Below are 57,443 nucleotides of genomic sequence, written 5' to 3' on the forward strand. Positions count from 1 at the left end.
ATGATGGGGAAGCCCATCTCGTGCGCGCCGGCGGGGGCCTCGAAGATCCGGGTCGCGTAGACGAGTCCGGAGTCGACCTCGGCCTGCCGGATGCCGCTCACGCCGAGCGCCTGGAGCCACGTCCGGGCCCGCGAGCCGCGGCCGCTGGCGTCGACCACCAGATCGGCCGTCACCAGCCGGTCCCGCTCCTGCGGGGTGTCGACCCGCACGCCGGTCACCCGGTCCGCACTGCCCTCCAGGCCCCGGACCCGGCTCCGCTGGAGCGTGGAGACCCCCGGCAGGGCGGTCACCCGGGCGCGGACCACCGAGTCGAGGAGATCGCGGCTGCACGAGATGTTGAACTGCTTCTCCCCACAGCGCGGGATCCATCCCTGGGCGGTCTTGCAGACCAGGTCGGTGGGCAGGCTGCGGCGGATGGCCCCCGCCTTCGTCCAGTCGTCGGTGATGCCGGGCAGGATCCGCTCGATCGCCCGGGCGCCGCCCGACCACAGGAGGTGGGTGTGCCGGCCCTGCGGGAGTCCGCGGCGCGGGGCCGGACCCTCGGGCAGCGGGTCGGCGTCGATGACGGTGACCGTGGCGTGCTCGGCGAGGACGGCCGCCGCGAGGAGGCCGGCCAGGCTGCCGCCTATGACGATCGCGTGGCGGGGCGGGGTGGACTGGTTCATCGTGGCGTGCTCTCTGTCAGGGCCGTGCCGAGGGCATCGGCGCGAGGGATGCGGAGGCCGGCTGCTGCGGGTCGCGGCGTGGCACGGGGCTTCCCCAACCGAGTGAGGACTGGATGCGCTCGATGGCTTCGGGGAGCTGCTCCTGGGGCGAGGGCAGGTAGGAGCGCAGGGTGTTGCCGAGGTGCAGGCCGAAGGTCTCGGCCCGGATCTCCGCCGGATCCCCCTGGTCGGCGCGGGCGGCGGCCTGCCGGACCACTGCCTCCAACCCGGAACCGGAGGCCAGCAGTTCGGCGAGGCGGCCGGAGTGCCCCGCCAGCCGGGCGGCCACCAGCATGCCCGGACCGACGCTGTCGCTCGTCCCCTCGTCCAGGTGCCACAGCTCGTGGCACGCGATGACGAGCTGGTGTTCGGGCCGGGTGTGCTGCTCGACGACGATCAGGTCGACGTCGTCCAGCTCCAGCCACAGCCCGCTCGCGGTGTCGGGCGGGAAGGAAGTGAAGTGGACATCCACCTTCCGCTCTCCGCCGCGCCGTCCGGCGTAGGCGGCGCACAGCGCCCCGATGATCTCCGCGGCATCGGCCGGCGGCGTCAGGCGTGCGCCCTCCAGCAGCTCGGAGGCCAGCTTGCGCATGGCCCGTGTGGTCCTCATGGTGCTTCTCCCTCGGTGGGGATGCCCTCGATCGGAGCCCCGCCCTTCGTGCCCGGGATTCCGAGCTGCCCCTCGCGTGCGAGGAGGTCGTCCAAGTGGTCGGCCGGCGACTTCCAGCCCCGGGGCGACAGCCGCCCGGCCCGCGTGACGGTGCTGCGTACGTCGTGCGTCCGCAGCACCGCCGGCATGGGGTTCCTCCGGTCCCGCACCGTCGACTCCAACTCGCCCTGTCCCAGGGCCAGGGCGCCGGCGAGCGCCTCGGTGCCGTCGGGCGGCAGGAGGCCGCCCTCGACGCCGTGGAACCGCTGGACCCCGGCGGCCGCGGCGAGGTTCGGCACGCCCTCGCCCCGGGCGAGGCGGGTCGGCGACTGCCCCGACGCGTCGAAGGACCCGGCGACGGTCGCGGGCGAATGGCGCTGGCCGTACTCGCGTACGCGCGTGCGGCGCAGGTGCTCGAACCGCAGGTGCACCTGTTCCTTGAGCGGGAGCCGGATGTCCTGCGGGGTCATACCGGTGAGGTACGACAGGCGCTCCAGGCCGTCCCGGCCGTGCTTGTCGCGCCGGGTCGCGCGCAGCCGCAGGAACCGCTGGTGCACGCGCCGCTCCACCGCCAGCACCTCGGCCGGATCCCGCCCGCACTCCTGCGCCGGGTCCCAGGTGCGCCGCCGGACGGCGGCGAGGTCGGGTCGGGCGGCGGCTCGCACCGGCTGATTCTCCATATGTCGACAAGACGTTCGAGTGATTCGGCTCCGTGAAGCCTAGCCCCCCGCCCCGCACCGAACCAGGGGAACCCCAACGCTTCCTGCCGTACGGCTCAAGGAGCGTTGGCACCCTCCCGGCCCCGGAACCGCACGACAAGCTCCGTCCGGGCGACAGGTGTTGGACAGGAGAACGGGCGCGGGGAGCGTCGTGCGCGGTCCTTGATGCTGGAAGCGTCTGCTTTGATCATCCCTATGACGGAATGGTCTCAGCTCACCCATGCCTACGGCACCGCCGAAGACGTGCCCGGCCTCCTCGAGGCCGCCGGGCCCGACCCGGACAATCCCGCGTGGAGCGAGCTCTGGTCCCGCCTGTGCCACCAGGGAACGGTCTACCCCGCGAGCTACGCCGCCCTGCCCGCGCTTGCCGGGAAGGCGCGCCGGTCGACGGCTGCAGACCGAACCGCGCCCCTGCTCCTGGCCGCTTCCATCGTCGCCAGCACCGACCGGCCCTACGGGACGCCTGATCCGAAGGATGTCTACGCTGCCGAGATCGCCGAGCTGATCGAGCTGGTGGAGCGCGCGCTGCGCCATCCGTCGCTGACCGGCAGTCCGGACCGCTATGTGGAACTGCTGGAAGCCCTGCTGGCCTTCGAGGGAGTGGAGGTGTGGGGGGAGGAACTGCACGGTCTCAGCGGCGAGGAGTTCGAGGTTCCCTGCCCGGCGTGCGAGACCGAGAACTTCGTGGTGTTCGGCTCGTACGGCTACTTCTCGACGACCGACGGCTTCTACATGAACGAGGCTTCCGGGCAGCGCAGGGAGCTGCAGCCCGCAGACCCCTCCACCTTGGAAGGGGTGGCCGAGCGGCTTCACGCGCGTGCTCTCGTCGATGGCCAGCACGAAGTCGCGAGCAAGCTGACCTACGTCTTCGGCAGTGCGTACTGCGCGGAGTGCGACGCCCTCTTCCGTGTCGATCACGCCATCGTGGCCCGCTGGAGCGGCTGACCCCGCGCCCGGCAGGAAGCGACACCGCGCAGGCTGGGATCGGCCCACGACCCCACACCCAGTACCTGGGCGAGATCGAGCGCGCCCGCACGGCACCGTCCTATGTCGCCGGATCATCTTGCGTTCGGCATCAGTTCCCCGGCAGCGGTCCGAAGGAGTCGTACAGTCCCGCGGAGAAGAACACCGGCCCGCCCGCCGACGGAACCCGCAGGGTCGCCTCCGTCTTAATGCGCGCGGTCTGGTCGTCGTCCCGCCACCGCCGGGCCCGCAGATCGATGCACGCCGGCTTCCGTCCCCCGAACAGCCCCGTGATCGTGGCTTCGTCCGTGTCGTCGGTGCTGACGATGAGATGCATGCCGAGCCGTGGCCCTTCCACCACGACCTGACTCAGCGCCGTGAACACTTCCGGCGCCAGCAGCAGCACCTTCTGGAAATCCTCCACGACGACGACGAGGCGCCGCAGAACGTGTGGGATGCCGTACTTGTCCGCGTCCTGTGCAAGCGCCCCGAAGTCCGAGTCGTCGAAGCTCCTCCCCAGCATGTCCCAGCGCTTCGTGACTTCCCGGCGGACGTTCTCGCAGAACGAGAGGACGTGCGCCGGGTCGTCGCGCAGGCCGAGGAACGAGGCACCCCGTACGACGTCCTCGAAGCGGGTGAGCCCGCTGTGTCCGTCGTTGTCAGCGCGGACCAGTTCGAGACCTGTCGGGTTCTGCCGCGTCAGCTGGTCCAGCACACGGCCCAGGACACTTCTGCGGGTTTCGGCCGGAAGCCCGCGGAGCAGGAGGTGGGGGCCCTGGCCGCCGCGGTGTTCGCTCTCCAGGTCCAGTCCCACCGGATCCAGGCCGGGATCAAGCCCGAAGGAGACCCGCATGGTCCGGTTGTCCCCGGGCCTCAGGTGCACGAGGGAGTCGAGGGCACGCTGCAGCCTGACCGCAGACGGCCGGTGCGCGGGGTCCCTCCGCGTGCATGCCTCCAGAAGCGCCGTCCAGTCGGCGGAGAGCCGGCCGGCGGGCAGTGCCGACGTGGGTTCGGAGAGATGCTCCCCCTGTCCCCCGCCCGTCGCCGCGTCCACGAGGATGACACCGAGCGCGTACACGTCGGACTCGCTGGTCGGTTCGCCGCCGGGCATGTCCAGCTCCGGGGCACGGTAGCGGCGGCGTGGCGCGTACGCGTCCCAGTGCGGGCTGGTCCTGCCGTCCACGGAGGCGAACATCCACCCGGTGATCTGCATCTTCCGCTCCGTCACCAGCACGCGACGGGGGGTGAGCGAGCCGTGGACCAGGCCGTTCTCGTGGGCGTTGGCGAGGCTCGCCGCGAGCTGGCGGGCTACGTGCAGCAGGCCCGCCGGGTGCAGGGGGCCCATCTGCTCTACGAAGTCATGCAGGTTCGGTGCCGGTTCCGAGGTGCCGTCCAGCGCGCATTCGACGGCGAGCCAGGGCCGGAGGCGGTCGGCGTCCCAGGCCAGGAGTCGCGGCGCGAAGAAGCCGTCCAGCCGCTTCAGCGCTGTCACCTCGGTCGTCACGAGGTCGACGGCGTGCCGGGGGTTGTGTACCTCGGGTGTGCGGATGACGAGCACGCGGCCCTCGCCGTCGTGGGCCAGGAGCAGCCCGATGTCCGACCAGCCCGCCAGGTGCTCGGCGAACACCTCGTACGGCGGGCCGTCCGGGCCCTCGAAGCGGCGGTCGGCGACGGACAGCCGGCACCATCCCGTCTGCTCCTCGTCGAGGACGAAGCCGTCCGGGAGCTCCCGCAGCTCGACGTGCGGCCCGAGCGGTTCGGGTGCGGATTCCGGTTCCGGCGGGGCGGGCGGGGCGATGCCGAGCCTGCGCCGGAGGGTCTCGTCGACCCAGCCGAAGGGCCTGCGGCTGCCCGACCTGATCCGCTCCGTGCCCTCGGAGTGGGGAAGCCAGGCCGGGAATCCCGTCGACGCGTTCGGGAGTCCGCTGAGGTGGGCCGTAACCTCCTGCGCCGTCCTGACCAGTTCGGAGGGCGGCACCGTACCCAGCAGAACCGTGCGGATGTCCTCGGCGAAGTCGAAGGTCTTCTGGTGCGGGAGGTCGGCGGAGCCGCCGACGCCGTGCATGAGGCCGCCGAGGAAGACCTCCGCCAGGTGGGCCGTGTCGACGGACGGTTGCAGGGCGTGCTGGACGAGCCGCATCGCCGGGACGGGGAGCGGTGCCACGGCTGCCAGGTGTGCCGCGAGGCGGTACGCCTCCGAGGACGCCGAGGTCTTGAACCGCAGCACGGCCTCCTCCGCCGCGACCGCCCCGGCGGGCCGGGTGAACGCCCGGGCACCGACGGCGGGAACCGGCGTGAGCGGACCGGCCAGGAGCGGGAGCACCACGGTCTCTCCGGGGGAGCCGATGAGCTGGGCCCAGGTGGCGATGTCGCTCCCCTCAGCGGAGAGCACCGGGACCGGGACGCCGTCGTAGGGGGCCAGTTCCGGCGGCAGGACGGGGTCCTCGACGTGCCAGGACCGGTTGGCCGCTCCCCTGCGGCGGGTCGTCACGCGCCAGGGCCGCGCGTCGATGCCCGAGCCCGCCCAGAGCCGCGGCGGGAGCGCGTGCAGGACAGCCACGGGTCCCGTCGACGCGGCGCGGTCGAGCTCCCGGTGCATCCTCCCGTCCCGCCAGGCCCGTCCGACGCCGTCGCTCACGACGAGGAGCAGGGTGTTGCCGGAGGGGTCGAGGACCGTGGACATCGGACGTGCCCGGTCGCGCCCGCCGTACGGGCGGCCGGTCAGCCGGGGACCGCCGGGCGTACGGCTGTCGAGGCCGTGGAGGCGTACGTCCCGGAAGGCGCCGCACCGCTCCATCAGGGCACGGACCTCGCCCGCGAGCCGCTGCCACAGAAGCATCGAGACGCCGTCGTCGACGAGGACCGCCAGGTCGAGCCAGCGGGTCCGTGCGGGGCGGAGCACGGCATCGGGGAGGCCGGTCTCGGCCATGGCGGAGACGGTCGCGTCGACGTCGAGTTCGGTGCGCAGCGCGTCGGGACGGAGCTGTCGCAGCGGGCGCAGGGCGCGCCCGATCCGGAGCTCCGTACCGTCGAGCGCCTTCATTCCCGGGGCGCGTACGGCCATCGCGGAACGGTCGGAGGAGGCCGCCTGACTCGGCGGCACGGGGGCTGCGTGCAGCCCGTCCTCCTGCGGGGTAAGCGCTTCGCCGTCGGCCGCCGTGGCGCCGGGGGCCGTCCCGTCCCGGTGGTCGTCCGGGGGCGGGTCCCGGTGCTCGTCCCCGCCCCCGAAGGGCAGCCCGACGGCGGACTCGGCCGGGGTCGCTGACTCGGCGGCGAGCTCAGCGGCCCGGGCCACCCGTGCCAGCGCCGTGGCCGCCGCCGGGGGCAACCGGGACGCGAGCCACAGCGCGTCGCGGAGCTCCTCGGCGTCGAGGAGCTCGCCGTCGCCGGACAGGGCGTCACGCACCCGGTGCAGCATGGGCCCGGTCACAGGGTGCGCGCGAGCCGGTGCAGGACGGCGTCCAGCAGTCCGTCCGCGTCGAGTTCGACGCCGCCGCGCCGGAGGAACACGGCGTTGAGGAGCTGGTCCGTCGCGAGCTCACCGCGCGCCCTGCGGGCGAGGAAGGCACGCATCAGGTCGTCGATCTCGGGCGTGCCGTGCGTTTCGGAGCCGTCCTTCGGGTCGAGGTGGGCGGAGATGATGGCGCGCAGTCGGTATTCGTCCGGTTCCGGGAGGTCGAGGCGGACGCAGCGGCGCAGGAAGGCCGGCGGGAAGTCTCGTTCGCCGTTGCTGGTGATGATGACGACGGGGAACTCGGAGCAGCGGACGCGGCCACGGACGACCTCGGTCCACTTGCCGGAGTCGGCGGTCATCACACGTACCGAGGACTGTTCCTCAGGGAGCCGGGCGAGCTCGGGGATCTCGAACTCGCCTTCCTCGAAGACGTTCAGGAGGTCGTTCGGCAGGTCGACGTCGCCCTTGTCGAGTTCGTCGACGAGAAGCACGCGCGGCGACTCCGATGCCACCAGGGCGGTGCCGAGCGGGCCGAGCCGCAAGTACGAGCCGATGCCCGGGTCCAGCGGCGTGGAGCCGTCACCGCCGTGGGGTTCACGGCTCATGTTGGTCTCGCGGAGCCTGCCGATGGCGTCGTAGCGGTACAGCGCATCCTGGAGTGTGGTGCGGCTGTTGACCGGCCAGTGCAGGACGGGACCGAGGGACAGTTCGTGGGCCACGGCGTACGCCAGGGACGACTTGCCCGTCCCCGGGTGTCCGGTGACGAGGAGCGGTCGGCGGAGCAGCAGTGCGGCGTTGACGACGTCCGCCTCCTGGGGGCCGATCAGATAGGGCCGGTTGCGGTGGGAGGTGTCCGTCTTCCCGTCGGCGGTGCTGCCGAACCGCCTCCAGGGCGGGGCTTCGGGGAAGGTGATGCTCCTGGCGCGGCCGTCGCCCTTGAACAGCCGCCAGTCTGCGTCCTGCCCGTCGTCGGCCGTGTCCTGCCGCCCGTGGGGTTCGTGGGCCGTCATCGGGTGTCCGTCCTTCTCCATGGTGCGGGTGTTCGGTGGAAGTGGTGCGTCATAACGGGTCGGCCAGCCGCAGCGGTCCTGGCAGTGCCAGTTCGCCTTCCTCCCAGATGAGGGCCGGTCGCGCCGCCCCGTCCGGGGCCGAGGCGGCGTACTGGGACCTCCGGAACTCCTGGAGTCGTCGAGGGAGCTTGTCGAGGGGGCCCGTGGGGTCGAGGGCGTCCATCCGGGGCGCGTCCTCGTGCGACCCGGCGTCCCGGTCCCACAGCACGACGGGCACTCCCATGGCCAGACACACGTGGACGAGTTGCTGCCGTCGCTCGGGCGGCCCGTGGAGGACGACCCGCGCGGTGTCGCGGTGGGGCTCGTTCAGGAGTTTGTGCAGGCTCATGATGTCGTGGCACGACTCGTCGACGACGAGTGTCCCGTCGCCCCCGACCGCCCAGCGTCTGCGCATCTCGCTCGCCGCCGTGGGGACGCTGCCGGCCAGGTCGGGGCAGCGCAGCGTGACCTGGTAGCGGCCGCCCAGAGGTGTGCTCAGTTCGGCGAGGTCGGGGAAGAGGTCCCCCAGTTCGCTGCCCGCGTCCCACTGGTCGACGGGGATGTCCAGTCCGTCGGCCTTCACCACCACGTCGACGCGCGTCGGAGCCCGGCCGCTCACCGCCTCGCTGCCCTCCGCCGTCTGACGTATCAGCCGCCCGATCTCCCCCGGCTCCAGGGGGCCTTCCGGGGCGGCCACCGCCGTGCGCCCGCCGTCCCTGTGGCCGAGCCAGATCTCGCACAGGAAGCGGTCCGGATCGGCGGCTCCCGCCCGGTGGAGCCGCACGATGAGCTGCGTGACGGGCGCGGGGACGCGGGCGGCCCAGGCCCTGGCGTCCGCGCGGCGTTCCTCGAGCGCGGCCACGCTGATGCCCAGGCGTCCGGCGACACGTTCGCACCAGGCGTGCAGCCACCGCTGTCGGTCCGGGTCGGCGACGGCGGCAGCCACGAACTCCGCGAGCCGGAGCAATGCGGGGACGGGCAGGGTGCCGGTCGTGGCGCCGCGCCCGTCCGGGTATTCCTCCAGCGCCCGTACGACGGCGTCGACGTCCTCCACCGCCAGGCGGGGAGACCGCGTCAGCGCTTCCGGGAGCTCCAGGAGCCGCAGCGCCTCCTGCGCCGCGCGCGGGATCAGCTCCGGCTCGTTCCCGGCGACCCTGCGCAGGGTGGTGTGAAGCTGATCGTGTTCGGTGACGGAGAGCAGCCTGACGGCGGGCTCGGCGCGGCCGAGCGCCAGCAGGCCGTTCAGCGTTGTGCGGTCGCCGCCGTGGCCGCCGACCACGGGAGTCAGCGACTCCGTCAGGGTGGCCAGTGCCCGGTCCTCGGTGAGCAGCAGCGTGGCCAGCTCGTCCAGGGTGGGCGGCGACTGCTCGCCACCGGAGGGCGCCTCCAGGCCGAGGCGGGCGGCGAGGTGCCTGCAGTGGTCGGCACGGCGCGCCGTGTCGTCCAGCAGGGCCCGCAGCAGCGGGACCATCTGGCGTACGGAGTCCTCGGCCGGTCGCGTACAGGCGAGGTGATCCGGTGCGACGACCTCGCATCCGGCGAGGATGTCGTGTGCGCCCGCGCGGGTCAGGCGCTCCCGTACGGTCTGCCAGGGCACGGCCCAGCTGCGCCGGACGGTCTCCTGGGCATGCAAGGGGTCCTGGCCGGTCATCACCTGGGCGATGACGAGTCCGGCGACGGTGCGGTCGGACTTCACCCGCAGGGGGCCGCCGCTGTAGCCGGGGCCGATGGCGGCGCCGGTCAGGGAGCCGTCGAGGTAGCAGCCGGGGCCGTCCCGGAAGCCGGCCACGGTGTCGGCGTAGGTGATGCCGACACCGCCGCCGTGCCAGGCGCGGAGTTCCAGCCCCTCGGTCATGTCCCGCCAGACCACGGGGGCGGCCCACTCGGGGGCCGTCTCCTCCAGTTCGAGCACCGCCAGATCGCCGTCCCACACGACGTCGCCCGACCGTGGCTCGGGCGCCACCCAGACCGACAGCCGGGCCCTGCCGTACCGAGGGGTCCTGCCGGAGCCGTGGAAGGCGGTTCTCAGAAACGTCTCGCCGGTCGGGGGTTCGGCGCAGAGCAGGTCCCGCCCCACTGCGTCGTTGACGACGTGTGCGCAGGTCAGCAGGTGGTTCGGCGAGAGGAGCGCGGCGGCTCCGGCTGCCTTTCTGTCGCCCTCGCGCAGCAGCGCGGCGTGGGAGACCGGCGCTGCCGGCCGGCTGAACCAGCTCATCGGCTACGCCGGGGAGGCGTCGCCGGTGCCCTGGTTCTGCCAGGTGGCGCTGACGGTCATGGTCGCCTGGCCGTTGGCGCCGACGATCCCGAGCTTGAGGTCCTGGCCGATCTGGATGCCGAACTCGACCGTCAGCTCCTGGGGCGGGTGCGCGGTGGCGGTGACCGCGGTGTGGACCTCTTCGAGCAGCGGGCCGAGCGGCCGCAGCGCGGTCTGGAGCACGTCCTGGGCGAGCACGGCGGCCCGTCGGCCTCGGGCGACCGGGATGACGGCGCCGAAGCCTTCCGGCAGGTCGGCGGCGTCTTCGGAGGGGGCGGCGGGCGCGAGTGCGGGGGCCGGTTCTCCGACGCCGGCGAGTTCCACGCGGATCGCGGCACCGGCGAGTTCGAGTTCGAGGTGGTCGGGCATGCGCCACATTGTGCACGAGCGGCGCGGCCGTGCCGAACTTCCCCCGAAATCCTCCCACGGTCCGTCAGAACGCGGGCCCACGGACGTACATGACGGGCACCGTGCAGCAGACAGCGATCAACCGGGCGCTCTCCGGTGACCCCGAGCGCCGCTTCGACCCTGCGTGGCCCTCTGTCCGGCTCCATCGCGTCAGGTTTTCGCCCGGTACGCGGGCTGACCCGGGGGCAATGCCGCATGCCCGCTCCCACTGGGATTACCCCCGGGGTAATCGACCTGCCGCGCGGGCCCCGGCACAGTGGGCGCATCGGGTTCCGGGGCCGCGCACTCGGTTCCGGGACCCGGTTCCACCTGGCCGTTCGACCTCGATGGAGGCTGATTCCCATGTCCGCGACCCCGCTCGCCGGCTTCGCCCGCAATCGCGTCCCGCAGACCGCGCTGCGCCGGTTCCTCGCCCTCGACTCGGTCGTCACCACTGCCAACGGGCTCGCCTACGTCGCCCTGTCCGCACCGCTCGGCCGGCTGCTCGGGGTCGGGCAGGGGCTGTTGCTCGGGCTCGGGATCCTCCTCGTCGCGTACGGGGCCGGCGTCGGGTGGCTCGCGTCGCGGCCGCAGCCGCCCGTCCTCCCCGTGAAGCTCGTCATCGAGACGAACTACGCCTGGGCCGCCCTCAGCCTGGCGTCGTTGGTGTTCTGGTTCGAGCCCACCACCGCCGGGCTGCTGTGGATCCCGGCGCAGGCCGTCACCGTGGCCGGGTTCGCCGTGCTCCAGCAGTTCGCCCTGCGCTCGGGCTCAGCCGCCCAGTGAGCGCAGGTACTTCACCGTCGCCGGGTCGGCCGGGAGCATCGTCTCGATGGCCAGCTCGGCGACGGTCACGTCCATCGGCGTGTTGAAGGTCGCGATGGACGACACGAAGGACAGCAGGTGCCCGTCGTGCTCGATGACCAGCGGCAGCGCGATGTACGGGGTGGCCTCCTCCGGGACGCTGTCTGCGCCCGGGCGCTCCGCGACGGGATAGGCCGACACCTCCTCGTACAGGGCGCGCAGCGGCTCGGAGCGGGCCAGTGCGATCTGCCGCTCCATCTGGGCCAGCAGGTGCCCGCGCCACTCCCGGAGGTTGTGGATCCGCGGGGCCAGGCCCTCGGGGTGCAAGGTGATCCGCATGGCGTTCAGCGGCGGGGTCAGCAGGTGCTCCGGCAGTCCGTCCAGCAGCATCGCGATGCCCTGGTTGGCGGCGATGACGTCGTACACGGCGTTCACGACCAGGGCCGGGTAGGGCTCGTACCCGGCCAGCAGGCGGGCGATTCCCTCGCGCAGCGTCTCCATCGCCGGGTCGTCCAGCGCGGTGTGCGCGTAGCGCGGGGCGTAACCCGCCGCGAGCAGCAGGGAATTGCGCTCGCGCATCGGTACGTCGAGATGGCCGGCGAGCCGCAGCACCATCTCCTCGCTCGGCCGGGACCGGCCCGTTTCGATGAAGCTGATGTGCCGGGACGAGGAGTCGGCGCGGCCCGCCAGCTCCAGCTGGCTGATGCCGCGCCGTTCCCGCCAGGCGCGCAGCAGGGTGCCCACACTCGTCGTCGTCATGCGCACGACGTTAGCCGAGGAGGGGCAGCGGGTCAGCCCAGGTCGAAGACGTTCCGCAGGCCGAGACGGTAGCGCCACCGGTCGTGCCGTTTGGCGGGCTCCAGCTCCGGCGCCCGGTACATCGGATGGACGGTGCACCGCGGGGCGTCGGAACCGTCGCGGTCCAGCAGGGAGTTGACGGCCGCGCGAGCCGAGGCGTTGGCTCCCTCCATCGTCGCGAGGTCGATGTCGACGGCGACGTAGTCCCCGCTGAGGAAGAAGTTCGGGATGCGGGTGCCCGCGCTCGGCCGGTTGTGCAGGGTGCCGACCGGGTGGATCAGCAGCTCGTCCTGGTTCGTGGGGTGCGGGGTGCCGAGCCCGTCCACGCCCGGGTCCAGGAACCACGAGTGCAGCGCGGAGTCGCTCAGCAGGGTCCGCCCGGTGTCGTTGAGGGAGGCCTTCAGCTGGGCCCACACCTCGCGCGCCACCTCCTCGCGCGTGCACTGCTTGGCCGTCTTCCCGTACAGGATCCCCGGCTTGTCCCACTCGGAGATGTCCACCGACAGGCAGTCGACCGCCGTCCCGTCGCCGTAGTCGGCCGGGAAGTCGCGCGACGGCCAGTGCTCCGCCTGCTGGATCGCGGTCAACGACCAGGGTGAATCGATGCAGTTGAGGTGGCCGTGCACCAGCTCGGCGCGTTCGGTCAGATAGAACTGGATGCCGGTCATCCAGTCCGTCTCCAGCTGGTCGCAGCGCCCCAGCATCGGATCGGCGGCCCGCAGCGCCGCGCTCCAGGTCCGGCGGGCGTGTTCGACGGGCAGCGCGCTCACGTAGTGGTCGGCGGTGACGGTCCGCGCGGCGCCGTCCGCTCCCTCGACGGCGACCCCGCTCACCCGGCCGTCCGCGTACCGCACCTCCCGCACGGTCCAGCCGATCCTGAACTCCACTCCCAGGGAGCGCAGATGGGTTTCCCAGGGATCGATCCAGGCCTCGTTGGTCGGCAGGTTGAGGATCCGGTCCGGCGGGCCGTCCGCCCCGCGCCCCAGCAGGTTGAGGACGAAGGCCTCGCCGAGGGTGCCGACGGTACGGGTGGAGGCCTCCTCGGCCTTGGTCGCCACGATGTTGCGGGTGATGCCGACGGCCAGGATGCGCCGGTACTCGTTCGACATCCGCTCCGCGCGCACGAAGTCCCACCACGGCGTCCGCTCCCAGACCTCCTCGCGCCGTTCGTCGCAGCTGGTGAGGAAGACCAGTACCCGGTTGACGAAGTACGCCGTCTCGTGCGCCGGGAGCCGGAGCAGTGTCTGCAGGATGCCCGCGAGGGCGCGCCGGATCTCCTCGGGCGTCAGTTCGGCGGGGGAGTGCCCGGGCCAGGGGATGGGTCCGCGTAGGTCCTCGCGCCCGGCCGCCCGGGCGAACATCATCTCGCGCGGGGCCACGAGGTTGTCCCACACCCCGGCCGCGTTCCCGGGGAAGGGGATGCGCCGCATGGTGTCGGGCAGGTTGTGGTAGATGCCGGGGATGAAGCGGAAGCCGTGCTCGGCCGGCAGCGGCCGGCGTCCGCCGCGGGCGCTGCCGGGTACGTCCATGCTGCGCGCCTTCCCGCCCAGTGCCCGGCGTTCGTACACGGTCACGGCGTAGCCGCGTTCGGCCAGTTCGTGGGCCGCCGTCAGGCCCGCCACCCCGCCGCCGAGCACCGCGACGCGCCGTCCGGCAGGCGGTGGTCCGGCCGCACCGGCAGCCGCCGCGGGCGCCGTCGCGGGCCCGGCCAGGACCGCCCCGGCGGCGGCCGCCGCGCCCGCGCCGGCGATGAACGTACGCCTGGAACTTCCTGTGCCCGCCATGATGGATGCCCCCTCGTTACCGCTGGTAACAGTGCGTTCGGCGCAGGAGCATATGGGGGGTGCGAGGGACCCGGAAGGCGTAGAAGCACCCGAGCGCACTATGGCGCGAAAGGATTGGTCCGGTGTGCACTGTGGGAACCTTGACTACACGTCACGGGGAAAAGGAGCCGGTGCATGCCGAGTCAGCCGCTGTCGCAGAAGGAGATCGAGGACCGGTTGCGGGAACTCCCCGGCTGGGCCTTCGAGGACGACCGGATCTTCCGTACCTACCGGCTGGGCACCCACTTCGCGGCGAGCGCCCTCGTCGTCCATATCGCCACGGTCCAGGAGGAGTTGAACCACCACTCGGACCTGACCCTCGGCTACAACACGGTCCGGCTCTCCGTGAACAGCCATGATGCCGGCGGCGTGGTGACGGAGTCCGACTTCGCCCTCGCCGAACGCGTCGAGGCCCTCGCCCCCGGCCACGGCGCGAGCTGATGACCACGCACATACCCTCCGTGAGATCCCTGCTCGACTACGACGCCGAGGCCGAGGCCTACGACACCACCCGCGGCGGCATCCCGCGCGCCGAGGCGGCGGCCGCCGCCGTTCTCGAACTGCTCCCCGAGGACGCGCGCACCCTCCTCGACCTCGGCTGCGGCACCGGCATCGTCACCAGCCGGATCAGCCGTCCGGAACTGCGCGTCCTGGGAGTGGACGCCTCACACGGCATGGCCGCGATAGCGCTTCGGCGCGGCATCCCGGTGACCCTCGCCGACGCGGCCCGGCTGCCGGTCCGGTCGCAGTCCCTCGACGCGGTCAGCGCGGTGTGGCTGCTGCACCTGCTGCGCGAGCCGGGACTGGTGCCGGCGGTGATCGCCGAGGCCGCCCGGGTGCTGCGGCCCGGTGGGGTCTTCCTCGCCACCGTGGACAAGGACTCGGCGCACGACGTCGGCAGCGACATCGACGCCGTCTTCGCCGCGCACCTGACCCCGACCCCCGCGGACGCCTCCGGGGAGGTGGAGGCCTACGCGGCCCGGGCGGGTCTGCTGGCGGTCGGCGAGGCCCGTTTCACCGGTCACGGCCAGGGCCGCACTCCGCGCGGCTCCGCCCGGTCCCTGCTCGCGGGCCGTTACGCCTCCCGGATCGTCCCGCGCGGCATCACCGCGCGCGAGCTCGCGGCCCGGCTGGAACTGCTGCCGGACCAGGAAGTCCCGCGCGCCGAGCCGACGTACCGCATACGGAGCTTCGTACGCGTCTGACCGGCCCGGATCCCGATCGGGACCCGACCCCGATCGGGACCCGGACCGGGCCCGGACCGGGACCAAGGCCAAGGCCGGGACCCGGATCACGTCACACGTCGAACTCGGCCGGGTCCGGCCCGATCCGGCGGCCCGCCGCGCCCGCGCCCAGGGCGTCCAGCGCCGCCATGTCCGCGGCCGTCAGCTCGAAGCCGAACACGTCCAGGTTCTCCCGGATGCGCGAGGGGGTCACCGACTTCGGGATCACGATGTTCCCGTGCTGCAGGTGCCAGCGCAGCACCACCTGCGCGGCGCTGCGGCCGTGCGCGGCGGCGATCGCGGCCACGGCCGGGAGCGTCAGCAGCTCCTTGCCCTGGCCCAGCGGCGACCAGGCCTCGGTGGCGATCCCGCGCCCGGCGTGCACGGCGCGCAGCTCGGCCTGCGGGAAGAGCGGGTGCAGCTCGACCTGGTTCACGGCCGGGACCAGCTCGCTCTCGGCGGCGATCCGCTCCAGGTCGGCCGGGCGGAAGTTCGACACGCCGACCGCCTTCGCGCGGCCGCTCGCCGCGATCTCCTCGAAGGTCTTCCAGATGGCGACGAAATCGTCGCGCATCGGCCGCGGCCAGTGGATCAGGTACAGGTCGACGTGGTCGAGGCGCAGCTTGGCGAGGGAGTCGTCGAAGGCGCGCAGCACCTGGTCCCGGCCCCACTTCTGCTTCGGGCCGTTCCACAGCTTGGTGGTGACGAACAGCTCCTCGCGGGCCAGCCCCGAAGCGGCGACGGCCTTGCCGGTGCCCGCCTCGTTGCCGTAGATCGCGGCCGTGTCGATGCTGCGGTAACCGGCCTCCAGGGCGGTCCCGACGGCGCGCTCCGCCTCGGCGTCCGGCACCTGCCAGACGCCGTAACCGAGCTGGGGCATGAGCGTGCCGTTGTTGAGCTTGATGGCGGGGACCTGGTTCACGTCTGGTCGTTCCCTCACGTCGGTGGGTCGGTGCTGCGGCGGTGGAGCGTCGTACGAGGGGCGACAACCGGCCCCTCGTACGACGTATTCCCGCCAATGTTCGGCGCGCGCCCTCACGCGGTCCCGAGGTACGCCTCCCGGACCAGCGGGTTCGCCCTTACCTCGGCCGCCGTGCCCTCGGCCAGCACCGTCCCGAGGTCCAGTACGACGACCCGCGCGCACAGCTCCATCACGAAGGCCACGTTGTGCTCGACGAGCAGTACCGCGCAGCCCTCCCGCTCGGCCAGGCACCGCACGACCTCCGCGAGCCGGGCGCGCTCGGGCGCGGACGTGCCCGACGCCGGCTCGTCCAGCAGCAGCACCCGCGGCGGATCGGCCACCGCACGGGCCAGCTCGACCATCCGGGCCTGCCCGACCGGCAGCCCGCCGGCGTACGAGGCCCCGAGCGCGCCGATCCCGCAGTCGGCCAGCACCCGCTCGCCCCGGGCACGGCGCTCGCGCTCCCGGGCCCGCCGGGCGGGCAGGGCGAGGAGATCGGCGGGCGGCCCGCCCCCGCCGCCCCGCCACTCCTGCGCCACCAGCACGTTGTCGGCCACGCTCAGCTGCCCGAACAGCTGCTGCCGCTGGAAGGTGCGGCGTATCCCGTGCCGGGCCCGCCAGACGGGGGAGCGGCGGGTGATGTCCGCCCCGTCCAGCAGCATCCGCCCCTGATCGGGGCGGCGGATCCCGGACAGCACGTCGAACAGGGTCGTCTTCCCGGCGCCGTTCGGCCCGATCAGCCCGCACACCTCGCCCGCGCGGACCCCGAGGTCCACCCCGGTCAGCGCCCGGACACCGCCGAAGCGCACACCGACCCCGCGGGCCTCCAGCACGTACCCGCCCCCGCTCATGTCGCCATCCCCAGGTAGGCCTCGGTGAGCCGGTCCGCCTCCACCTCGGCCCGGGGGCCGCACCAGGAGACCCGGCCCTGGGAGAGGTAGGCCACGGTGTCGGCGATCCCGAGGATCTCCGCCGCCTTCTCCTCCACGAGGAGCAGCGCCGTCCCGGCGTCCCGGAGTTCGGTGAGCAGCGCGTACACCTCCTCCACCACGCGCGGGGCGAGCCCGAGCGAGGGCTCGTCGGCGATCAGTACCGCGGGCGGCCGCTGGAGCAGCGGAGCCAGGGCCAGCATCTGCTGCTCCCCGCCCGAGAGCGCCCCCGCGGGGATCCCGCGCCGCTCGGCGAGCCGCGGGAAGCGGGCGTAGACGGCGGACCGGGCGTCGGCGTCGCGCACGTACAGGGCCAGGTTCTCCTCGATGGTGAGCGCCGGGAAGATCCCGCGGCCTTCGGGGGCGAGCAGCACCCCGGCCCGCGACCGGCGTACGGCCCCGTCCCGGGTCGCGTCCCGCCCGCCCACGTACACGGCCCCGGCCCCGACCGGCAGCAGCCCGGCGGCGACCCGGCAGGCGGTGCTCTTCCCGGCCCCGTTCGGCCCCAGCACGGCGAGGATCTCGCCCGCGCGGACGGTGAGATCGACCCCGTGCAGCACGAGCCCCCCGTCGTACCCGGCGGTGACCCCGCGCAGCTCCAGGGCAACATCAGCCCTGTCGGCTCTTGAGCCGCGGGGGTTCGGGGGAGGAGCCCCCGTCGGGTCAGGGGCGGAGCCCCGGGAAGCGGCGGCGTGCCGTCCTGCCGGCCCCGGCTGCGCCGGTATCCGCGACGGCGGCGGTTTTGCGCCACGCCCCCGCGCCAGCCGCACGGGCACCGCCGCGCAGTACCCGTCCGGATCGTTGGCCAGGGCCAGCCCCGCCAGCCCGAACAGGATCACCGGCAGGTGTGCGGACTCCGTCACGTAGTCCGCCAGTACCCGCGGCGCGGCGGCGAACACCAGCCCCGCCACCACCGCGTACTGCGGCCTGCGCACACCCGCCGCCACGACCACCGCCAGCCATACCAGCCCGGTCATCGCCGTGAAGTCCGTCGCCGTGATCCGGGTGTTGTACGAGGCGTACAGCACGCCCCCGAACCCGGCCAGTCCGGCCGACAGCGTGAACAGCAGCAGTTTCGTCCGCAGTAGGGAGACTCCCGAGGCGACCGCCGCCGCCGGGGCCGACCGGACCGCCAGCATGGCCCGCCCCGTCGGGGAGTCGCGCAGCGCGGTCAGTCCGGCCGCCACCACCGCGACCAGGACCACCAGGGCCACCCCCAGTGCCCGGTCGTCGGAGAGGTCCACCGGCCCGAACACCGGCCGCGGGACCGGCCATCCCGCGTCGCCGTTGCGCAGCCACCGCAACTGGAACAGCACCTGATCGGCGAGGAAGGCCAGCGCCAGCGTGGCCAGGGCCAGGGACCTGCCCCCCAGCCGCAGGGCCGGCAGCGCGACGAGCGCCCCCAGCAGGGCCGCCGCGCACGTGCCCGCGGCCAGCGCGGCCACGAAGGGCCAGCCCCGGCTCATGAGCAGCCCGGCCACGAGCGCGGCGCCGGTCACGAAGGTGCCCTGTGCCAGCGACACCATCGCCCCGAGCCCGGTCACCACGGTGAAGGACATGAACACGAGCGCGATGGCCAGCCCCTGCGCCAGCAGGCCGCTCCAGAAGGGGGTGGTCACGGTGTAGAGCGCCACGCACAGCGCCGCCCCACCCGCTGCCCACACCCCCCACCGCCGTCCCCACGAGGCCCCGGCCAGATGGTCGACCGGCGGCGCGTCCGCGGCCGCGACCCCGGCCGTCCGCGCCCTGCGGGTCAGCACCAGCAGCCCGCCGAACAGGATCAGGAAGGGCACGGCCGTCCGGAAGCCGGTGACGGACTCGGCGAAGGACGCGTACCCCGCCACCAGGTTCTGCAGCACCCCGAGCCCGAGTCCGCCGGCGAAGGCGAGCGGCACGGAGGCGAACCGTCCGATGACCGCCGCCGTGGCCGACACGAACAGGAACAGGGTGAAGTCGTGTGCCGACAGCCCCAGCAGCGGGGTCGCCAGGACCCCCGCGAGACCCGCCAGCCCCGACGCGATCATCCAGGCCACCGACGACAGCCGGTCGGCGCTGATGCCGCGCAGCTCGGTCAGCGAGCGGTTGTCGACGGCGGCCCGCAGCTGCAGCCCCAGCCGTGTGTGCCGCATCAGCACCCACAGGGCCACCGCCACCAGCGCCGTCACCACCCAGGTGATCAGCTGGTCGGAGTCGATGCCGACGCCGTCCGCGAGCTGCCAGGACCGCGCGGGGCTGGGCCCGACGCCCGGCAGCCCGAACTGGTTCTCCGCCGGCTTCACCGGCGCGCCCGCCTCCGCCAGCAGCTCCACCAGCCACAGCCCGGCGGCCGGCAGCGCCACCAGCAGCCCGATGGTGGCCACGATCTGCGCGGTCTCGCCGACCCGGGCGAGCCTTCGGAACATCAGCCGGTCCAGCCCCCAGCCGAGACCGGGGGCCAGGACGAGGACCACCAGCAGGGCGGCCGGGACGGCGGGCCAGCCAAGCCCCGAGTGCAGCTCGTAGAAGGTGAGCGCGCACAGGTAGGCGGTGGCCCCGTGCGCGAAGTTGAACAGTCCGGACGCCGAGTACGACAGCACCAGCCCGGTGGCGAGCAGTGCGTACAGGGCGCCGGAGACCAGACCGCTCAGTACGAAGACGAGCAGATCCCCCATGCCGCTGCCCTACTTGAAGGGGATGGGTTCGTAGCACTTGAACGGTACGGAGACCTCGTACGCGCCGTTCTTCAGCTGTACGAGCGCCCCGCAGCCGAAGCTGTCCTTCTGCCCCTTGGGCTCCGCCCGGTCGCCGACGAGCGTGCCGGTGTCGGAGAAACCCTGCGCGGCGGCCTGGAAGGACTCGACGGTCAGGTCCTTGCCGGCCTTCTGCGCGACGGCGAGGAAGAGGTCGGCCGACATGTACCCGGTGAGCATGTGCATGTTCAGGGGCACGTCCTGGCCACCAGCGGCCGCCTTGATGTCGGCCTTGAACTGCGTCATCTTCGGATCGTCCGACTCGAAGGGCTGGAACTGCAGCAGCACGTGCACCCCGTCGAGGGCCTGCTTGGTGGCGTCCTTGGCGAGCAGCCCGGGATCGTAGTCGGTCGGGTCGGAGAGCAGCCCCTGGTAGCCGCTGCGCTTGAGCGCGGTGAACAGCCCGATGTTGTTCGGTGTCTGCATGACGGAGACGACGGCGTCCGGCGCCTTGCCGCCGTCGGCGGCGAGGATCTCCTTCACGTACGCGGACCAGTCGCTCGGGACGGCGGTGGCGGGCACGGAGGCCTTGGCGTAGGAGACCTCGAATCCGGCGCTCGTGAAGCCCTGCTGGAAGGTCCGGATGCCGAACTTGCCGGCGTCGCTGTCGTTGGCGATGATCGCGACCGACTTGCCCGGGGCCCCGCCGAGGATCCGGCCGATGCCCTCTGGCCAGGTCTGGTTGAGGGTGCCGCCCGGGGTGGGGACCAGGCAGCCGTTGAAGCCGTAGATGTGCTTGGGCCCGCAGAAGGCGGGCAGGGTGCCCCAGCCGAAGGTGGGGACCTTCTCCTGCTCCAGGAAATCCGCACCGGAGAAGGTCACCGAGCTCATGGGGGAGACCGCGAAGACCTTGTCCTGCTGGACGAGTTTGCGGGCGGCCGCCAGGTTCTTGGCGGGGTCCTGGCCGTCGTCCTCCGCGCCGAGGTAGTCGATCCTGCGTCCGTTGACCCCGCCCTCGGCGTTGGCCCGGAGGTAGCGGGCCTTGGCGCCGAGGTCGGTGTCCTTCTTGCTGTAGCCGCTGGCGCTGGTCATCGACACGATCCCGCCGACCTTGATGGAGGTGTCGCTCACCCCGCGGGAGTTGCCCGGCGCGTCGCCGGGATTGGCGGGCTTGCCGGGGGATGTTCCGCCGTTGGAGGCGGAGTTGCAGGCGGTGACGAGCGCGAGGGCCGCCGCCGCGGCGGCCAGGGTGCGGATCGGTCGCAACATGTCGGGGATCCCCTCCGGTCGGAATCCCCGCATTCTGTGCGCGACCTGACGGATCGTCAATATCGTCGGCCAATGGAAATGACGATCCGTCAGTTCCGGGTGCGCGCCCCGGCGAGCGGCCCCGGACCTGCGCCGCGACCTCCCGCGGCCGGACCCGGCTCAGGAGGAGTACAGAGCCGCCACCTCCTTCGCGTACGCCTTCTCGATCGCCCGGCGCTTGAGCTTCAGCGAGGGGGTCAGCAGCCCCCGTTCCTCCGTGAACTGCTCACCCAGCACCCGGAAGGTGCGGATCGCCTCCGCCTGCGAGACCAGGGTGTTCGCGGCCACCACCGCCCGGCGCACCTCCGCCGTCAGCTCCGGGTCACCCACCAGCGCCTTCGCCGGCAGCTGCGGCCGGCCGCGCATCGACAGCCAGTGCGCTATGCCGTCCATGTCCAGGGTGACCAGCGCCGCGATGTACGGCCGGTCGTTGCCCACCAGCACGCACTGCGACACGAGCGGATGCGAACGGACCCGCTCCTCCAGCGCGGCGGGTGCGACGCTCTTGCCGTTCGAGGTCACCAGGATGTCCTTCTTGCGCCCGGTGATGGTCAGGTACCCGTCCGCGTCCAGCCGGCCGAGGTCCCCGGTGGCCAGCCAGCCGCCGCGCAGCACCGCCTCCGTACCCCGGGGATCGTTGAGGTACCCGGAGAAGATGTGGCTGCCGTGCAGCCAGACCTCCCCGTCGTCCGCGATGTGCACCGTACTGCCCGGGATCGGCCGCCCCACCGTGCCGTACTTGGTCGCACCGGGCGGGTTCGCGGTGGCCGCCGCGCACGACTCGGTCAGCCCGTACCCCTCGAACACCGTGATCCCGGCTCCGTCGAGGAACAGCCCCAGGCGGCGCGACATCGCCGACCCGCCCGACATGGCGTGCCGCACCCGGCCGCCCATCGCCTCGCGGACCTTCCCGTAGACGAGCCGGTCGAAGAGCTGGTGCTCCATGCGCAGCGCGGCCGACGGCCCGGGCCCGGCACCGAAGGACTTGCGCTCGCGCGCCTCCGCGTACCGCACGGCCGTCTCCACGGCCCGGTCGAAGGGGCCCGTGCGTCCCTCCGCCTCCGCCTTGCGGCGCGCGCCCGCGAAGATCTTCTCGAAGACGTGCGGGACGCCCAGCACGAAGGTCGGCCGGAAGGCGGCGAGGTCCGGCAGCAACTCGGCCGCCGCCAGTACCGGTTGGTGGCCCAGCTTCACCCGCGCCCGGACGGCGGCCACTTCCACCATCCGCCCGAACACGTGCGCCAGCGGCAGGAAGAGCAGGGTGGACGGCTCCTCGCCCTGCCGGGCCCGGAAGACCGACTCCCAGCGGCTGACCAGGGTGTCGGTCTCGTACATGAAGTTGGCGTGCGTCAGCACGCACCCCTTCGGCCGGCCCGTCGTCCCGGAGGTGTAGATGACGGTGGCGGTCGCGTCGGGCGTCACGGCACCCCGGTGGCGGTGCACGACGTCCTCGGCGACCCCGCGGCCGTCGGCGACGAGCTCGTCCACGGCCCCGGCGTCGAGCTGCCACAGCCGGCGCAGGTGGGGGAGCCGGTCGATGACCGATCCCACCGTCATGGCCTGGTTCTCGTCCTCGACCACGCAGGCCGTGCAGTCGGAGTCGAAGAGGATCCAGTGCACCTGATCGGCGGAGGACGTCGGATACACCGGGACGGGCTGGGCGCCGATCGCCCACAGGGCGAAGTCGAAGAGGGTCCACTCGTACCGGGTGCGGGACATGACGGCGACCCGGTCCCCGAAGCGCACCCCCTGGGCCAGCAGCCCCCGGGCGAGCGCGAGCACCTCGGCGGCCAGCTCCCGGGACGTCACGTCCCGCCAGACCCCGTCGGTCTTCCGGCCGAGCACCACCCGGTCCGGCTCCTCGCGGGCGTGCTGGAAAACGATGTCGGCCAGGCCGCCGACGGGTGCGCCCGTGACGACGGGTGGGACGGTGATCTCGCGCAAGGCCCCGCTCCTCTCCGCGCGCCGCGGTGAACGTACCTCATGGTCAACAGGGGGTGACCGGCCTTCGGATACCTCCACAAGACCTCCCCAGTGATCACGGTGTTCACGCCGCTGACGTGCGGGTCGGAGGGTGCGGGCCCGCCCGTGCGCGCCGGTGGCCGCCCCCGTGCGCCGGGTCGCGGTCCGGTGCGCCGGGCGGTGCGCCGGGCCGGTCCGGCGACCGGTCCGGCGACCGGTCCGGACAGCGGCCGCTCCGGCGGCACCGGGCGGTCAGCCGGTGCGGGTGAGCCGGTCCGCGCCCGAGAGGACCGCCGCCGCCAGCGCCTCGGCCGCGGGCGACGCGCGCCCCCCGCGGAGCAGCGCGAACTCCACCGGCCCCAGCTCCGGCAGCCCGCTCACCCGCACCAGGCCCGGCGGAATCAGCCCCCGGGTGTGCGCCATCACGCCCAGCCCGGCCCGGGCCGCCGCGATCAGGCCGCTCAGACTGCCGCTGGTGCACGCGATCCGCCACGCCCGTCCCTCCCGCTCCAGCGCCTCCAGGGCGCGGGCGCGGGTGATGCCCGGCGGCGGGAAGACGATCAGCGGAACAGGGCGCTCCGGGTCCACCCGCAGCCCCTCCGCGCCGATCCACACCATCCGGTCCCGCCAGACGAGCCGGCCCCGCTCGTCCCCCGGCCCCCGCCGTTTCGCCAGCACCAGGTCGAGACGGCCCGCGTCCAGCCGCTCGTGCAGGGTTCCCGAGAGCTCCACCGACAGCTCCAGATCCACCTCGGGGTGCTCGTGCCGGAACCCTTCGAGGATCTCCGGGAGGCGCGTCAGCACGAAGTCCTCGGAGGCCCCGAACCGCAGCCGCCCGCGCAGCCGCGTCCCGGCGAAGAAGGCCGCCGCCCGCTCGTTCGCCTCCAGGATCGTCCGCGCGAAGCCGAGCAGCGCCTCGCCGTCCTCCGTCAGCCCCACGCTGTGCGTGTCCCGGACGAACAGCGGCCGCCCCGTCGCCTCCTCCAGCCGCCGCACGTGCTGGCTGACCGTGGACTGCCCCACGCCGAGCCGCCCCGCGGCCTGAGTGAAGCTGAGCGTCTGGGCCACCGTGAGGAAGGTCCGCAACTGGACAGGGTCGTACATACCACCACGTTAGACGCTCATCACGGATCGCGATGGCAGTGAGTGCGGTGTGCGGGTTTCCCGATGAACGCCCGCCGCCGACCATGAAAGGAGCACCCCGCCCCGACAGCAAGTGAGCACCCCCGCATGCGCCGCCCGCACCTCCCCGCCCGGCTGCCCCTGGACCCGTACGTCCTGGCCCTGCTTGCCACCGTGGGCCTCGCCGCCCTGCTCCCCGCCCGCGGCCCGGCCGCCACCGCCGCCGACCTCGCCTCCACCGGGGCCGTGGCGCTGCTCTTCTTCCTCTACGGGGCCCGGCTCTCCACCCGCGAGGCCCTCGACGGCCTGCGCCACTGGCGGCTCCACCTCACCGTGCTCGCCTGCACCTTCGTACTCTTCCCGCTCCTCGGCCTCGCCGCCCGCGTCCTCGTCCCCGGCCTGCTCACCGCCCCCCTCTACGACGGCCTGCTCTTCCTCTGCCTGGTCCCCTCGACCGTGCAGTCCTCCATCGCCTTCACCTCGATCGCCCGCGGCAACGTCCCCGCCGCGATCTGCGCGGGCTCCTTCTCCAGCCTGGCCGGCATCGTCCTCACCCCCCTGCTCGCCGCCCCCCTGCTCGCCGCCGCCCTGCTCGGCGGCGGCGCGGGCGGCTTCTCCCCCGACTCCCTCCTCAAGATCACCCTCCAGCTCCTGCTGCCCTTCCTCCTCGGACAGGCCCTGCGCCCCCGGGTCGGCGGATTCCTCGTCCGTCACAAGCAGGTCCTCGGCCGCGTCGACCGCGGCTCGATCCTGCTCGTCGTCTACGCCGCCTTCAGTGCGGGCGTGGTCGCGGGCATCTGGCAGCGGGTGAGCCTCCCGCGGCTCGCCGCCCTGGTGTTGGTGGAGGCCGTGCTCCTGACCGTCATGCTCCTCGCCACCTGGTACGGCGCCGCCCGCCTCGGCTTCGGCCGCGCGGACCGCGTCGCCATCCAGTTCGCCGGTTCGAAGAAGAGCCTGGCCGCCGGACTCCCCATGGCCAGCGTGCTGTTCGGGGCCCATGCCGCCCTCGCCGTGCTCCCGCTGATGCTCTTCCACCAGATGCAGCTGATGGTCTGCGCGGTCATCGCCCGGCGCCGCGCGCACGACCCGCTGCCCGAACTCGCCGCCGACCGTGTGGCGGACGTCTCGCCCGCGCCCGAACGGCCCGCGCCCCGGGCCCGTTAACGTTCGGTGGTGACCTGGATACGCCCGCTCGGCGCGCACGCCGAACGCCCCTGCACGCTGGTGGTCTGCCGTGGCTGCTGCTGCGGCGACCCCCGCAAGAACCCCGGCTCCGACCACGCCGGCCAGCTCGCCCGGCTGCGCGAGGCCGCGGCGGCCTCCGGGGGCCGCCTGGCCGTCCGTACGAGCGAATGCCTCGGCCCGTGCGCCCAGGCCAACGTCATCGTCGTCCAGCCCACCACCGAGGCCCGGCGCCGCGGCGCCCGCGCGACCTGGTTCGGCTGGGCCCTGGACGACACCGCGACCGACGAGATCATCGCCTGGGCCGAATCCGGTGGCCCGGGCACCACCCCGCTCCCGCCCACCCTGGACCTCCACCGCATCGACCCGCCGACCCCGAAGCCGCCCAAGGACTCCCCGCGCCGCGGCCGCCGGGGACGCTGAACCCGACGGACGAGTGGTTCCACTGGACTCCGTCGAATCACCCTCCCCGGCCGGATCGTAGCGGTAACGTCACAACCAGTTGCCGTCGGACGGGCAGACTCGCTCGTGCTCGTCCGGCTTCACTCGGGGTGCGCGCGTGGGGGTACGGATGCCGGACGTCAACGGATCAGTGGACAAGGCTACGGAGAGTGGGGACGGGCGCGTGGAAGCGGCCCGTGCGACGGACGCCCTGGAACTGATGGAGCAGGTCGTGCACGTGCTCTCGCAGGCCCAGGAGCTGGACCTGTCCTGGAGCACCCATGTGAACGGCGAGGCGGGGGCCGTGGCCGCCATGCGCCAGGAGTGCGACGCCGTGCGCGGGGGAGAGCTCCGCATGTCGGTGGTCGCCCCCATGAAGGCCGGGAAGTCCACCCTCGTCAACGCCATCGTCGGCTACGAACTCCTGCCCGCCCGTGCGGCGGCGATGACCACGCTCCCCACACGGATCGTGCTCGACCGCTGCCTGACCGAGGTGGAGCTCGCGGAACAGGGCACCGACGCCTTCCGGCCCGTACTGGAGCTGCGAGAGCAGGACGCGGCGCGGTTCGACATGCTGGTGAAGGCGCTCCACACCCACCTGTCCCCGTCCCTGGCCGAGCGGGAAAGCGCGCGGTATCCCCACCTCGTACCCCTCATCGAGGACGTCCTCGCCGACCGGTTGCCCCCCACGAGGGACCGCTATCAAGGGCGCGGCGAGGTCCAGGAAGCGCTGACCCTGCTCAACGACCTGATGCGGCTGGCCGGTAGGGTCCTGCCCGCGGGCTGGCGGGTCGACCTCACGGACGTCCCCGTCGTACGCACGCCCTATTGGGCGCCCGGCGCGGGCGAGGACGACGGCCCCGGCCGTCTGGTCGTCGTGGACACACCCGGACCGGACGAGCACGACCTCTCCGAGATGCTCGGGAACGTCGTCAGCAAACAGCTCAGTGAGAGCCACATCGTCCTGGTCGTCCTCGACTACACGAAGATGGGCGGACAGTCCGACGCCCGGATCCGTGCACTCATGGGGCCCCTGCTGGACGTCATCGGCCCCGAGAAGCTCTTCGCGGTGGTCAACAAGATCGACCAGAAACGCCACGACACGGACCTCGGCAACGACGGCATCGTCCAGTCGGTCACCGCCAACCTCGGACTGTCCGATGCCACGGCCGGGGAACGCATCTTCACCACCTCCGCCGAGTGGGCGCTCGCCGCCGTCCGGACACTGACCTCCCTCAGGGCCGCTCAGGACGGCTTCGCCCCCGCCCGGGACGAGTCCGTCACCCGGTTGATGAAGCTCGTGTTCCCCATGGACTGGGAGGAAGAGCTGGCGGACATCACCGCCAAGCAACTGGCCGGGAAAGCCCGACGCGCCTGGGAGTACAGCCGGATCGAGCCGTTCCTGGCCTCCGCCGTCTCCCACCTGCGCCGCAGCGCCCTGCGCCTCGCCATCGAAGTGGCTCTGAGCAAGGCCGCCTCCGAACTCGACGATCTGGAAGTCGCCACCGGGTCACGCCGGGACCTGATCGGCCGCAGGTCCCAGGACCTGGCGCGGGCGGTGGAGCAGATCTCCGAAGAGATGGCCGAGGTCGCCGGATTCCGGAGCCAGGTCACGGCACCCGCGAAGCTCGCCGACCGTCTCTTCGGTGACCTGCGCAGGCAGTTGCGGGACGCACAGGACGAGGGAGACAAGATCGTCAAGAGGTTCCGCCACGACCTGAAGAACGCGGCGCGCTCCGACGGCTCCGGGCTGCTCGACCGGGCGCTCAAGACCGTCTTGCGCAAGGACGACGAAGCCTTCGAGTTCACCACCCCCGAGGACGCGGGGGACTTCATCCGCTTCCGTACCCTGGAGCCGAAAGCGCGCCTGGACACCATTCTGGAGCGCAGCCGCAAGCGCATCGAGGTGTCCGTCGGAGCCTCCGCGCAGCGCTTGGTCCAGCGGGAGAGCGAGCTCGTACGGCCCGTCATCGAGCGGGCCGCGGCACGGGTCAAGGACGAGTTCGACCTCACCTTCACCGTGCCCGAACCGGACCTGCAGGGCTCCGGCGTGGCGGAGACCCCCATAGGCCCCGAGGCCGAGACGCGACAGACGACCGTCGAGGTCGAACGCGAGGTCTACGGCCGCTCCTGGCGGACCGCATGGCTGTGGCGGACCACCTACCTCAAGACCGTCACCGAAGTGACCGAGGAACACGCGTACGTCGTCGCCGCGGACACCCTCGCCGACAGCCTCCAGCAGTCCTTCCACGGATGCATCCGCGAGATCGAGGAGGCCCTGCGAGGCCACGTCCGCGAGATGGTCACCCAGCAGGTGGACCACTACTACGACGGGGTCGAAGCCTTCCTCCAGCGGTACCGGGGGATCCTGCAGCAATCCGCCGAGGACAACGAGCTCGAAGAGCTGAAGCAGAACGAGCTGCGAGAGAACCTCAACGCCTTCCTGAACACCGTCCGGGGCTTGCGGGCCGAGGTGGAGAACGTCCGTGCCGTCTAGCGGGACCCCGACCCGGACCCGCCCCACACCGACCCCCCTGCCCCAGGCGCTGTGCCGGATGCTCAGCGGGCTCAGTGCTGCGGCCGTCCACGCCCTCGGCACCCACGACCGCCGGCGGCCGCCGTTGCCGGAAGCGACGGCGGGAGGGCTGGCGGCGCTGCTTCCCGAGCTGTCCGAGGCGCCGTCCGGGCGCCTCGACTACCGCGTCCCCCTCATTGCCCCGATGAAAGCAGGCAAATCCACTCTGCTCAACGCGATCGTCTGCCAGGAACTGCTGCCTTCGCGCGGCCCGGCGATGACGGTGCTGCCCACGCGGGTCGTTCCCGTCGCCCACCATGCCTTACCCGGACCGGTCCTCACCCTCGCGCCCGAGACCGCCGCCCGCATCGACGGCCTCGCCGCCCGGCTGCGCGCACCCGGGCGCCGCGCGGCCGTGGACGCCGCGGTGAACCGCCATCCCCAGCTCGCCTCCGCCGCCCGCGCGCAGCCCGGCCCGCCGGGCGCCGGCGCCCCCGGCCACGTAGGGACGCACACCGTCCGCCGGGCGCTGACCAGCCTGAACGACCTGCTGCGCCTCGCCCTTCATGCGCTCCCCGAGGAGGTCGCGCTGCGTGAGGTGCTCGCCCTGCGAGCCCCCGAGGCGGTAGTCCCCGTGCCGTGGCTGTCCTCGCCCCCCGAAGGAGGCCGACTGGTCCTCGTCGACACCCCCGGGCCCGACGAGGAACTGCTGCCCGGCGTCCTCAACCACTTCGTGGCCCACGAGGTCGGCCACGCCCACGAGGTCCTCGTCGTCCGTGATGCCACGCGCCGTGGCAGCACGGCGGAAGCCCGCGTCGACCGGCTCCTCGCCGAAGCGGCTCCCGACAGCGGACGGACGCCCGTTTTCACCGTGCTGAACAGGACGGACCTGGTGCCTGCCGAGCAGCTCGCGCAGCTGACCGGCGCTTTGGCACACGCCGACGACACGTCCGTGCGAACCGGCCGTACCGCTGCCCGCCAAGCGCTCGCCGCGGCATCCGTGCTGTGGCCGCGGTCGGACAGCGGTGCAGATGACGCGGGTCGGCACGCGGCGGCCATCGAGCTCCTGAGGGGCCTCTTCCCGATCGACTGGGAGGACCGGGTGGACACCGTGCTCGGCCGTCAGACAGACGCGCTCGCCCAACGGGCCTGGGACCGCTCCGGCATGCCCTCGGTGATGGCGGCCTTCGTCCACGACCGCGGCCGCACCCCCGGAGGATGGGCGCTGGCACGCCTCCTGGCCCGGCTCGCCCCGCTCGTGGGGCCGCCCCCGCCACCGGGCCGTGCCACCACACCCCGAACAGCCGCGGACGACCTCGCGGTCCTGGGGGACCGCCGACGGCGCGTGGCGGACGCCGCACGGAGCCACTTCGCCGGCCTCGCGATCGAATGGAGGTGACACCGGTGCCGGACGACCTGCGCAGCCTCGCCCTGGACGCGCCGCTGCTGACCGACCGGGTTCTGCTCGAACTGGCCAACAGCATGGTGGTGGCCGAGGACCTCACGACGTACCGGCGTGAGCAGTCCCTTTCCGGGAGCCTGCTCGCCCGGATCGTCGGCCGGGAACGGCAGCGCGAACTGCTGACGACCCGGGCTCTCGTCGACGGTCAGCGCTCCCTGGTCGCCTGGGCCACCGAACTCACCGGCCACGCCCGGATATCGGACCTGGCCCTGACGCGGGTCGCCGAATGCCTGGGAGAGACACGACGCCGCGTCGAGGAGGTCGGCGGACAGTCGTCGGCACGGCTGGCCGAACTCGCCGACGTGGTCGCCCGGATCGCCGAGGCCTGCGAGACCCGGTTCACAGAGGCGGAGAGCCGCCTCGCCGCGCTCGAGGAGCACCGGGCGGCCACCGAGCTGAGGCTGGAGGCGGAGGAGGCCCTGGAACTCTCGCTGGGGCGCTGGACGGCAGGCCAGTCGTACACCGGGCTCCCGTGGGCGGTGCAGGTGGTGCTGCTGTCGGCGGAGATCGCCGCCGGGCCCACCGGTGCCCACAGCTTCCGCTCGGGCCGCGACACCTACAGCGAGCGGCTGGTCAACGCCGTACTGAACGTCCCCCGAGCCGACACGCCCCAGGGCCGCTTCACGCTCGCGGACCTCCTCGACGAAGGCTGCGGTGCAGCGGCGCCGGACCGGCTGCGGCTGGCCGCCGAGATCCTGGGCAGCGGTCTGGCACCTTCCCTCGCCCCACCGGCCGGCCCGCTCAGCGCCGTCGCCGGTACGGCCGTAGAGCTGTGGTCCCTGCCGGGCATCGCCCGCCCGCAGCATCCGACCGAGACCGCCGCCGTACTCGTGCAGCGACGGTACGGGTGGTGGACCCCGCGCACCGGCACGGCCCGGCACTTCGTCGAACGGGTCGTGACCGAGCAGGCCGTCGCCGCCCGGACCCTGCGCGGACGGGCGGCCCACGCGAGCACCGTGCCCCGGCCGGCCGCGTACCTACCCGGGCCGGACGGCGGCCGCCGACCGGACACGACCACGTCGGCGCAGACATGAGCGGCTTCACGGACCTCGCGGCCGCCGCCCGGCAGGCGGCGGCCGCGCCGTACACCGCCGGGGGTGCTGCCGGGACACCGGAGAAGGCGCTCCCGGACCGGGCGCCCGCCGCGGACCGGGCGGGCGGCCGACCGCCCAGGATCGGTCTGGTGCTGTCGGGCGGCGGAGCCAAGGGCGCCTACCACGTTGGGGTGGTGGAGTACCTGGCATCGGTCGGCACCAGCATCCACGCCATCGCGGGTGCCAGCATCGGAGCCCTCAACGGGGCGGTTCTCGCCGCCGCCGGTACCCCGGCCGAGGGTGCTGCCGCACTCGCCGCCGTATGGGACGAGGTGGCGTGGCGGGCGGGGCACACCGGTCCGTCCACCGGGGCGGACGGACCGCCGCCGGAGGAAGCGACGGTGGAGCAGCTCGCCCGGCTGCTGCCGCGACTGTCCGCCCCCGCACTACACCCGGCGGCCCTGGAAGACCTCGTCGCCGACCATGCCGACCCGGACCGGCTCGGCACCGGGATCCCGCTCTGGGTGTCCGTGTTCCCGGCACTGGAGGAGACCGACGCCCTGCGCGGCTGGAGCTGGAGCCTCGACGTGGTGCGCTCCGGCCTGGGGGCGCGCGCCGAGTGGCTCCACGTCAACAACCTGCCGCGGCGGGAACGACACCGGGCGGTCCTCGCCAGCGCCGCGCTCCCCGTCATACTCCCTCCCCGTCGAGTCGGCACGCGCCTCTACCGGGACGGCGGGATGGCGGACAACACTCCGGCCGGGGCCCTCGCCCGGTCCGCCGGGTGCGACATCGTGATCGTCGTCCACCTCAGTGACGGGTCGCTGTGGGACGCCCACGACCATCCCACGCTGCGCGTCATCGAGATCCGCCCCCGGCGCCGCATCCGGCCGCCCGGCCCGCTCGGCGGCGCGACGGCCCTCGTCGACCTCTCCCCGGGACGCCTCGACCGCCTGCGGACCCAGGGTTTCGAGGACGCCCGGTGGACCATGGAGCCCCTGCGCGCCCTGCTGTCCTCCGTGGACGCGGCGAGGACCGCGCAGGCCGGCATGTTGGACGCCGTTGCCCGGCTGGAGGAAGAGGCCCCGGAGCCCGGCTGACGCCCGGACTCAGAGGGTGATCCGCTCCTCGCCCGCGTAGATGTTCATGTCCGGTCCCCGCAGGAAGCCGACCAGCGTCATCCCCGACTCCAGGGCCAGGTCCACCGCCAGCGAGGACGGCGCCGAGACGGCCGCCAGTACTGGGATGCCCGCCATCACGGCCTTCTGCACGAGCTCGAAGGAGGCGCGGCCCGACACCAGCAGGACCGCGCCCGCGAGGGGGAGCCGCCCGGACTGGTACGCCCGGCCCACGATCTTGTCCACCGCGTTGTGCCGGCCGACGTCCTCCCGCAGGTCGAGCAGCTCGCCCTCGGCCGTGAACAGCCCGGCCGCGTGCAGTCCGCCCGTACGGTCGAAGACCTTCTGGGCCTCGCGCAGCCGGTCCGGCATCGCGCTGAGGACCTCCGCGGGTACCCGTACCGGATCGTCGGCGATCCCCGGGAAGCGGGTCGCCGTACGGACCGCGTCCAGGCTGGCCTTCCCGCACAGGCCGCAGGAGGAGGTGGTGTAGACGTTCCGCTCCAGCGTGATGTCCGGCACCGGGACCCCGGCGGCCAGCTGGACGTTCACCACGTTGTAGGTGTTCGAACCGTCCTCGGTCGCCCCCTCGCAGTAGGTGACGGCCTGCACGTCCGAGGCGGCGCCGAGCACGCCCTCGCTGACCAGGAATCCCACCGCCAGGGCGAAGTCGTCGCCCGGCGTACGCATCGTGATGGCCAGCGGTTTGCCGTTCAGGCGTATCTCCAGCGGCTCCTCGGCCACCAGGGTGTCCGGCCGGACACCCGCCCCGCCGTTCCGGATCCGGACGACGCGGCGGCGCTCGGTGACCCGTCCCATGGTGATCAGCCCACCCCTTCTGTTCTTGCCTCGGTTCTTGCCGGTTCCCGACAAGCTCATTGTCCCGGTTCCGCTTCCCGCGACGCTCCCGGCAGGTGGATCCTCGGGAAGCTCCAAAATCCGGGGCCGGAATCCTGTCGGGTCACACGCACACGTACCCACCAGTAGCAGGCAAAGCTGGGTGATCCTGACTTCCGTACAAGGGGGGACCCTGCCCATGACCGGTTCACGCGTGGTGGCGCTCGGGCACTACCAGCCCGCGAAGGTGCTCACCAACGAGGACCTCGCGGCCATGGTCGACACCACCGACGAGTGGATCCGGTCCCGCGTCGGCATCCGCACGCGCCACATGGCCGGCCCGGACGAACCGGTGGACGAGCTGGCCTACCAGGCGGCGGGCAAGGCGCTGGCCGGCGCCGGCCTGACCCCGGACGACATCGACCTGGTGCTCGTCGCCACGTCGACCGCGATCGACCGTTCGCCCAACATGGCCGCGCGCGTCGCCGCCAAGCTGGGCATGGGCGGCGGCCCCGCCGTGATGGACATCAACGTCGTCTGCTCGGGCTTCACCCATGCCCTGGCCACCGCCGACCACGCCATCCGGGCCGGCTCCGCCACCCGCGCCCTGGTCATCGGTGCGGACAAGATGACCGAGATCACCGACTGGACCGACCGCACCACCTGCGTGCTCACCGGCGACGGAGCGGGCGCGGCCGTCGTCGAGGCCTGCGAGGAGCCGGGCATCGGCCCGGTCCTGTGGGGTTCGATCCCGGAGATGGGCAACGCGGTCCGGATCGAGGGCTCGCCGCCGGTCTTCGCCCAGGAGGGCCAGTCGGTCTACCGCTGGACCACCAGCCAGCTCCCGCCGCTCGCCCGCAAGGTGTGCGAGAAGGCCGGGGTCACCCCGGAGGAACTGGCCGCGGTCGTCCTCCACCAGGCGAACCTGCGGATCATCGAGCCGCTGGCCGCGAAGATCGGCGCCGTCAACGCCGTCGTCGCGCGCGATGTCGTCGAGTCCGGCAACACCTCGGCCGCCAGCATCCCGATGGCCCTGTCGAAGCTGGTCCAGCGCGGCGAGATCCCCTCCGGCGCCCCGGTCCTCCTCTTCGGCTTCGGCGGCAACCTCTCCTACGCGGGCCAGGTCATCCACTGCCCGTAGGCGTCGCGGTGCAGCCCGGGGTCCAGCGGACCTCGGCTCCCAGCGTCCCCAGCAGCACGACGACGAGCGCCACCAGCTGCCAGAGCCCGGAGGCGCCCGTGCCGACCGGGACCGTCGCCAGGACGAGCACCAGCGCCGCCGCCCGGAACCGGGCCGGGCCGATCCCGAGCACGGCCCGGAAGGCCAGGTCGCCGGCGAGGTAGACGGCGACCCCGCCCGCGAGGGCGAGCGCCGGGCCGGTGTGCAGGTGCTCGCCCAGGTGCCCGATGGTCTTCTTGACGCCGGCCGCGAAGGCGGCGATCCCGAGCAGCATGGGCAGGAAGGCGTAGTAGTAGGCGAGCATCGCCAGCTTGAAGCGGTTCTCGGGCGGTGTCTCGGCGAAGACCTCCTCGGCCCGGCCCTCGTCGCGTACGAAGTACATCCACCACAGCGCCGACGCGACGGCGAGCGCGAGGAAGGCGCCCCCGGCGATCCCCACGGACAGCGGCAGCGAGCCGGTCCCGATGCCGATCGCGATGACGGACTCGCCGAAGACGATGATCAGCAGAAGCCCGTGCCGCTCCACGAGGTGCCCGGAGCTCATGCCGCCGAGCTGGTCGCTGACGGTCGTCACCGCGGTCACGGTCTCGACGGGCTCCGCCCCGCTCGCCGCCACCCGCTGCACCAGTTGCGGCACGGCGAACTGGATCAGCAGGGCGAGCATCCACAGCCCCCAGGCGGGCGGCCCGTCGAAGAAGCCGGCGGCCAGCACCGACAGCGCGCACAGCATGTTGGGGAACGCGAACCAGAGCACCCCGAACCCGTGCGCCTGCGTGTAGAGGGCGCTGTGCACGAGGACCACGAACACGTACCCCAGGCCGAAGGCGATCCCGCCGGCGCCGAACGCGGTCGGCACGGCCAGCGCGCACACCAGGAACGCCCCCATGGCCAGCATCAGCAGCACCCGCCGGACCGTCCGGTCCGGCGGCACCTGGTTGGTCAGGTGCGCGTAGCCCCCGTACATCCAGAACAGGACGGTGAAGATCAGCACCACCTGCCCCGCGCCCCGCAGGCTCAGATCGTCCGCCAGAAGCACCGTCAACTGCGTGATGGTGAAGACGAAGACGAGGTCGAAGAACAGCTCCAGCGTGCTGACGCGGTGCTCGGATTCCATGCGCGGCTCCCCCCGGACGTGTGCGCAGCCATCCGACAGTCCGGCTCCCCCCGGTGTCCAGCCGGTATCAGCATCCGGAAGTGGAGGTGAAGCGTCCGATCGCCCCCTCGCCGGGACCGGCCGCCGCCCCGGCGATGGCGAGACGGTCCGTCCCGCTACGGCCTTCGCCGCATGCGTGCAGGTCAGCCCGGCGTGGCGGAGGATCGCCGCCCGGATAAGTGGTCGGAGACCCGCCGATCCTTTGCTATTGTTGTCCATGTCGCCGCGGGAAACCGGGGCCGACCACCTGGTCCGGGTGGCGGAATGGCAGACGCGCTAGCTTGAGGTGCTAGTGCCCTTTATCGGGCGTGGGGGTTCAAGTCCCCCCTCGGACACAAGAAGTAGGAGCCCCACACACAGTGTGGGGCTCCTGCCGTTTTCCCGGACCGGCCGGACCGGGGCGGTCACGGACCCAGGACCACCAGACCCGGCGGAGTGGTCAGGCTGCCGGGGACGACCGACGTGAACGTGTGGGGCACTGACAGCCGGGGCCGGCCGGAGTCCGGGGCGGCGTCGAAGAGATACGCGGCGGCGGCGGCCGTGTCACTGACCAGGTGCGGGCCGCCCGCCGCGGCCGTGCTCCCGGTCAGCGGGGTGCGGAAGAGCAGCCGGAGGTGGCGCAGGGTCTCCGGGGTGACCGGAGCCCGCATCGGCCGGGGCTCGGGCTGCTCCGGTGCGCAGCCGGGCTCGGCAGCGGGCGCGGCCACCGGGTCCGGGGGGATGGCGCCGGTCAGGAGGAGGGCGAGGAGGACCGGTACGGCCTTGCGGCGCAGCGCCTCGGTGGCCGGACGCAGCCGGTGGGCATGGGACGCCGGCAGGGACAGCGCCAGGCTCCCCGCCGCGCCGCCCATGGCGAGCGGAACGGCCGCGCAGACGACCCCCGGGGAGTACTCGAGCAGGTCGAAGACGGGCGCACCCGGAGCCACCGCGTCCAGTGCCGTGAACAGGGCCCGGCTGTCGGTGATGGTCTGCGCGGTGAGCCGGGCGGGCCGGTGCCGGGCCACGTGGTCGGCGCGGCGCTCGTGGTCGAGCTGGGTCAGCAGGCACTTGCCTACCGCGCTGGCGTGCGCGGCGTCCCGGAAGTCGACCCACTCCTGAACCGGCGGCGTCGCCGGACCGGCCGCCATCTGCGTGATGTGGACCTCGCCCCCCGCGTACCGGCTGAGGTACACGGCGGCGCCCGCGCTGTCCCGGGCCAGGGCCAGGGTGCGCTGGAGCTGCCCGGCCAGGCCGTGGCCGCCGGGGGCGGCGAGCCGGTCCAGGGCCGGGCCGCGCCCGTAGACCCCGGCCCCCGGCCGGTACGCGTACTCCTCCTCGCACAGCATCGCCAGGAGGGGGCGCAGCTCCGCCTCCGCGAGGCCCGACTTCCGCGCGAGCCGGTCGGCCCGGACCCCCAACGGGTGCTGCTCCAGGACCCGTACGACGGCCAGCGCGCGTCGGGCCTCCGCCAGCGCCCCGCCCGTACCGTCCTGTACGACGGTCCCGCGGGCCGCCGCCGTCAGTGCGGGGTGGCGCAGCGGTCCGGCGGCCGGCCGGGCCGGCGCGGCCGCCGCGGCCGGCGCGACGACCGTGACGGGCTGCGGCCGGAACGCGGCCAGCACCCCCGACAGCCCCGGCCGCGGCAGCGGCACCGGCCCCAGGTCGGGGTCCTCGAACTGGTCGACGTGGCGCAGCACGGCCGCCTGCGTGCACAGCCGGACCTCCCGCAGATCCCGTCGGCCGCCCGGCCGGAAGCCGCGCCGGCCCAGCTCGCGCGCCCAGTGCCGGGCGTCGTGGTGCTCCCCGCGCCGGGAGTGGTCGAGGAAGAGGCAGTACGCGGCCGCGGAGGTCCGCGGGCTCCCGGACCCGGCGGCGAACTGCCACCAGAAGCGGGCTCCTTCGCGCAGCCCGGCCAGGTGCAGCAGACAGCCGAAGACGAGGGCCCCGGCCAGGTCGGTGTGCCCGTCGCTGAGGAAGGAGTCGAGGTGCGCCCCGGCCTTGGGCGCGCACGCGGAGGCGAGGCAGACGGCCTTGAGGTCGCGCCGGGCCCGTTCGGCGTCGAGCGGACAGTCCCGGGCGGGGTCGCTCCAGCCGTGCACCGACCGGCGCCGGGCCCGGTGGCCGGGGGCGGGCGGGTGCGGTGTGGCGCGCAGCAGCCGGGCCTCGGCGGCGCCGAGGTCGTAGTGCCGGTAGCGGTCGCGGACGCCCGCCCGGGCGAGGAACTCGGCCAGGGAGCGCGGGACCGGGTCGCCCTCCTGCAGCTCCTGCCGCTCGTAGCGCCTCATGATTCGGCTGATTCGGGCGATGCGGCGGACGTGGCGAGCAGGCGGGCGAGCCGCCGGTGGGCCTGTCCGAGGTAGGAGCGGACCGTGGCCTCGTCGACGCCCATCACGGAAGCGGCCTCACCGGGGGTGCACTGGAGCCCGTAGCGCAGCAGTACGGAGTCGCGTTGCCGCTCGGCGAGCCGGGAGACGGCGGAGTAGAAGCGGATGGTGTCGGTCAGTACCTCGTACTGATCGGCCTGGGCCTCCTCGAGGGCGGCCTCGAAGGCGCTGATGTCCATCGGCTCCGGTCGCTGCTGCCACGGATGGTGCCTGCCCTGCCGGTCGACCAGGCTGTGCTTGAGCACGGTCCAGGCGTACGCGTCGAGGCGGTCCATGTGGAGCATCCGCAGCCACTCACCCATGATCGAGTCGAAAGCGGCGTCCACCGCCTCCTCCGCCGCCGCGTCGGAGCCCAGCTGCAGATACGCGAAGCGCATGTAAGCGGGCCGCCGATTGGCGTGGAAGGCCCAGTACGACAGGCGCGCCGTCGGATCCCACTGGCTCATGGGAGTCGGCCGCCGACGCCGGCTCGGTAGTCCCACGGCCCCACCGGACTCCTCCGGTCCGCCATCGTTCACCGCTCCACCTCATCCCCTGTGCGCTGAACAGGTAAGCAGCGCGGGCGCACTCGGAGGGCGCAGAGCAGAAACCTGAAAGCAATACGTCGCGGATGATCGACCCGTGATCGATCTCGATCACGCGCGGCCTCAGCCAGCACGTATGCATATGCCCGCTGCCGGTGCCGCCGCAGCTGCCGACGCCCGGGCACCGGTCCGGCGCGCCGCGGTCCGGCTGTAACATGGGCCCGATCGCGAGGGCCGTGACGGAGAGGTCACTGCCCTCGCTTTTGCTTTACGTCCACCCATGAACAAATGCGGCGCGTGGCCTCGCGGCGGTTCGATACGATGAACCGCATTCACAATCCGTTACGTCACGTTGTACCGCACATAGGAAATGGAGCATCCGAGGATGGCTCGACACCTGATCACCAGCGCGCTTCCGTACATCAACGGGATCAAGCACCTGGGCAACATGGTCGGGTCGATGCTTCCGGCGGATGTGTACTCCCGGTACCTCCGCCAGCGCGGCCACGACGTCCTCTACATCTGCGCCACCGACGAGCACGGCACCCCCGCCGAACTCGCCGCCAAGGAGGCCGGCGTCTCGGTCGCCGAGTTCTGCGCGCAGGCCCACGACGCCCAGAAGGCGGTCTACGACGGCTTCGAGCTGTCCTTCGACTACTTCGGCCGCAGCTCCTCCGCGCAGAACCGCGAGATCACCCAGCACTTCGCGCGCAAGCTGCAGGAGAACGGGTTCATCGAGGAGCGCGCGATCCGGCAGGTGTACTCGCCGGTCGACGGCCGCTTCCTGCCCGACCGCTACGTCGAGGGCACCTGCCCGCACTGCGGCTACGACAAGGCCCGCGGCGACCAGTGCGAGAACTGCACCCGCGTCCTGGACCCGACCGACCTGATCGAGCCCCGCTCGGCCATCTCCGGCTCCACCGAGCTGGAGGTCCGCGAGACCAAGCACCTCTTCCTCCTCCAGTCCGCGCTCCAGCACGAGGTCGAGGCCTGGGTCGCCGAGCACGAGGAGGAGTGGCCGCAGCTGGCGTCCTCCATCGCCCGCAAGTGGCTGACCGAGGGCCTGCACGACCGCGCCATCACCCGCGACCTCGACTGGGGCGTCCCGGTCCCGGCCGACACCTGGCCCGAGCTGGCCGCCGAGGGCAAGGTCTTCTACGTCTGGTTCGACGCCCCGATCGAGTACATCGGCGCGACCAAGGAGTGGTCGGACCTGGACCCGGCGAACCGCGACTACAAGTCGTGGTGGTACGAGGCCGAGGACGTCCGCTACACCCAGTTCATGGCCAAGGACAACGTCCCGTTCCACACGGTGATGTTCCCCGCCACCGAACTGGCCACCCGCGAGCCGTGGAAGAAGGTCGACTACGTCAAGGCCTTCAACTGGCTGACGTACTACGGCGGCAAGTTCTCCACCTCGCAGAAGCGCGGTGTCTTCACCGACCAGGCGCTGGAGATCCTCCCGGCCGACTTCTGGCGCTACTTCCTCATCGCCAACGCGCCCGAGTCCGACGACTCCTCGTTCACCTGGGAGCACTTCCAGGCCACGGTCAACAAGGACCTCGGCGGCACCCTCGGCAACTTCGTCAACCGCGTGCTGACCTTCTCCCGCAAGAAGTTCGGCGACGAGGCCCCCGCGGGCAGCCCCGCCGGCGAGGCCGAGGCCAAGCTGGGCGAGCAGATCGCCGAGCTGCTGGCCGAGTACGAGGGCCACATGGACTCCCTCCAGTACCGCAAGGCCGCGGCTGCGCTGCGCGCCCTGTGGTCGGCCGGAAACGCCTACCTCGACGAGAAGGCCCCCTGGACGGAGGTCAAGACCGACGTGGACGGCGCCGCGCTCACCCTGCGCACGGCGATGAACCTCATCCACCTCTACTCGGTGGTCTCCGAGCCGTTCATCCCGGCCTCGGCGCGCGCCATGCGCTCCTCGTTCGCGCTCGCCGACGACACCGCCACCTGGGTCACCCCGGAGCAGGCGCGGTCCCTGGACGCGGTGCCGGCCGGCACCCCGTTCACCGTGCCGCCGGTGCTGTTCGCACGGGTCACCGAGGAGGACCTGGAGTCCTACCGCGAGCGGTTCGGCGGCAGCCCGGAGGCCTGAGGCCCACGGCCCCGCAGGGCCCGGTGACAACTGCGTGAGGGGCACGACCCGCCGGGGTCGTGCCCCTTTCGCATGCCCGCCGAGAGGGCGGGAGAGGGCGGGGGACCGGAGGGCGGGGGCAAGGTAGGGGAAACCCCACCGCGGACCGTCCACCTGGCCGTGCAGACCCGGCGGGGCCGCGCGGCTGGAATGGGCCCATGACCTTTTCCCGTACCGCCCGGTGGGCCACCGGCTGGTTGCTCGCCGCCGCGTGGGCGCTGTCCTTCCCGTTGTTCTCCTCGCTGGCGCCGCACCGGCTGTGGGGCTGGTGCGCGGCCGCCGGGTACCTCGGGGCCGCCGCGGCCACCGCACTCGGCCGCCGGCGCGCGGCGCTCGCCGCCGCCCTGCTGGGCGCCGTCGCCGTACCGCTCCTGTGGCTGGTCCTGACCGGCCAGGGGCAGTCGGAGGTGACGGTCATCGAACGCTCCGGACGGCTCCTGCTGGAGTCCGGCCGGCTCTACGTCGACCGGCCCGCGCACGTGGAGGAGTACACCCCCTACCTGCCGGGCATGGCGCTGCTCGGCATACCGCGAGCGCTGCTCGGCGGGGACGGCGGCGGGGACGGCTGGGTGGTGCGGCTGCTGGGGGACGCCCGCATCTGGTGCGCGGCCGTGCTGTTCGGCTGCCTGGGGGCGGCCCGGCGGCTGCTGGTCGGCGGGACCGGCCGCGGTCGGGTCGGTGGGCCGACCGGTGGGCCCGGCCGGCTGCTGCCCGTCCTGGTGGCCTCGCCGGTGGTGGCCCTGCCCCTGTCGGTGAGCGGGGTCGACCTGCCGCTGGCCGGGCTCTGCTGCCTGGCGCTGGCGGGGGCCGCCGCCGGGCGGCCCGTCCCGGCCGGGGCGGCGCTCGCCGGGGCGTGCGCGCTGAAGTGGACGGCGCTGCCCGCGGTCGCGGTGGCCGTCGCCCTGCTCGCGGCCCTCCGGGGCGGCCGGCCGGCGGTGCGCTGCGCTCTGGTGGCGGCCGGCGGCACGGCCCTGCTGGTGCTGCCCGCCGCACTGCTCCAGCCGACGGAGCTGTGGCGCCAGGTGTTCGCCTTCCCCACCGGGCGGGCGGAGGTGCCGACCCCGGCGAGCAGCCCGCTGCCCGGTCACCTGCTGGCCGAACTGGGCCCCTGGGGCTGGTACCTGGCGGTGGGTCTGCTGCTGGCGGGCGGCGTCGCGGTGGCCCTGTCCCTGCTCGCCCGGCCGCCGCGTACGGTGGCGGCCGCCGCCGACCGCCTCGCCCTCGGCCTGACGCTGGCCTTCCTGCTGGCCCCGGCGGGCCGCTTCGGCTACCTGGCGCTGCCGGTCCTGCTGTCGGTCTGGGCCCGCTCGGTGACGCTGCCGGGTGTCTCGCGCGTGGTGACGGGCTCGTTCCGGCTCCGGCCGCCGGACGGGCGGCCGCGGGTAGGGTACGAGCGGCCGGGAGGGCATTTCGCCCGACGGCCCCCGCGCATCGGATAGTTGCCCTTATCCTGCGGTCCGTGGATCAGCTGATCGCCGAGGACCCGAGCCGTATCGGACCGTACCGCCTGATCGCCCGGCTGGGCGCGGGCGGCATGGGCCTGGTCTACCTGGGCCGCTCCGAGGGCGGCCGTACCGTGGCCGTGAAGGTGGTCCAGGCGGAGTTCGCGGGGAACCCCGAATTCCGCAGGAGGTTCGCCCGCGAGGTGGCCGCCGCGCGGCGGGTGGGCGGCAGCTGGACGGCGGCCGTGCTCGACGCCGACACCGAGGCCGCCGTGCCCTGGGTGGCGACCCAGTACATCCCGGGGCCCGACCTGCATACCGTGGTCGCGCGGCAGTTCGGCCCGCTGCCCGAGGACTCGGTGCGGACCCTCGCCAACCGGCTCGCCCTCGCCCTGCGGGCCGTGCACGGGGCGGGCCTGATCCACCGCGACCTGAAGCCGTCCAACGTGCTCGTCACCGTCGACGGGCCGCGCGTCATCGACTTCGGCATCGCGCGGGCGATGGACAGCCTGACCGGGGACAGCCTGCTCACCCGCACCGGGATGCTGATCGGCTCGCCGGGGTTCATGTCCCCGGAACAGGTCCGCGGTCTCGAACTGGGCCCCGCCAGCGACGTCTTCTGCCTCGGCGCGGTCCTCGTGTACGCCGCCACGGGACGCATGCTCTTCGGCGCCAGGGAAACCGGTCTGAACGCCCACCTCTTCCGGATCGCCGAGGAGGAGGCGGACCTGACCGGGGTACCGGAGTCGCTGGCCGGACTCGTCGGCGCGTGCCTGCACAAGGACCCGGCCCGGCGGCCCACCCCCGAGGAGGTGGCGGCGCGTACGGCGGCGGACGCCGCCGGGGAATGGCTCCCGGGCGCGGTGCTGGCCCAACTGGGCCGACATGCGGCGCGGCTGCTGGACTACGCCCCGGCTTCCCCGGCCGGAGTCGGAGCCGGAGGCGGGGCCCCTGCCGGGGAAGCTCCAGCCGGGGAAACAACGCCTGCCGGGGGAACTCCCGCGGAGGGGAAACCCGTCGAGAAGGCGCCGGACCCCCGCCTCGTGCCCGCACAGTCCCGCCAGGACTCCGCTCCGCCCGTGACACCGCCCCCGCCGCCCGCGTACGCCCCCACGGCGCCCGGTCACTTCGGTCCCGCGGACGGCTTCGGCCCGCCCCCGGGCCCCGTCCCCGGCGACCCGCCCGTCCCCGCGCCCCCGCACCCGAGGCGGTGGTGGGGCCTTGCGGTCCTCGCCCTGACGCAGCTGCTGGTGCTCGTCGAAGCGGCGCACTTCAACCTGTTCGAGCCGCAGATCCATGCCGAACTCGCCCTCGGCGCAGACGGCCTGGGCCCGGTCCACAGCGCCTACCCGGTCGCCCTCGGCGGACTGCTGCTGCTCGGCGGGCACCTCGTCGACCTGCTCGGGGCCCGGCGGATGCTGGTGGCCGGCCTGATCGGATTCGCGGTGGCCGATGTGCTCGCCGGCGCGGTCGGCGGCTCCGGGCTGCTGATCACCGCCCGCGTCCTGCAGGGCGCCTTCGCCGCCCTGCTCGTCCCGGCGGCGCTGTCCCTGGTGGCCACCGGATTCACCGATCCCCGGGAACGCGGGCGGGCCTTCGGGATCTACGCGGCGGTCGCCGTCGGCGGCGGCGCGCTGGGCCTGTTCACCGGCGGGTGGCTCGTCGAGGCCCTGGACTGGCGCTGGGCCCTGTGGTCGGTCGTCCCGCTCGCCGTCCTCGCCCTGATCGGCGCGCTCACCCTGCTGCCCGCCCGGCCGGGCCGCACCGGCGCCCGGTTCGACGGACTCGGCGTACTCCTGGGCACGGCGGGATGCGCCGCCCTGTCCTACGGCCTCGCCCGGTCCGTGAGGGCCGGCTGGTCCCTCGCCCCGACCCTGCTCCTGCTCGTGGTCGGCGGCGCGCTGCTCGCCGCCTTCCTGTGGTGGCAGACCAGGACGTCCGGCCCGCTGCTCCCGGCGTACGTCCTCGCCGACCGGAGCCGCCCCGCCGCCCTCCTGGCCGTCCTGTTCACCGGTGTCGCCCTGGTCGCGCTCCTCCCGGCCCTGGGCTTCTTCGCCCAGCAGGTCCGCGGCCAGGGCCCGGCCGCGTCCGGCGCGGCCCATCTGCCCCTGGTCGCCGCGGCCCTCGTCTGCGCCACCCAGGTCTCCGCCCGCCTCGTGCCCCGCCTCGCGCCGCGCGCCCTGGTCCTGCCGGGCCTCGTGGTCGCGGCCCTCGGGCTGGCCCTGCTGGCCGGTGCGGGGGGCGCGGCCACGTACGCGACCGGGGTGCTGCCCGGCATGCTGCTCACCGGCGCCGGCCTGGGCCTGGCCCTGGCCCCGCTGTACGCCGCCGCGACCGCCGGGGTGGCTCCGCAGCACGCGGGTGCGGCCTCGGCGGCCCTCGGCGCGGCCCACCACCTGGGGCAGTCGATCGGCGGGGCGGTGCTCGGCGCCGTCCTGGTGAGCCGCCTGGACCAGGTCTCGGAGGACACCGACGTGTTCGCCCGGCTGCTGGACGCCTACACCACCACCCTCTGGTGCGCGGCCGGCGCCCTCCTGCTCGCGACCCTGCCGGCCGCCCTGCTGCTCGGGACCCCGCGGGCCCGGCAAGATCCGAGAGAGACGGCTTAGGCCTCCTGGCCCGACAGGTGGGCCAGGACCGCCAGGACGCGGCGGTTGCCCTCCGTGGCGTCCAGGTCGAGCTTCATGAAGATGCTCGACGCGTGTTTGACGACGGCCGCCTCGGTGATGAACAGCCGGGCCGCCAGGGCCTGGTTGTTGAGGCCCGAGGCCATCAGGGTCAGTACCTCCCGCTCGCGCGGGGTCAGCCGGGCCAGCGGCCGCTGCTCGGACTGCCGGCTGAGCAGGACCCGTACCACCTCCGGGTCGATGACCGTACGGCCCTCGGCGACCTGCTGGAGGGCGTCGAGGAACTCGGCCACCTCGCCGACCCGGTCCTTCAGGAGGTAGCCCAGGCCGGCCGCCGAGGCGCCCGTGAGCAACTGGGTGGCGTAGGCCGTGGCCACGTACTGCGAGAGCACGAGCACGGGCAACGAGGCGTCCCGGGAGCGGAGTTCGAGTGCCGCCCGCAGACCCTCGTCGCGGAAGCCGGGCGGCATCCGCACATCGGTCACGACGGCGTCCGGCCGCTGCGCCTCCACCGCCCGCACCAGCTCCTCGGCGGTCCCGACGGCGGCGAGGACCTGGTGCCCGCCGCGGGTGAGGAGTTCCGTCAGCCCCGCGCGCAGCAGTACGGAGTCCTCGGCGAGGATCAGCCGGAGCACGGGACCTCCACCCGGAGTCGGGTCGGTCCGCCCACCGGACTGGACACCACCAGCCTGCCCTTCAACATCGCCACCCTGTCCGCGAGTCCTGCCAGGCCCGCTCCCGCGCCGGGATCGGCACCGCCGCGGCCGTCGTCCGTGACGGTGAGAGTGAGCCGGTCACCCTCGACCCTACCGACCACGGCGACGCGCGAGGCGCCGCTGTGCTTGGCGGCGTTGGCGAGCGCCTCGGTGACGGTGAAGTAGGCCGTGACCTCGACCGGTTCGGCCAGCCGGGGCACGTCGAGGTCCACGGTCACCGGTACCGGGTGGCGCAGGGCCACCTCGGCGACGGCCGCAGCGAGCCCGTGGTCAGTGAGGACCTGCGGATGGATTCCCCGTACGAGGTCGCGCAGTTGCTCCAGGGCGACCTTGGCCTCGCCCCGCCCCCGGGCCACCAGCGCGGCGGCCCCGGCGGCCTGCGGAATCCCGCGCAGTTCCAGTTCGGCGAGGCCCAGGGTCATGCTGAGGGCGACCAGTTGCTGCTGCGCGCCGTCGTGCAGGTCCCGCTCGATGCGCCGCCGTTCGGCTTCGAAGGCGTCGACCAGACGGACCCGGGAGCGGGTGAGCTCCAGGATCCGGTCGGCCTCCACGCGCGGCCCGAGCAGCAGGCGGGCGGTCTTGGCCTGGGCCCCGGCGAGCAGGGCGCCCGCGTACGCCGCCAGCGCCGTGCCGGCCAGTCCGACGGCCGTGCCGCCCAGGGCCTCCAGCGGCCCGGAGACCGGCCGGCCGGGGATCAGCATCACGTGGTCCGGGGCGATGGCCCAGACGATCACCGGCGTCGCGACGAGGATCAGGGCGAAGGCCAGCAGGGTGATCACGGCGAACCCGGCCGCCCCGAAGACCGGTCCGAGCAGGGTGGCGTACGCGAACTCGCGCCAGGTGGCCCGCTCCCGCAGCCGGGTCCGCAGCCAGGCCGCGGGCCCGGCCCCGGCGAGGGAGGTGTGCGGGTCCGGCACGGGCACGGGCTCCACCCACCGCAGCCGCCACCGCTCCAGCTTCCCCAGCGGTACCCCGGCGACGACGGCACCGAGCAGGAGCAGCAGCCCGATCCCCACGACCGCCAGCGCCAGCCCGGCCCCGACGAGCAGGACGAGGACGACCAGCGCGGGATAGCCGATGAGGAACCCGCTGCCCAGGTACGCCCAGCACCGCCAGGGCCACCACGAGCCGAGGAAGCGCAGCGGCCCGCCGCGTATCGCGGCCAGGACGGCGACCGGCGCGGGGCCCGCCGGTTCGGGGAGGGGGGTGGAGTCGGACATGTCTGCCCAGCCTAGGGCCTGTCCGGGGCGGCCCTGCCGATCGGGGGGATCGGTGACACCTCGTCACATCATCGCGCCCAGGGCCAGAAAGCCGCAGATCAGTACGAGGAGGACGGCCAGCAGGGGCCAGACGAAGCGCAGGTACTTGTCGTAGCCGACCTTGGCCAGCGCCACGCCGCCGATGGTGACGGCCGAGGTGGGGACCCACAGGTTCATCCAGCCGCTGGCCGACTGCCAGGCCGTGACCGTCAGCGCGCGGGAGACTCCCGCGAAGTCGGCGAGCGGGGCCAGGACGGGCATGACGAGGGTGGCGTGGCCGGAGGTGGAGGGGATCAGGAAGGCCAGCGGGAGGTTGACCAGGAAGACGATCACCGCGAAGAGCCCGGACGAGCTGCCCTTCACCGTGTCCTCGATGGAGTGCAGGACGGTGTCGGTGATCATCGAGTTGTTCATGATGACGGTGACCCCGCGCGCCAGCATGATGACCAGGGCCGGAGAGATGAAGTCGGCGGCGCCCCGGACGATCGTGGCGCTGGTCTTCGCCTCTCCCATCCGTGCCACCAGGCCCACCAGCACCGCGGCGCACAGGAACAGCGCGGAGAGCTCCGGGAAGGACCAGCCCAGCTCCCAGGCGTACGGGGCCGCGTCCGCCGCGCCGGTGAGCGCGCCGGCCCAGGGGACCACCGAGAAGATCATGAAGCCGAACACCAGGGCGACCAGCACCAGCACCAGCCGGTGCAGCCGGGTCAGTTCCGGCGCCACCTCCTCGGCTCCCGTCGCCCTCCGCTCCCGGTCGCCCGGGAGGAACCCGCACACGGACCTGGCCGGGTCCTTCTCGACGCGCCTCGCGTACCGGACGACGTAGAGGACGGTCACGGCCGTCAGGACCACCCACATCGCGAAGCGCAGCGCGATGCCGTCGCCCAGCGAGATGTCGGCGGCGGCCGAGGCCACGCCCGTCGCGAAGGGGTTCACGGTGGAGCACAGGACACCGATCCCCGCCCCCAGGATGGCCGTGCCGACGGCGACCATCCGGTCGTAGCCGAGGGCCAGCATCATCGGTACGAGGAGACCGTAGAAGCCGAGGGTCTCCTCCGCGAAGCCCTCCACGGTACCGAGGACGGAGAAGACCACCATCACGGCGGCGATCAGTAGGGTGCCTCGGTGGCGCAGCCGGTGGGCGAGGCGGGCGATGCCGCGGTCGAGGGCGCCGGTGGCGAAGACCACGGTGATGAACGCGCCGATGGCGAGGACGAAGAGGAAGACGCCCGCGCTGCCGTACAGCTCGCCGCTGAAGGTGGGGCCGACCTCGCCCGTCTTCTCGTCCCGGATGCCGTAGAGGCCGTTCACGGGGGCGAGGAAGAGGTCGTTCAGCCGGTCGGTGAAGCCCCGGGTGTCCGGGACCCGGTGGTAGGTGCCGGAGATCGGGGCACCGCTCTCGTTGCGGTCGTAGCGGCCGGCCGGGACGAGGAAGGCCAGCAGCCAGACCGCGACCGTGACCACGGCCAGCACGGTCAGCGCACTCGGAAAGGCGAACCTCTTGCCCGCGGGCTCCTCGGGGGCCGGGGACGGAGCCGGGTCGGCCGGGGCCGGGGGAAGCGGCGGAGCCGTGCTCAACGGGTGCCTCGGCTGTCCGGTTCCATCCGCCACCATCCCTGAGAGGGTCCGCCGGTCCGCTCCTCCGATCATGGAACGCGGGAGGGGCGGGCGCCGTGGTGGGTTGCGCCCGCCGGGTGAACCGGGGCGCGGCGCGGGGTGTCAGCCCCCGGCGCGTACGAAGGTCCGCACCGCGGTGTCGAAGTAGCCCCGGGCCTCCTCGCCCTGACGGACCGGTGAGGACACCCACACGTCGTACAGGCGGCCGTCCTCCTCCCAGCACAGGTCGCGGGTGTGCCGGGGGCCCTCGGTCGTCGAGAAGCCGTCCCAGGTGAACCGCCAGAGGGCGGCCTGCCGGCCGTTCTGCGAGGTGGTCACGACCTCGGCGTCGCGGTATCCGGGGTTGGTCCCCGGCCCTTGGGCGTGGGCGCGCTGATGGACGGCGAGGGGGCCGCCCGACTCGGGCTCGGCCACCTTGATGCCGATGCGGAACGTCTCGCCGGGCGACATGTAGAAGATCCGCGGACCTTCCACCTTGCGGGTGAAGCCGAGCGGTACGGCGAGCGAGAAGCCCTCCGGGTCGATGACGACGCGGTAGCCGGCGGGTGCGGGCTTGTCGTCGGCCGCGGGGGTGCCCGTGTCGGTCCGCTCGCCGGGGACGGTGGTGGCGCCGGCCGGCGTGTGCGGCCGGCCGGCCGCCCCGCTCGTGGACGTCCGGCCGTCCCGCTCGCCGTCGTTCGTGAGCAGCGCGGCGGACACGCCCGCACCGGCGATCGCGGCCACCAGCAGGCCGGCGACGAGCGCCGCCCCCGGCCGTCGCTTCCCGGGGGCGCGTACGGGCCCGGGCGCGGGCACGGCGGCCGATACGGGCGTCGGCGCGGACTCCGTGGCCGAGCCCTGCTGCGTCGGACCGTGCGGGACCGGAGCGGGCGGGACCGGAGCGGGCGGGGCAGGCAGCGGCGCGTGCGCGGCCGGGTCCTGCTGGGCCGGGGTGTACCGCGTCGGGGTGTACTGCGCGGCCGCGTCCGCGCAGGCCCGCAGCAGCTGCTCGGCCCGCTCCGCGCCCAGCCGCCGGGCCGGATCGCGCTCCAGCAGCCCGCGCACCACCGGCAGCAGCGGGCCGCACGCCTCGGGCGGCCGGATCTCGTCGAAGACCACCGCGTGCAGGATCCCGCCGAGCGAGTCCCGCCGGAAGGGCGAGGCGCCGCTGAGGGCCGCGCACAGCAGGGCGCCCAGCGACCACAGATCGGCCTCGGGCCCCGCCGGCGTCTGCCCCGACATCCGCTCGGGAGCGGTGTACTCGGGGGAACCGACGAAGGACCCGGTGGTGGTCAGCGTCGTGGCGCCGGACACCTGCGCGATGCCGAAGTCGGTGAGCACGGGCCGCCCGCCCGGTGCCTCCAGCAGCACGTTCGCCGGCTTGATGTCCCGGTGCAGCACCCCGGCCGCGTGCGCCGCGCGCAGCGCGCCGACCAGCGCGATCCCGATCCGGGCGGCCTCGGCGACGTCCACCGGGCCGGTCCGCGAGAGCCGGTCGGCGAGGGAACCGCCCTCGACCAGCTCCATGACGATGTACGGGAGTTCGCCGTCCTCGACGATGTCGTGCACCACGATGATGTGGGGGTGCTTGAGCTGCGCGGCCGCCCGTGCCTCGCGGAGCGTGCGCTCACGCTGGTGCCGGGCCTCTTCCTCGGACAGCGCGGGGTCGAGCGCGACTTCCTTGACGGCGACGTTGCGGCCGAGCAGCTGGTCGGTGGCGCGCCACACGATGCCCATGCCACCGCGTCCGAGCTTGGCGTCCAGCCGGTAGCGCCCTGCGATCAGCCGGGCGTTCGCCCCCTCGGTCCCCATGGCGACATCATGCCGCATCGCGGATCAGCACCCGCCCACGGCGTGTCGAAGCCGCCCCTTGATCGTTTCTTCAGCGGTAGCCCTTACTTCTGCTGCGGATTTCGGGAGGCGCGCGGTGACCGCTTGGCAGTACTTCGCCGGGGCGGGCCTGGTGGCGGCACTCTGCCCGCTGCACGGCCATGTGGCGGTCGCGGGCGACGGGACCGGCGACGGTTACGGCTCCGGCCACGGCGCCCGCATCGACCTGTGCCTGCCGGCCGGGCAGCCGGAGCGGCCGGTCTTCCGGCCGCCGGCCGGGCAGCCCCCGGTCCGGGTGGCCGTGCCCGGCGCAGACCGGCCGACCGTGCGCCACCCGGGGCGGCCCGCGCAGTCCGCCGCTCCCGAGGTGCGGCCCTTGCGGCCGGCCGAGCCCGCACGGCCGCGTCCGCCCGGCGCGGCGGTGGAGCGTTCCGCGGAGGCAAGGGCCGGGGGGTCGGAGCCGCCGGAACCCGCGGCGGGTCCCGGGGACCGGGACGAACCGGCTTCGGCCGCCGCTCCCGCCCCGCCCGCGGCCGGGGCCGCCGCCGCACGGGTGAGCGCCTTCCACGTGCGTCCGTACCGTTCGGTGGCCCTGGAGCGGCGCGGCCCGGGCGGGATGTCCACCGTGACGCTCATGGTCGTCGTCACCACCCCGGCCGTACTCGCCGCCGCTGCCCTGCGCCCCCGCTCCAAGAGCCGCGGCTGACCGCCGCCGCCCCTTCGTACCGCAGTCCACCGATCCACCGATCCATCGATCCATCGATCCGCACCGGGAGAATCCACGTGTCCGAATGGCTGGTCCTGGCCATCGCCATGGCGCTCGTCTGCGCCCTCGTCCTCGCCATCACCGCGATCCGGCACCGCCGGGTAGCCGCCGATGAGGACACCAGTGAAACCCCCGACGTCATCGAGTACATGACGATGATGGTGGGCGTGGTCTACGCGATCGTGCTGGGCCTGGCCATCGCGGGCGTCTGGGAGGCGCGCGGCGCCGCCGAGGACAGCGTGCGCCGAGAGGCGCAGGCCCTGTACGAGGTCACTCAGCGCGCCGACGTCTACCCGGCGGCCGTCCGCGACCGGATCCGGGGCGAGGTGGACGCGTACGTCTCCCACACCGTCGCCGTGGACTGGCCGCTGCTGACGGCCGGCGACAGCGCCTCGCCCGAGGGCGCCGCGCTGCTCGGCAAGCTGCGCACCGACGTCACGCACCAGAGCCCGGCCAACGAGCTCCAGGCGCAGGCCTACCAGCCGCTGCTGGACCACATCGCGGCCGCCGACGACGCGCGGCACTCGCGGACGCAGAGCTCCGAGTCCACGCTGCCGGGCGTGGTGTGGTTCGGGCTGGTGGTCGGCGGGCTGGTCACGGTCGGGCTGATCTTCACCCTGCAGATCCGGCGCTCCGGGCGGGAGTTGCTGCTCGCCGGGTTGTTCAGCGCGCTGATCGTGTTCCTGCTCTTCATGGTCTGGAGTTTCGACGCGCCGTACGGGCGGGAGGGGATCGATTCGGCCGGACCGTTCCAGGAGCTGTTCCCCGCCACGGCGTCGGCGTCCGTCGCCAGCCGCTGAGGGCCGACCGGGCAGGGTTCCCCCGTCCGCCGCTACACGGGTACTTCGCGCCGGACGGCCTGCACCACGGGAGAGTGCCTCAGCGCGTCGGAGATCCGCAGCAGGTCGCGCGGACCGTCGGCGGTGTCGAGGACGGTCTCCTCGTCCTCTTCGATGATCTTTCCGTCGGGGTCGGCGGAGCGGGCCCGTACGGCGGCCGCGACCATGGCCGCCTCGGAGATGGCTCGGGCCGTCTCCTCGTCGGCACCCGCGGCGACGGCGCTCTCGTAGGCGCCGTCGCCCAGGCCCTTGTCGAAGTACGGACCGAGGTGCAGGAAGCCGTCGTGGATGTCCGACTCGCGCTGGATCACCCGCAGTTCCGCCGCGGACCACCACGCCATCTGCACCGAGGGCGTACCGCTGGGCGCGGAGATCTGCACCTCGTGCCACAGCGGGCCGAGCCGGCGGTACGTCGCCCAGGTCTGCCAGTGGTCCGACAGCCGCTGGCAGACGAGCGGGACCACGAAGCCCATCGCGCTGATCAGCGCCCCGAGCGAGGCGAGCGGCGGGGCGACGAAGGTGCTGAGGTCGTCCAGGTCGTGACCGGACCAGCGGGCGACGACCGCGGTCATCTTCGTGGCGTCGTACGAGAGGTTGAAGATGTAGCCGATGACGATGATCACCAGGCCGATCCGCAGCCAGCCGCGGACCTGGAGCGACCAGCGCCAGCACAGGACCACCATCACCGCCGCGGCCACGCAGTGCGCCAGCAGGTAGAGCGCGATCATGTGGCCGATGTAGGGCGTGTTCGCGTAGTAGGTGTCGAAGTCGCGCAGCCGCTCCACCGGGGTCTCGCCGAGGGCGAAGAGCACGATCAGCGCGACGACCACCACGCCGTAGCCCAGGATCCAGCGGTGCGAGACGCGTCGGGTCTCTTCGGGCGGGCCGCCCCGCCAGTTGACCATCAGGACCAGGCAGGAGGCGCTGAACGCGGTGATCAGGCAGTAGACCAGGGGGGCCGAGACGTTGACGATGCCGGTCCAGCGGTTGACCGCCGCGATGGTGGGCGGGGCCGCGAAGGTGAACACCGCTCCGGCCAGGGTCAGCAGGGCGACGACCGACCGCAGGAGCGGGTCGCGCCAGTTGTGCCGCAGGGCCGGCAGCTTGAAGGCGAGGGAGACCGCCATCGCGGCTGCCGGTATGTAGTAGTCCTTGCCGTTCAACGCTCGTTCCTGTGCCCCCGGTAGCCCAGCGAAGCCTCGATCCGGCCCGCCAATTGATCGCGCTGGACCGGAGCGCGGTGGCTCGCCGATCCGGCGAGCCAGTTCCGACACCGACTACCCAGCAGTAAGCCGAAGGACTCGGCCTCGGTCTCCTCCTGGACGTCGGCGCGCGTGCGCGCGGCGACGCGGCGCACGGTCTCGCCGATGTCGGCTTCGGCGGTCAGCAGCCGCGCGGCGACGGCGGCGCCGTCGACGTGGTGACTGCAGTGGCCGGCCTTCATGTGCCACAGCTCGTGGCCCAGGATCACCAACTGGTGGTCCGGTGCGGTGCGTTCCTCGATGACGACGAGATCACGGTCCGCCATGTCGAGCCATAGGCCGCTGGCCGTCCGCGGTGGGAACGAGGCCATCCGGAAGTCCACCCGGCGGCCGCGGTGTCTGCTCATGCCCTCGCAGAGGGCAGCGTAGAGGTCCACGGGCTCCACGGGGGCGGTCAGCCGGATACCGGCCACCAGCTCCCCGCACAACCGCCGCTGCTCTCTGCCTATGCTCACCGTTCTCCCCGTCGGCGCGGATCCGGATCAGGACTCAAGGATCAGACCCAGACTTTCGACTGGGTCAGGATTCATTCGGTTTTACGCTTTCGAGGAGCATGTCCAGCCATTCGGTCACCTTGTCCCGGTGCTTGTCGCTGGGGAGTTGGGCGGCGCGCCAGGCGATGCCCCGTACGCCGTGGTTCTGCAGGAGTCTGGCCAGCGGATCACCGGCCGACGCAGCGGTGGCCGGTACGGTTTCCCGCGCCCGCCCCGCGAAGTCCTGGAGCAGCTGTTGCTCGGTCCGCTGGAGCGCGTCGGTGAGGGCGTCGGAGTCGTGTGCCGTGAGGAACCCGGCGTGCACCCCGAAGAAGCGCTGGATCGCGTCGCAGTGCTCCATGGTGGGGCGCCGGTCACCGTTGATCAGCGCGCCGGCCTGCTGCCGGGACATGCCGGCGCCGTCCGCGATCTCCTGCTGCGTGTAGCGGCGGCCGTTCGGCTTGACGCGGGTCCGCCGGAGCAGGTCGAGCCGCTGGAGGAACCGGGTCTGCAGATCGGGTTCGCCGGCCGGCCTGCCGTCCAGCAGGGTCCTGACCACGTCCGTGGGCACGCCGGAGGCCTCGGAGAGCCGCCGCAGGTCGAAGACCTGGTTCAGATCGCGGCCCATCTTGCCCGCGAGTTCGGCGACGCGCGCGATGGTGGCTGCCATGGGTGCGTTGGCCACCGCGACGGGAGCCGGGAAGCCGTCTGTCACCAGTGGTTCTCCTAGATCGCGCGAAGTCGGTATGGGCACATGGTCGGCTTCTGGAATCTAGCCGCTCTCGCCCGGAAGGGCTAGAACGTGCCACAGCTGTGGCGGGAATGAGCTGTCAAGAGGCTGGAATTGCCACAATAGTTGACACTCGAATGAAGTCGGTAGCAGGATCGCCACACGGAAATGAAGATCCAGACCGGAGGAGGGGGAGCTCTCAGTGCCACATCTCGCAGCGGTGGGCCCGTCCGATGGACTCGCCCGAACCGGTGAAGAGCGCCTGGCGGGCGACGAACCCGCCCGCGGCGCCGTGCGGTCGGAGCGACGCAAGGAGATTTTGCGCCAGCGCCGCGAGGAGCTGGGCCTGAGCCAGGAAGACCTCGCCGCCCGGCTGCGCATCAGCGTGCGCGCCTACGGGAACTGGGAAAGAGGCCTGGTCAAGGAGTGGACGGACCGCAAACTCCTGGCCCTGGCCGAGGCTTTGGAGATGAGCGAGCGGCAGTGCTTCTGGCTGTTCCGCGTCATGGTCGACCGTGACCCGCCGCCCACCTGGCGCGCCGCCGAGGAGAACCGGCTGCCCGAGGACCCGGCGCAGCGCGACTACCTGTGCGACTACGCGGCCCTCATGGAGTCCGTGCCGTACCCGAGCTTCCTGGTGGACCACCGCTGGGACGTCGCCCTGACCAACTCGGCCTTCGACCGGCTCTTCCAGTCGGTGAGGCCGCACCCGACGGCCCTGCCGGACGACAACTTCCTGCGCTTCGTGCTGTTCCACCCGGACGCGGCCGCCGTACTGGAGGACCACGAACCGGCCTGGTGCGTACCGCTGCTGGCCCAGTTCGCGACCGCGCTGGCCGGGGCCCCCGAGGACGAGGGGCTGCGCAGCATCCGCCAGGAGGTGGCCCGCGACCCGTTCATGGAGGCGGCCTACCGGTACGGGGTGCCGCACTGGCTGAGCACGCACGGGACCGACGCCGCCGAACTCGACGGGGCGGTGCGCACCGTGCGCCATCCCGACCCCCGGTGGGGTCTGGTGCGGTGCCGGATGGTGGCCGAGACCAGTCGGATGCTGGGCGAAATGGGACTGACCCGGATCACCCTGATCCTCTCGACGCCCACGGGCGTCCCCGGGGGCCCCGTCCGCGGCGGTGCCGGATTCGCGCAGCAGCAGGGCGCCAGGCTGCGCGCCGTGCCGTCGCCGGTGGAGTGACCGACCGGGGCAGACTGGTGCCGGCGGACGGCTGCCGTGGCTCGTATGTCACCGATCGTGGCATCGATCCGTGACATCGACCGTGGTGTCGGTCGTGGCGTCGGCGGCCGGCACGGCGTCGCCGGCGACGGCATCTGCACTGGCGAAAGGCGGTAGGGGCGTGCGGCTGACGATCCTGGGCGGGGGCGGCTTCCGGGTACCACTCGTCTACGGAGCACTGCTCGGCGACCGCGCCGAGGGCAGGGTGTCCCGGGTGACGCTGTACGACGAGGACCCGGCCCGGCTCACCGCCATGGCCCGGGTGCTCCGGGACCAGGCCGCCGCCGCGTCCGCGGCCGACCCGGCGGTGGACCCCCCGGCCGTCACGGTCACCGGGGACCTCGACGAGGCCCTGCGCGGGGCCGATTTCGTCTTCTCCGCCATCCGCGTCGGCGGCCTGGACGGGCGCGCCGCGGACGAGCGGATCGCCCTGGCCGAGGGGGTCCTGGGCCAGGAGACGGTGGGCGCGGGCGGGATCGCGTACGGCCTGCGGACCGTACCGGTGGCGCGCGCGATCGCCCGGCGGATCGCCCGCAGCGCCCCCGAGGCGTGGGTCATCAACTTCACCAACCCGGCCGGGCTGGTCACCGAGGCCATGGCCGAGGAGCTCGGCGAGCGGGTGATCGGCATCTGCGATTCCCCCGTCGGCCTCGGCCGGCGCATCGCCCGGCTGCTGGGCGCCCGCCCGCAGGAGGCCTGGATCGACTACGTCGGCCTCAACCACCTGGGCTGGGTGCGCGGGCTGCGCATCGGCGGCCGCGACGAGCTGCCCCGGCTGCTGGCCGACACCGAGGCCCTGGAGTCCTTCGAGGAGGGCCGGCTCTTCGGGGCCGAATGGCTGCGCTCGCTCGGCGCGATCCCCAACGAGTACCTGCACTACTACTACTTCAACCGTGACACGGTACGGGCGTACCAGGAGGCCGAGCAGACCCGCGGGGCCTTCCTGCGCGACCAGCAGCGCGGCTTCTACGCCGAGGCCGGCCGGGCCGGGGCGCCGGCCGGTGCGGCGCTGGCCGCCTGGGACCGCACCCGGGCCGAGCGCGAGGCCACGTACATGGCCGAGAACCGCGAGGCGGCGGGTGCCCCGGAGCGCGAGGAGAGCGACCTCGAATCCGGGGGCTACGAGCAGGTCGCGCTCGCGCTGATGCGGGCCATCGCCCGGGACGAGCGGGCCACGCTGATCCTGAACGTCCGGAACCGGTCGACGCTGTCCGTCCTCGACGCCGAGGCCGTCATCGAGGTGCCCTGCCTGGTCGACGCGAACGGCGCCCACCCGGTGGGCGTCGCACAGCTGCCGCTGCACGCGGTGGGGCTGGTGACGGCGGTCAAGGCGGTCGAGCGGGAGATCCTGGCGGCGGCCGCGAGCGGCTCGCGGGCGACCGCGGTCAAGGCCTTCGCGCTCCACCCGCTGGTCGACTCGGTGGGGGTGGCCCGGCGGCTGCTCGACGGGTACGCGGCGGAGCACCCGGGGCTGGCCTACCTGCGCTGAGGCCCGGCCCACCTGCCTCGATCCCGGCCGGCGGTTCCTCCGTACGGCGCAGCGCCGCATGCGCCGCGACGGGCGCGCTGTGACAGTGCGAGAGTGACCACTGCCCCCGCCACGGCCCCCGCGCCCCCCGAGATCGACCGGCGGCGGCGCAACGTCATCTTCGGCACGATCATGCTCGGCGTGCTGCTGGCGGCACTCGACCAGACGATCGTCGGCACCGCGCTGCCCACGATCGTGGGCGACCTGGGCGGCGGCGACCACATGTCGTGGGTCGTGACCTCCTACCTGCTCGCCGAGACCGTGGCGACGGTCCTGGTCGGCAAGTTCGGCGACCTCTTCGGCCGGAAACTGATCTTCCAGATCTCCGCCATCGTCTTCATCAGCGGCTCCTTCCTGTGCGGCCTGTCCGGCAACATGACCTTCCTGATCGTGTGGCGCGGCGTCCAGGGCGTCGGGGCCGGCGGCCTGATGGTCACCGCGATGGCCCTGATCGCCGACGTGGTGCCGCTGCGCGAACGCGGCAAGTACCAGGGCATGATCGGCGCCGTCTTCGGGGTCGCCACCGTCATCGGCCCGCTGCTCGGCGGGTTCTTCACCGACCAGCTGAGCTGGCGGTGGTGCTTCTACGTCAACGTCCCGATCGCGATCCTCGTCGTCATCGCGGCGGCCAGGACGATCCCGGCGGTCCGTGCCTCGGGCAAGCCGGTGATCGACTACCTGGGCATCGCGCTGGTCGCCGCCGGCGCCAGCGCGCTGATCCTGGCCACCAGCTGGGGCGGGAACGAGTACGGCTGGACCTCGCCGGTCATCATCGGCCTGTTCGCGGGCGGCGCGCTCGCGCTGGCGCTGTTCTGCCTGGCCGAGACCCGCGCCGCGGAACCGATGCTGCCGATGCGGCTCTTCCGCAATCCGGTCTTCTCCGTGTGCTCGATCCTGAGCTTCGTCGTCGGGTTCGCCATGCTCGGCGCGATGACCTTCCTGCCGACCTACCTCCAGTACGTGGACGGGGACTCGGCCACGATCTCGGGCGTCCGGACCCTCCCCATGGTCATCGGCCTGCTGATCGCCTCGGTCTTCAGCGGCAACGTCGTGAGCAAGACCGGCCAGTACCGGATCTTCCCGATCGTGGGGAACGCGGTCATGGGCGTCGGCCTGTACCTGCTGTCGCGGATGGGGCCCGGGACCGGCACCCTGCTGGAATCGCTGTACATGTTCGTGCTCGGCACGGGCATCGGCCTGTCCATGCAGGTGCTGACCATCGCCGTGCAGAACACCGTCGACTACGCCGACCTGGGAACGGCCACCTCCGGGGTCACCTTCTTCCGTACGCTCGGCAGCGCTTTCGGGACGGCGGTCTTCGGCACGATCTACGCGAACCACCTGGGGCCCGGACTGGAGGCCGCGTACGTGGAGGCGGCGCGGCTCTCCGGACAGGATCCGGCGGACCTGGCCAGGG

Annotated in this window: 44 protein-coding genes, 1 tRNA gene and 1 pseudogene (2 of these 46 running past the window's edge); 20 read left to right on the forward strand and 26 right to left on the reverse strand. The window is 73.2% G+C overall.

The genetic code is table 11. From position 1 onward, the window contains the following. The 3 genes in view from ACXNSR_RS31290 to ACXNSR_RS31300 are tightly spaced (at most 16 nt apart) and all read right to left on the reverse strand, a layout consistent with a single transcriptional unit that may run on beyond the window. Nucleotides 1-665, reverse strand: the 5' end (the start) of a protein-coding gene (locus ACXNSR_RS31290; protein WP_458638699.1) for an NAD(P)/FAD-dependent oxidoreductase. The gene continues 790 nt to the left of window position 1, outside the view; only the first 665 of its 1,455 coding nucleotides appear in the window; the start codon lies at nt 663-665; its stop codon lies beyond the left edge, outside the window. 16 nt (nt 666-681) lie between these two features. Then, on the reverse strand, nt 682-1,314 hold the full coding sequence (locus tag ACXNSR_RS31295) for a toxin-antitoxin system, toxin component (RefSeq protein ID WP_458638700.1): 633 nt from the start codon (nt 1,312-1,314) through the stop codon (nt 682-684). Continuing rightward, the gene (locus ACXNSR_RS31300) at nt 1,311-2,033 is read right to left on the reverse strand and encodes a hypothetical protein (protein ID WP_458638701.1); all 723 of its coding nucleotides are present in this window, start codon (nt 2,031-2,033) and stop codon (nt 1,311-1,313) included. The genes ACXNSR_RS31295 and ACXNSR_RS31300 overlap by 4 nt, the downstream gene beginning before the upstream one ends. 234 nt (nt 2,034-2,267) lie before the next feature. Between ACXNSR_RS31300 and ACXNSR_RS31305 the strand changes: the two genes are divergently transcribed. Then, a complete protein-coding gene (locus ACXNSR_RS31305; protein ID WP_458638702.1) occupies nt 2,268-3,017 on the forward strand; it encodes a hypothetical protein in 750 nt (249 codons plus the stop codon). Nucleotides 3,018-3,147: 130 nt separating this feature from the next. Here ACXNSR_RS31305 and ACXNSR_RS31310 read toward each other — a convergent pair whose 3' ends face one another. The 4 genes from ACXNSR_RS31310 to ACXNSR_RS31325 are packed head-to-tail and all read right to left on the reverse strand — an operon-like array spanning nt 3,148 to nt 10,161. Further along, on the reverse strand, nt 3,148-6,441 hold the full coding sequence (locus ACXNSR_RS31310; protein ID WP_458638703.1) for an SAV_2336 N-terminal domain-related protein: 3,294 nt from the start codon (nt 6,439-6,441) through the stop codon (nt 3,148-3,150). Between the two features lie 20 nt (nt 6,442-6,461). Then, on the reverse strand, nt 6,462-7,499 hold the full coding sequence (locus ACXNSR_RS31315; protein WP_458643449.1) for an AAA family ATPase: 1,038 nt from the start codon (nt 7,497-7,499) through the stop codon (nt 6,462-6,464). Between the two features lie 49 nt (nt 7,500-7,548). Next, on the reverse strand, nt 7,549-9,753 hold the full coding sequence (locus tag ACXNSR_RS31320) for a VMAP-C domain-containing protein (RefSeq protein ID WP_458638704.1): 2,205 nt from the start codon (nt 9,751-9,753) through the stop codon (nt 7,549-7,551). A 3-nt stretch (nt 9,754-9,756) separates the two neighbouring features. After that, nucleotides 9,757-10,161, reverse strand: coding sequence for a CU044_2847 family protein (locus ACXNSR_RS31325; protein ID WP_458638705.1), 405 nt, complete (start codon nt 10,159-10,161; stop codon nt 9,757-9,759). 381 nt (nt 10,162-10,542) lie between these two features. Here ACXNSR_RS31325 and ACXNSR_RS31330 point away from each other — a divergent pair, with 381 nt between their 5' ends. Next, entirely contained in the window at nt 10,543-10,965 is a 423-nt protein-coding gene (locus ACXNSR_RS31330; protein WP_458638706.1) for a hypothetical protein, read from the forward strand. Here the strand turns inward: ACXNSR_RS31330 and ACXNSR_RS31335 are convergent. Continuing rightward, nucleotides 10,951-11,742: a helix-turn-helix domain-containing protein gene (locus ACXNSR_RS31335; RefSeq protein WP_458638707.1), complete on the reverse strand. Its 792-nt coding sequence runs from the start codon at nt 11,740-11,742 to the stop codon at nt 10,951-10,953. The genes ACXNSR_RS31330 and ACXNSR_RS31335 overlap by 15 nt on opposite strands. Nucleotides 11,743-11,774: 32 nt before the next feature. After that, nucleotides 11,775-13,565, reverse strand: coding sequence for a hydroxysqualene dehydroxylase (locus ACXNSR_RS31340; protein WP_458638708.1), 1,791 nt, complete (start codon nt 13,563-13,565; stop codon nt 11,775-11,777). Between the two features lie 174 nt (nt 13,566-13,739). Here ACXNSR_RS31340 and ACXNSR_RS31345 point away from each other — a divergent pair, with 174 nt between their 5' ends. Continuing rightward, a complete protein-coding gene (locus tag ACXNSR_RS31345; protein ID WP_458638709.1) occupies nt 13,740-14,045 on the forward strand; it encodes a 4a-hydroxytetrahydrobiopterin dehydratase in 306 nt (101 codons plus the stop codon). Beyond that, nucleotides 14,045-14,809 carry a class I SAM-dependent methyltransferase gene (locus ACXNSR_RS31350; protein ID WP_458638710.1) on the forward strand — a complete coding sequence of 255 codons (765 nt, stop codon included), beginning with the start codon at nt 14,045-14,047 and terminating at the stop codon, nt 14,807-14,809. Before ACXNSR_RS31345 ends, ACXNSR_RS31350 begins: the two co-directional genes overlap by 1 nt. Nucleotides 14,810-14,900: 91 nt before the next feature. Here ACXNSR_RS31350 and ACXNSR_RS31355 read toward each other — a convergent pair whose 3' ends face one another. The 6 genes from ACXNSR_RS31355 to ACXNSR_RS31380 form a co-directional block, all read right to left on the reverse strand. Next, nucleotides 14,901-15,749 carry an aldo/keto reductase gene (locus ACXNSR_RS31355; protein WP_458638711.1) on the reverse strand — a complete coding sequence of 283 codons (849 nt, stop codon included), beginning with the start codon at nt 15,747-15,749 and terminating at the stop codon, nt 14,901-14,903. A gap of 113 nt (nt 15,750-15,862) precedes the next feature. Further along, on the reverse strand, nt 15,863-16,639 hold the full coding sequence (locus tag ACXNSR_RS31360) for an ABC transporter ATP-binding protein (RefSeq protein ID WP_458638712.1): 777 nt from the start codon (nt 16,637-16,639) through the stop codon (nt 15,863-15,865). Further along, the gene (locus ACXNSR_RS31365; protein WP_458638713.1) at nt 16,636-19,368 is read right to left on the reverse strand and encodes an ABC transporter permease subunit; all 2,733 of its coding nucleotides are present in this window, start codon (nt 19,366-19,368) and stop codon (nt 16,636-16,638) included. The genes ACXNSR_RS31360 and ACXNSR_RS31365 overlap by 4 nt, the downstream gene beginning before the upstream one ends. Nucleotides 19,369-19,377: 9 nt before the next feature. Next, nucleotides 19,378-20,655, reverse strand: a complete 1,278-nt coding sequence (locus ACXNSR_RS31370; RefSeq protein ID WP_458638714.1) for an ABC transporter substrate-binding protein — start codon at nt 20,653-20,655, stop codon at nt 19,378-19,380. A gap of 159 nt (nt 20,656-20,814) precedes the next feature. Then, on the reverse strand, nt 20,815-22,638 hold the full coding sequence (locus tag ACXNSR_RS31375) for an AMP-dependent synthetase/ligase (protein ID WP_458638715.1): 1,824 nt from the start codon (nt 22,636-22,638) through the stop codon (nt 20,815-20,817). A gap of 270 nt (nt 22,639-22,908) precedes the next feature. Continuing rightward, nucleotides 22,909-23,760: a LysR substrate-binding domain-containing protein gene (locus tag ACXNSR_RS31380; RefSeq protein ID WP_458638716.1), complete on the reverse strand. Its 852-nt coding sequence runs from the start codon at nt 23,758-23,760 to the stop codon at nt 22,909-22,911. Between the two features lie 126 nt (nt 23,761-23,886). On the opposite strand from ACXNSR_RS31380, the gene ACXNSR_RS31385 reads away from it, so the two are divergent. From ACXNSR_RS31385 to ACXNSR_RS31410, 6 genes are all read left to right on the forward strand, one after another. After that, a complete protein-coding gene (locus ACXNSR_RS31385) occupies nt 23,887-24,942 on the forward strand; it encodes a bile acid:sodium symporter family protein (RefSeq protein ID WP_458638717.1) in 1,056 nt (351 codons plus the stop codon). Nucleotides 24,943-24,951: 9 nt separating this feature from the next. After that, nucleotides 24,952-25,383, forward strand: a complete 432-nt coding sequence (locus ACXNSR_RS31390) for a (2Fe-2S) ferredoxin domain-containing protein (protein ID WP_458638718.1) — start codon at nt 24,952-24,954, stop codon at nt 25,381-25,383. Between the two features lie 202 nt (nt 25,384-25,585). Continuing rightward, nucleotides 25,586-27,898, forward strand: coding sequence for a dynamin family protein (locus tag ACXNSR_RS31395; protein WP_458638719.1), 2,313 nt, complete (start codon nt 25,586-25,588; stop codon nt 27,896-27,898). Further along, the gene (locus ACXNSR_RS31400; protein ID WP_458638720.1) at nt 27,888-29,315 is read left to right on the forward strand and encodes a hypothetical protein; all 1,428 of its coding nucleotides are present in this window, start codon (nt 27,888-27,890) and stop codon (nt 29,313-29,315) included. Before ACXNSR_RS31395 ends, ACXNSR_RS31400 begins: the two co-directional genes overlap by 11 nt. Nucleotides 29,316-29,320: 5 nt before the next feature. Continuing rightward, nucleotides 29,321-30,412: a hypothetical protein gene (locus ACXNSR_RS31405; RefSeq protein ID WP_458638721.1), complete on the forward strand. Its 1,092-nt coding sequence runs from the start codon at nt 29,321-29,323 to the stop codon at nt 30,410-30,412. After that, nucleotides 30,409-31,512 carry a patatin-like phospholipase family protein gene (locus tag ACXNSR_RS31410; RefSeq protein ID WP_458638722.1) on the forward strand — a complete coding sequence of 368 codons (1,104 nt, stop codon included), beginning with the start codon at nt 30,409-30,411 and terminating at the stop codon, nt 31,510-31,512. The genes ACXNSR_RS31405 and ACXNSR_RS31410 overlap by 4 nt, the downstream gene beginning before the upstream one ends. Before the next feature lie 9 nt (nt 31,513-31,521). Here the strand turns inward: ACXNSR_RS31410 and fdhD are convergent, their stop codons facing one another. Continuing rightward, nucleotides 31,522-32,349: a formate dehydrogenase accessory sulfurtransferase FdhD gene (gene fdhD, locus ACXNSR_RS31415; protein ID WP_458638723.1), complete on the reverse strand. Its 828-nt coding sequence runs from the start codon at nt 32,347-32,349 to the stop codon at nt 31,522-31,524. Between the two features lie 217 nt (nt 32,350-32,566). On the opposite strand from fdhD, the gene ACXNSR_RS31420 reads away from it, so the two are divergent. Beyond that, nucleotides 32,567-33,508 carry a beta-ketoacyl-ACP synthase III gene (locus ACXNSR_RS31420; protein ID WP_458638724.1) on the forward strand — a complete coding sequence of 314 codons (942 nt, stop codon included), beginning with the start codon at nt 32,567-32,569 and terminating at the stop codon, nt 33,506-33,508. Here the strand turns inward: ACXNSR_RS31420 and ACXNSR_RS31425 are convergent. After that, nucleotides 33,492-34,661 (reverse strand): low temperature requirement protein A, encoded by a 1,170-nt coding sequence (locus ACXNSR_RS31425; RefSeq protein ID WP_458638725.1) that lies wholly within the window; start codon nt 34,659-34,661, stop codon nt 33,492-33,494. The genes ACXNSR_RS31420 and ACXNSR_RS31425 overlap by 17 nt on opposite strands. A gap of 289 nt (nt 34,662-34,950) precedes the next feature. Between ACXNSR_RS31425 and ACXNSR_RS31430 the strand changes: the two genes are divergently transcribed. Beyond that, nucleotides 34,951-35,035, forward strand: a tRNA-Leu gene (locus ACXNSR_RS31430). A 396-nt stretch (nt 35,036-35,431) separates the two neighbouring features. Here the strand turns inward: ACXNSR_RS31430 and ACXNSR_RS31435 are convergent. Continuing rightward, nucleotides 35,432-36,151: pseudogene (locus tag ACXNSR_RS31435) on the reverse strand (IclR family transcriptional regulator domain-containing protein); the annotation flags it as partial. A gap of 809 nt (nt 36,152-36,960) precedes the next feature. After that, nucleotides 36,961-37,509, reverse strand: coding sequence for a sigma-70 family RNA polymerase sigma factor (locus tag ACXNSR_RS31440; RefSeq protein ID WP_458638726.1), 549 nt, complete (start codon nt 37,507-37,509; stop codon nt 36,961-36,963). A 463-nt stretch (nt 37,510-37,972) separates the two neighbouring features. Between ACXNSR_RS31440 and metG the strand changes: the two genes are divergently transcribed. From metG to ACXNSR_RS31455, 3 genes are all read left to right on the forward strand, one after another. After that, nucleotides 37,973-39,688: a methionine--tRNA ligase gene (metG, locus tag ACXNSR_RS31445; RefSeq protein ID WP_458638727.1), complete on the forward strand. Its 1,716-nt coding sequence runs from the start codon at nt 37,973-37,975 to the stop codon at nt 39,686-39,688. 197 nt (nt 39,689-39,885) lie between these two features. Next, nucleotides 39,886-41,166, forward strand: a complete 1,281-nt coding sequence (locus ACXNSR_RS31450) for a glycosyltransferase 87 family protein (RefSeq protein ID WP_458638728.1) — start codon at nt 39,886-39,888, stop codon at nt 41,164-41,166. A gap of 20 nt (nt 41,167-41,186) precedes the next feature. Continuing rightward, a complete protein-coding gene (locus tag ACXNSR_RS31455; RefSeq protein WP_458638729.1) occupies nt 41,187-43,778 on the forward strand; it encodes an MFS transporter in 2,592 nt (863 codons plus the stop codon). Here the strand turns inward: ACXNSR_RS31455 and ACXNSR_RS31460 are convergent. From ACXNSR_RS31460 to ACXNSR_RS31475, 4 genes are all read right to left on the reverse strand, one after another. Beyond that, nucleotides 43,775-44,431, reverse strand: coding sequence for a response regulator (locus ACXNSR_RS31460; protein ID WP_458638730.1), 657 nt, complete (start codon nt 44,429-44,431; stop codon nt 43,775-43,777). The genes ACXNSR_RS31455 and ACXNSR_RS31460 overlap by 4 nt on opposite strands. Then, a complete protein-coding gene (locus ACXNSR_RS31465) occupies nt 44,419-45,732 on the reverse strand; it encodes a sensor histidine kinase (RefSeq protein WP_458638731.1) in 1,314 nt (437 codons plus the stop codon). The genes ACXNSR_RS31460 and ACXNSR_RS31465 overlap by 13 nt, the downstream gene beginning before the upstream one ends. 63 nt (nt 45,733-45,795) lie before the next feature. Then, nucleotides 45,796-47,385, reverse strand: coding sequence for a YfcC family protein (locus ACXNSR_RS31470; protein WP_458638732.1), 1,590 nt, complete (start codon nt 47,383-47,385; stop codon nt 45,796-45,798). Nucleotides 47,386-47,490: 105 nt separating this feature from the next. Continuing rightward, nucleotides 47,491-49,179, reverse strand: a complete 1,689-nt coding sequence (locus ACXNSR_RS31475) for a serine/threonine-protein kinase (RefSeq protein ID WP_458638733.1) — start codon at nt 49,177-49,179, stop codon at nt 47,491-47,493. Nucleotides 49,180-49,294: 115 nt separating this feature from the next. On the opposite strand from ACXNSR_RS31475, the gene ACXNSR_RS31480 reads away from it, so the two are divergent. Together ACXNSR_RS31480 and ACXNSR_RS31485 are read left to right on the forward strand one after the other, a co-directional pair. Continuing rightward, nucleotides 49,295-49,903, forward strand: coding sequence for a hypothetical protein (locus tag ACXNSR_RS31480; protein ID WP_458638734.1), 609 nt, complete (start codon nt 49,295-49,297; stop codon nt 49,901-49,903). A gap of 77 nt (nt 49,904-49,980) precedes the next feature. Continuing rightward, complete coding sequence (locus ACXNSR_RS31485; protein WP_458638735.1) at nt 49,981-50,763, forward strand: bestrophin-like domain; 783 nt, start codon at nt 49,981-49,983, stop codon at nt 50,761-50,763. A 32-nt stretch (nt 50,764-50,795) separates the two neighbouring features. On the opposite strand, the gene ACXNSR_RS31490 is transcribed toward ACXNSR_RS31485, so the two are convergent. From ACXNSR_RS31490 to ACXNSR_RS31500, 3 genes are all read right to left on the reverse strand, one after another. Next, on the reverse strand, nt 50,796-51,965 hold the full coding sequence (locus tag ACXNSR_RS31490; RefSeq protein WP_458638736.1) for an MAB_1171c family putative transporter: 1,170 nt from the start codon (nt 51,963-51,965) through the stop codon (nt 50,796-50,798). Then, nucleotides 51,962-52,519: a toxin-antitoxin system, toxin component gene (locus ACXNSR_RS31495; protein WP_458638737.1), complete on the reverse strand. Its 558-nt coding sequence runs from the start codon at nt 52,517-52,519 to the stop codon at nt 51,962-51,964. The genes ACXNSR_RS31490 and ACXNSR_RS31495 overlap by 4 nt, the downstream gene beginning before the upstream one ends. Before the next feature lie 64 nt (nt 52,520-52,583). Beyond that, the gene (locus ACXNSR_RS31500; protein ID WP_458638738.1) at nt 52,584-53,252 is read right to left on the reverse strand and encodes a helix-turn-helix domain-containing protein; all 669 of its coding nucleotides are present in this window, start codon (nt 53,250-53,252) and stop codon (nt 52,584-52,586) included. Between the two features lie 217 nt (nt 53,253-53,469). On the opposite strand from ACXNSR_RS31500, the gene ACXNSR_RS31505 reads away from it, so the two are divergent. The 3 genes from ACXNSR_RS31505 to ACXNSR_RS31515 form a co-directional block, all read left to right on the forward strand. Further along, a complete protein-coding gene (locus ACXNSR_RS31505) occupies nt 53,470-54,459 on the forward strand; it encodes a helix-turn-helix domain-containing protein (RefSeq protein WP_458638739.1) in 990 nt (329 codons plus the stop codon). A gap of 160 nt (nt 54,460-54,619) precedes the next feature. Further along, entirely contained in the window at nt 54,620-55,987 is a 1,368-nt protein-coding gene (locus ACXNSR_RS31510) for a 6-phospho-beta-glucosidase (RefSeq protein ID WP_458638740.1), read from the forward strand. Nucleotides 55,988-56,080: 93 nt separating this feature from the next. After that, nucleotides 56,081-57,443: the 5' portion of an MDR family MFS transporter gene (locus tag ACXNSR_RS31515; protein ID WP_458638741.1), read on the forward strand. It continues 698 nt past the right edge of the window; only the first 1,363 of its 2,061 coding nucleotides appear in the window; its start codon is at nt 56,081-56,083; the stop codon falls past the right edge of the window.

The organism is Streptomyces sp. NC-S4 (assembly GCF_054353315.1).

Excerpts from the sequence above, each read along its gene's own strand:
- fdhD (WP_458638723.1), bottom strand. The coding sequence starts at position 32,349 with ATGGGACGGGTCACCGAGCGCCGCCGCGTCGTCCGGATCCGGAACGGC.
- ACXNSR_RS31440 (WP_458638726.1), bottom strand. The coding sequence starts at position 37,509 with ATGAGCCAGTGGGATCCGACGGCGCGCCTGTCGTACTGGGCCTTCCAC.
- ACXNSR_RS31345 (WP_458638709.1), top strand. The coding sequence starts at position 13,740 with ATGCCGAGTCAGCCGCTGTCGCAGAAGGAGATCGAGGACCGGTTGCGG.
- ACXNSR_RS31475 (WP_458638733.1), bottom strand. The coding sequence starts at position 49,179 with ATGGGGACCGAGGGGGCGAACGCCCGGCTGATCGCAGGGCGCTACCGG.
- ACXNSR_RS31370 (WP_458638714.1), bottom strand. The coding sequence starts at position 20,655 with ATGTTGCGACCGATCCGCACCCTGGCCGCCGCGGCGGCGGCCCTCGCG.
- ACXNSR_RS31450 (WP_458638728.1), top strand. The coding sequence starts at position 39,886 with ATGACCTTTTCCCGTACCGCCCGGTGGGCCACCGGCTGGTTGCTCGCC.
- ACXNSR_RS31420 (WP_458638724.1), top strand. The coding sequence starts at position 32,567 with ATGACCGGTTCACGCGTGGTGGCGCTCGGGCACTACCAGCCCGCGAAG.
- ACXNSR_RS31320 (WP_458638704.1), bottom strand. The coding sequence starts at position 9,753 with ATGAGCTGGTTCAGCCGGCCGGCAGCGCCGGTCTCCCACGCCGCGCTG.
- ACXNSR_RS31300 (WP_458638701.1), bottom strand. The coding sequence starts at position 2,033 with ATGGAGAATCAGCCGGTGCGAGCCGCCGCCCGACCCGACCTCGCCGCC.
- ACXNSR_RS31325 (WP_458638705.1), bottom strand. The coding sequence starts at position 10,161 with ATGCCCGACCACCTCGAACTCGAACTCGCCGGTGCCGCGATCCGCGTG.
- ACXNSR_RS31380 (WP_458638716.1), bottom strand. The coding sequence starts at position 23,760 with ATGTACGACCCTGTCCAGTTGCGGACCTTCCTCACGGTGGCCCAGACG.
- ACXNSR_RS31410 (WP_458638722.1), top strand. The coding sequence starts at position 30,409 with ATGAGCGGCTTCACGGACCTCGCGGCCGCCGCCCGGCAGGCGGCGGCC.
- ACXNSR_RS31360 (WP_458638712.1), bottom strand. The coding sequence starts at position 16,639 with ATGAGCGGGGGCGGGTACGTGCTGGAGGCCCGCGGGGTCGGTGTGCGC.
- ACXNSR_RS31330 (WP_458638706.1), top strand. The coding sequence starts at position 10,543 with ATGTCCGCGACCCCGCTCGCCGGCTTCGCCCGCAATCGCGTCCCGCAG.
- ACXNSR_RS31365 (WP_458638713.1), bottom strand. The coding sequence starts at position 19,368 with ATGGGGGATCTGCTCGTCTTCGTACTGAGCGGTCTGGTCTCCGGCGCC.
- ACXNSR_RS31470 (WP_458638732.1), bottom strand. The coding sequence starts at position 47,385 with ATGGTGGCGGATGGAACCGGACAGCCGAGGCACCCGTTGAGCACGGCT.
- ACXNSR_RS31350 (WP_458638710.1), top strand. The coding sequence starts at position 14,045 with ATGACCACGCACATACCCTCCGTGAGATCCCTGCTCGACTACGACGCC.
- metG (WP_458638727.1), top strand. The coding sequence starts at position 37,973 with ATGGCTCGACACCTGATCACCAGCGCGCTTCCGTACATCAACGGGATC.
- ACXNSR_RS31305 (WP_458638702.1), top strand. The coding sequence starts at position 2,268 with ATGACGGAATGGTCTCAGCTCACCCATGCCTACGGCACCGCCGAAGAC.
- ACXNSR_RS31295 (WP_458638700.1), bottom strand. The coding sequence starts at position 1,314 with ATGAGGACCACACGGGCCATGCGCAAGCTGGCCTCCGAGCTGCTGGAG.
- ACXNSR_RS31425 (WP_458638725.1), bottom strand. The coding sequence starts at position 34,661 with ATGGAATCCGAGCACCGCGTCAGCACGCTGGAGCTGTTCTTCGACCTC.
- ACXNSR_RS31465 (WP_458638731.1), bottom strand. The coding sequence starts at position 45,732 with ATGTCCGACTCCACCCCCCTCCCCGAACCGGCGGGCCCCGCGCCGGTC.
- ACXNSR_RS31335 (WP_458638707.1), bottom strand. The coding sequence starts at position 11,742 with ATGACGACGACGAGTGTGGGCACCCTGCTGCGCGCCTGGCGGGAACGG.
- ACXNSR_RS31315 (WP_458643449.1), bottom strand. The coding sequence starts at position 7,499 with ATGACGGCCCACGAACCCCACGGGCGGCAGGACACGGCCGACGACGGG.
- ACXNSR_RS31385 (WP_458638717.1), top strand. The coding sequence starts at position 23,887 with ATGCGCCGCCCGCACCTCCCCGCCCGGCTGCCCCTGGACCCGTACGTC.
- ACXNSR_RS31340 (WP_458638708.1), bottom strand. The coding sequence starts at position 13,565 with ATGGCGGGCACAGGAAGTTCCAGGCGTACGTTCATCGCCGGCGCGGGC.